The sequence below is a fragment of the Phycisphaerae bacterium genome, assembly GCA_035275405.1.
Lineage (GTDB): Bacteria > Planctomycetota > Phycisphaerae > UBA1845 > UTPLA1 > DATEMU01.
The window spans coordinates 113,021-170,691 of sequence record DATEMU010000015.1 but is presented as its reverse complement, the minus strand read 5'-3'; the positions used below and the strand labels follow the sequence as shown (position 1 = coordinate 170,691).

The following is a 57,671-nucleotide window of genomic DNA, read 5'->3' as shown; positions in this document are numbered from 1 at the left end:
GAATCGGCTGTAACAATTCTTGATTCGCACGATTCGGAATGCAGACTATTGAAGCGCCAGGCGATGCCGCCCATCGGAATCGGGCCCGCTCGCCTTTTTCTCCTTCTTGTCCTGGCGACGAACTCGGCTGCGCTTGCCCAGTCAAGTACAACCCATGTCGCCGATCCCGCGACGACCCAGCCCGCAACTTCGAAGGCTCCTTCTGATGACGAGAAGCCGCTCGAATTGCGATTCACTACCGTCCCGCGAATTCCGGCCGACATCGGCAAGTGCCTTCAGCAGATTGAAGAGGAGGTGGCCGCCCTCGCACCCACGACGCAGCCCGCGACCACCCAGCCGACGACTCAACCGGACGCCGAACCCTCGGCGCAACTCGATGCGTGGCGAATTGAGCAGTGGAACGCCCTTCAGGAGTTCAAGGGGCAGCTGGAAGAACTCCGCACGCAAATACTCGCGGTTGAGCAGCTTTCTCAGGACGGCGAGATCGCGAAGCTCACCGAGTACATCACCGAGCTAAAGCGAAAGACCGCGGCCGTGGAGGGGCTGGCGGTCCCCGACGACATTTTGGAGGAGGAAATCGCGGAAGCCCGCTCGCTTTATGAAACCAACAACCAGGCCCTCGACGCCCTCTTGGCCACACTCTCTCAGCAAGAGGCACTGCTTCGCGAAGGCTTCACCGCGCAGCGGGGCAGACTCGCCGCTGAGCTTAAGTCTGCGCAGGCGCATCGCCAGAAGCTCGAAGCCGGCGCGGAAGTAGAAGCCAAGGCGGCGGAGAACGAAGTGAGCCGTTCGATGGTCGCAGCCCGACTGCGCGCGTCGGCCGCGCGGGAGGCGGCGCTGGAAACGGCCCGCGTAGTCGTCGAACTCCGCGAAAAACGAACGCAGCAGGAGTTGGAGCAATCCAAACTCCGCCTCGACGCCCTTCGGCCCTACGTCGTCGCACTGCGGAAGCGGATGAACGAACTGATCGAGGCCAGGAGCGCTGCCAGCGTCACGAGGCTTCGCGAACGCATCCAGGACCCTGACCTATCCCCCCTGATGAAGGCGTTCTACCAGCTTCAGCTTCTCCGCGACGAAAACATCGCCACGCTGCAGGCGGACTTTGCGAACGCCATCCGCGACCGTTTTCCCGCATCAGCCCTGACGACCTTGGGGAGTATGGTCAAGCGCGACAAGCGTTATTGGGCCGATTTGAGCCACTCGCTCTCGCGCCGGTCCTCCGCCGAAGTGCTGACCGCCTACCGCGAGGCTGGCCAGGAGCTGGTCGACGCCAGGCGGGTTCGGGAGCGGCTGCTGAGACTCCTCGATCAGAGCTTCATCGAGGAGCGCAAGATCGAGTTGCTCTCGCTCAAGGCGCTGGACGAGTTCAAGTCGATCGAATCGAAATTCCGCGAAGTTGCGGGGCAGGCGGATGACGAGCAGACCATCAAGCGCAAACAACAAGTCGGCCAGTTTCGGCTGGAGCTTCGTAACGCCTTTGACGAGATGCTGAAGTTGGAGCAGGAAGTCATCGAACGCGTGCGCAAAGGCGTCGACTTCGCCCAGGCCAACGTGGCGCTTTGGGAAGAGGCCGAGAGCCGACTTTATTGGGCGCGTCTGATTACGCGCGGTCCGACCATCCTGGAGCCGGAGGAGTATCACGCCATAAGCGCGGAAGTCGAGATGCTGTACGCCGGAGGACTTGCGAAAGCGCTCAACGAAGCACGGCAAGCGGCTCGCCGGCGCTGGCAGGTTGTTACGTGGGTCGATGGTGTGATCCTGAGTATTGCGCTGGCCGGGGCGCTGTTCCTGGGATATCGAGTCTTGCGAAAATCCAGGCGCATCTATCGTGAGGGGCTCGAAGATGGCGACGAAAAGAGCTCCGATGAAGAACTCGCGCCGCCGCGCTTCGGCCGCCGGTTGCGCTTTCACGCGGCCCGTGTCGCCTTCACAGTCGTTCCCATCGTACTGGTCGCGGCGTATCTCGAGGTGTTGATCCAGATTGCCGAAATCTCGGGACCTCCCGCGAGGCTCTTTCGCACCGTCGGAATTCTGGTGTCCGGTTCCGTGCTGGCGTTCGCCGTGTTGAACGCGGCCTTCAAGGCTCCCAAGCCGCGCTATCGCCTTATTACGTGCAGTACCACGGTCGCCCGCTATTACCGCCGCTTTGGGTATACGCTGGTTGTGCTGGCCATGCTCTTAATTGGTTCGGCGATCCTGTTGCAGTCGCTCGACGTCGCCCCCGCGACGGCCGAACAGCTCACGGGATGGTTTGTTTTTGCGACCACAGCGGTAATGTTGGTGTTCATGGTCCGGCGGAACACCGTCCTCAATGTCTTTCCCCGCAACGTCCGCGGACAACTGGCCGGACTGGTGACCTTTTTCCGGGCCGTTCATCCCTTCGGCATCGCCTTGTTTGTCCTGCTGCTGATAATGAACCTGATCGGCTACAGGGCGTTGGCGGCCTATATCGTCGTGGGCTTGGGGGCAACGCTGGCCTACGTCCTGTCGGGAATGCTGGCGTATCAACTCTCCAAGGAGCTGATTCGATGGTGTACGGCGCGCATCCGCCACTTGCACAAGATCTACGCGCCCGACGAGTCCGAAGCAAAGAAGCCGACCGGCGAGTCGGCGGCCCCCGACGCAGGCACGGCCGCGCCGACAAAGCCGACCGGTGCACCGGAGGAGCCTCCGCTGGCCCGCGCCGTCGTCACGGCGGTTCGATGGGCGCTGGTCCTTCTTGTGCTCATGGCATCCCTGAGCATTTGGGGCATCCGGCCTTATGAAATCAAGTTGATCCTCGACTACACACTCTGGCATCGGGGCGATCACTCCATCACGCTCTGGAGAATCGCCGGCTCGGTGCTCGCGATCCTCGTGGCGGTCATGATCTCGCGCACCGCAAGGCAGACTCTCAACGCGCGTTTTTATCCCCACCATAAGAGCATCGATCGCGGCGCCCAGGCGGCGATCGACACACTGCTGCACTATTTGATCATCGCCATCGGTGTGTACATCGCGCTGCAGACGCTCCGGCTGGATTTCGGCGCCATGGCCGTGTTGTTCGGAGGACTGGGACTCGGCATCGGTCTGGGATTCCAGCCGCTCGTCGTGAATTTCGTCAGCGGCCTGTTCATGCTCTTCGAACGGCACGTCAAGGTGGGCGACGTCGTCATCGTCCACGACAAGATGGGGGAAGTCACTCGGGTGAGCATGCGCTCCACCACCATCCGAACGCCGGACGGGGTTTATCTCGTCATTCCCAACGGCGAGTTCATCAATCAAAAGGTCGAGAATTGGACGCTGGAGGGCAAGCCCATCCGCGGATTGGTGGATGTCGGCGTCTCGTACGGGGCCGATCCCAAGCGCGTGAAGGAACTCCTGCTGGAGATCGCCTTCGCCGAGCCGAAGGTCCTGATGGACCCGCCCCCGGATGTCTTTTTCACACAATTCGGCGACAGCAGCCTGAACTTCTCGCTGGCCTGCTGGTTCAACAATCCCGCCGAGCGGTGGTTTGGCATGTTGAGCATGCGATATGCGATTATGGAGAAGTTCCGCGAGAACAATATCGACATCCCGATCCCGCAGCGGGCGTTTAACTTTGCCAGCGATCGCCCGATCCAGGTTCAGCTCTTCGACGGCAGTGTGCCCCAGCCGCCGCGAGCGACCGCGAAGGTGAATGTCTGAGGCCGACACGGCGGCATTCGTTATGGCGGTTCAAGAACCGTGCGCATCGTCTCCCCAATCGGCGCTCGAATCACCAGCTCCGCCATCTCATCAAGCGGCGTCGGCTCGCGGTTGATGATGACCAGCCGTGCCCCGCGCCGCTTGGCGATCTCCGGCAACTCGGCGGCCGGATACACGACGAGGCTCGATCCCATCGCGATGAACAGGTCGCAGTCCCGCGCCCATTGTGCCGCCTCCATCATGACCGTCGCGGGCATCGCCTGGCCGAAGGAGACTGTCATCGACTTGAGGTAGCCGTCGCAGGCGTCGCAGCGCAGTTCCTCCTCGCCCGCGTCGAGACGTTGTTGAATCTCCTCACAGCCCCAGCGTTTGTCGCACGACAGGCAATGCACCTTCATCGCCGTGCCGTGCAGCTCCAGGACGCGGCGGCTGCCCGCCCGCTGGTGCAACTCGTCGATGTTCTGCGTGATAACGCCGCGAATCCGGCCCTCTTCCTCCAACCGCGCTAATGCTGCGTGACCCGCGTTCGGCTTCGCGGCCAGCAGCGTCGGCATCATCTCGCGCCGCTGCCGCCAGAAACGTTTGCGCTCCTCGGCGTCGCGGACGAAGTCGTCGAACATGACTGGCGTGTGCCGTGTCCAGAGCCCTCCCGGGCTTCGAAAATCGTCGATCCCGCTCTCGGTGCTGATTCCCGCCCCGGTAAACGCGACGCCGCGCTTGGCCTCGCGCAGCCACTCGGCGAGCGTCGCAATCGCCTGTCCTCCATCAACCCGCACGACTCGCCCTCTCCTTTCGCTCTTCGCCATTCGCTATTCGCCATTTCTAGGCCTTCGCCCCCACCGGACCCGCCACCGCCTCGCCCAATTCGCCGACATCCAAAGCGGGCTCCTCTCGCTTTGGCCTCGGCCGCTGCTGCTCCGCCACCAGCAGCATCATCGCCCCGGCGATCATGACGAACCCGCTGGTCCATTGCCAGCGCGACAACACCTCTTCGAACCAAACATAGGCGCCGATCGCACAAAGGAACGGGGCCAATTGCACTATCGCCGTGCTGATCGCCACCCCCAGCCGCGCGATCGCCGCATAATACGACACGTGACAGATCGCGATCCCGATCAGAGCCGAGAGGATGAGAATGAACCAGTTGTAGGCACTCAGATCGAAGACTTGGCGGCCGCGGCCGTCCGCGAACAACAGCATCATCACGACCAGTCCCGTCGCCGTGTACAGCGAGATGACCGAAAACGAGGTCATCGACGGGATGCCCCGCATGTAATAGCGCACGCACACGCCGTACAGCCCGAAAAAGGCTCCCGACGACGCCCCAAGAATAATCCCCGTCGCGGTCATGTGCCCGATTGGCGCATGGCCGAGGAAAACCGTGCCGATGGAGCCCGCCACAATCGCCGACATTCCCGCCCAGAATAACTTGCTGCGTAGCAGCACACGTTCATCGGCAAAGAGAACGAACGCTCCCAGCATCGAGGAAACCAGCGCGACGCGGATCAGAAACCCGCCCAGCCCCGGCCCGATGTAATAGGGCATCTTCGCGTAGAGCATCTGGCCCATGAGATTGAAAAACGTCGCCGGCAGCGCCCGCCACCAGATCCCCTTCGGCAGCGTCCCCCGCCGCGCCCCCACTAGCAGAAGCGGCAGCCACAGGAGGGCCGAGACGCCATACCGCCAGCCGTTCGCGGTCCACGCGTCGATGTAAGGAACGAGGTGCTTGAGAAACAGCAGGATGCTCGCCCAGCCGAGGAGCGTCCCGGTGACAAAGCAAATCCCCGCGAAGTCGTACTTCTTTTCAGTCACGGTCACGTCGGCAGTGTAGCAGCCGCGCATCGGTTTCGACAGCCGGACGGATCGTTGCTATTCGACGACAGTGAGTTTGATACAATCCCGCCCGACCATGCCAAAGGATAATCCCTTCATTCCCCCGATGCCTCCGGCCCTCCGCTTCCGTCTCTACGCCGGCGTCTTCCTGATGTTCGGGACGATCGGCCTGCTCTTCGACCTCTGCCTTCTGCGCTCGCGACCGCCGCTGGGCGTCGCGGTCATGGCGGTGCTGACCGGCCTTATCTCCGTCGGCTGGTGCCACGCCTTTCAATCCACTTTTCGTTGGATCATCGTCATACTGCCGTTCAGCATCTTGGCGCCGATGCTTTTCGATTTTGCCCTGCCGCGACATGCCGTGTCCTATCAGATTCGCGGCGGCTTCAGCCCGCGCCACGCCGCCGACGCCCTTGCCGTCGGCGTGATGTTGGTCGGCGGCTATTCGCTGATCGTCAGCTTTATCCGCAACGAGTCCAAGCGTCACGAGCGTCTCGAAACTGAAATGGCCCTCGCCAAGCGGATTCACGATTCCCTCGTCCCGCCCATCGCCTTCAAGACGCCGCAAATCGAAGTCTTCGGTCGAAGCGTGGCCAGCAGCGCCGTCGGCGGCGACCTGCTCGACGCCGTGAACGACGGCAAATCCGCGACGCTCTTCATCGCCGACGTCTCGGGCCACGGCGTGGGAGCCGGCGTCCTCATGGCCATGATCAAGAGCGCGATTCGCATGCGCCTGCGCGAAGGCGGTACGCTCGACGCCGTGGTCAACGACCTCAATCGCGTCGTGCACGAACTCACTCGTCCGGATGCCTTTGCGACCTTTTCCTGCCTCCGTTTTTCGGAGCCGGGAAAGGCCGCCTACGCGATTGCCGGTCACCTCTCCATCCTCGTTTATCGCTGCCGATCATCCGCCGTCGAAGAGCTGCCGAACGATCATCTCCCCCTTGGCGTCATGGGCGAGGAGTCCTACACGGCCAAGACCGTTGCGTACGATTCCGGCGACCTCTTCGTGCTCTTAACCGATGGCTTCATGGAGACATTGAACGGCCGCGACGAACAATTCGGCGAGGAGAGGATCAAGGAGCTGATCGTTCGGAATGGTGACAGGCCGCTGCCATTTGTCTACGAAACACTCACAGCCGCCGTGAACGCCCACGGTCCCGCCGGCGACGACCAGACGCTGCTTCTCGCCCGCGCCCTTTGACAGCCGACTGTCGCAATTGAACCCTCTCGCAGGGCGGGCTTTTGCACATCTTTTCCCGCCGGTATGATGCCACACATCATCGGTTCACGGCGTATGTCGTGCACTCGGGAGTGGTAGGACGCACCATATGCAGATTCTGAAGATTGCGACTCGCGATGTTCTCACCGTCGCGCCGGCGGATTCGATTGATCGGGCGATCTCCCTGATGGAAGAACACGGCATTCACCATCTCGTCGTGACAGACGGGTCGAAAGTCGTCGGGATGTTGTCTGACCGCGACATCCTGGTCAGTACGGGATGGATGCTGGAGATCGAACGCCGGGACCCGACAGGCCATGGCCGGCCGATCATGGGCCCTTGCCGGATTGAACAGATCATGTCTCGGCCCGTCGAGACCCTGACCGCCCACGCGAATGCCAAAGAGGCCGCCACACGCTTGGTGGAGAGAAAGTTTGGCGCCCTACCCATCATGACCGGGAACAGTCTTGTCGGGCTCGTGACGGAGACGGACCTGACGGGTAATCTGCGGCGCCAGGCGGAGTCCAACGAAAGCGTGCGTGCCCTTTTGTCTGCGCCGGTACGCGAGTGGATGCGCACCCATGTGATCAGCGTCGGTCCGAGGTGCCCCATCGCGGATATCGTTGGTCTGTTCCGTCGTTATCGATTCAGACACCTCCCCGTCACCTTGGAAGACGATATCCTGGGGATCGTCTCTGACCGCGACGTGCGGCGGACTTTCGGTTGGTCGCAAATACACGACATGCAAGCCCAGGAAGCGGCGCGGACGTTCGAGGGCCCGCTCCTGGCCATGGAGATTATGCAACAACCCGTACGGTCGATCGGCGTCTCCGACACCCTCGCCGCCGCACTGGATCAAATGTTCGAACACCACATCCACTCGCTGCCGGTCCACGAGGGCGGCCGCCTGCGCGGCATCATCACGCAAACCGATTTCGTAAAGGCCATCGCCCGGTTGGAACTCCTTTAGCCGGTGTCATTGCCGCAGGGCCTTGAATTTGCCATCCGCCCGCTATGCGCGCCGGACCGACCCCGCTATTATGCTTGCGTCTGAGAGCATTTGTTTCACGCCATCAGGAGAATCGACACCATGAAACGAGCCAAGATCACCATCATCGGCGCCGGCAACGTCGGCGCGACCTGCGCCCACTGGGCCGCCGCCAAGGAACTCGGCGACATCGTCCTGCTCGACATCGTTGAGGGCATGCCGCAGGGCAAGGGCCTCGACCTCCGCCAAGCTGGGCCCGTCGAGCGCTTCGACGCCAACATCGTCGGCACCAACAGCTACGACGACACGAAGGACTCCGACATCGTCATCATCACCAGCGGCATCGCCCGCAAGCCCGGCATGAGCCGGGACGATCTGATGTCCACGAACATGAAGATCGTCCGCGGCGTCAGCGAAGAGGCCGCCAAGGCCAGCCCCAAGGCCGTGTACATCATCGTCTCCAACCCGCTCGACGCGATGGTCCAGACCTGCTGGAAGGCGACCGGCCTGCCTACGAAACAGATCGTCGGCCAGGCCGGCGTGCTCGACACCGCCCGCTACCGTGCGTTCCTCGCGATGGAGCTGGGTTGCAGCGTCGAGGACATCGTCGCGGTCCTCATGGGCGGTCATGGCGACGACATGGTCCCGCTGCCGCGCTACACCAGCGTCGCGGGCATCCCCGTGACCGAGCTGATCCCCAGGGACAAGCTCGACGCGATCGTCAAGCGCGCCCGCGACGGCGGCGCGGAGATCGTCAGCCTCCTCAAGACCGGCAGCGCCTACTACGCCCCGGCGGCGGCAACGGTGCAGATGGCCGAGGCGATCATCAAGGACAAGAAGCGGATACTCCCCTGCGCGGCATATTGCAAGAGCGAGTACGGAGTCGGCGGCTACTTCGTCGGCGTGCCGTGCGTGCTGGGTAAGGATGGCGTTGAGAAGGTGATCGAACTCAAGCTCGATGGCGAGGAGCGAAAGCTCTTCGACGCCAGCGTCACGCACGTCAAGGAACTTGTCGCGTGGGTGGAGAAAAATTGGGCGTAGCAGCCTTTCGCAAAAATCCAAAACTGGCGCTCTTGATCCCACCAGGAGTGGTGTCACCGTCTCTTGCCACGGGCTGTTGGTACTACAACGCTACGTTTCTTCGGCGGAGTCGGCGAAAACAACTGTTCAGGGTCGTTTCAGGATCGAGGGCTCCAACCTTGCGCTGGGATAATTCGGCAGGCCGTTCCAGTGCCCGATCCCGCTTGGAAAGCCCCCAAACCGCGGTTTTGCCGGAATTTCGTATCGTTGCAATACTGGCCGAGTCCAAAAATTTGACAATTTTTCCGAATTTTCCGCCCAAGAGCGCGTGAATGTTCCGCGTGATCGCACGCAATAGTAATTAGACCAATTGGTCTCGAAGGACGGCCGATTAGACCCGCCGCCCATTTGAGCCCGAGTTCAAAGGCCAGCCCGAGAACTGGGCCGCAGATTCTCTCGCAGGGTCACCGCAGAGGTCCATGAAGAAAGGGTGTATCGATGAAGCGCAGCTTTTTGACGGTTCTGTTCATTTGTCTCTCCATTTCTGCGGGACTCTTATGCTCTGGCGCATGCTTGGGCGCGTGCTTGCCCGTAGCCGGCGTCATGCCCCCGACAACACCCGGGGCCGGGGGATCGGCCGGTGGCGGTGGCCAGGAGGTTCAATGCGACACGGCGTTCGACCGCACAGGCACGCTGCGAAGCGACGGCATTTTCACCTCGATGTTGATCAACAACTTCGTCATCGTTGGCGACGAGGGCAACACCAACCTCGCACAACGGGGCATCGTCAGCGTCGTGCTGAATCAAATCCCCGCCGGTGCCAACGTCGAAAGCGTGATTCTCCAGATCATGGGCTCTGCCCCGGAAGGCAACCCCTTCGACGATTTCGGTTTCATGACGGTCGATCACATTGACGTTGTCGCCAACATTGGCGCCACCGCTTTCCTGGGAAAAACGCTCACGGCGAATATTGCAACCATCGACACGCTTCCCGGCGGCCTTATGCAGCAGACCGTGGCACTGGATGTGACCGCTCAGGTCCAGGCCGACCTCGCCGCCGGACGGCCTATCTCCTCTTTCCGGTTTCAGTTCACGAACGCGCCCTCCCTCGACGGCGTTTTCGACCAGGTGTTTTTCGCCGCCAATCAAAACGATGCGAGCGCCCGGCCGATCGCGATCGCGACCTTTACCCCGTAACGCCGCCGGCGTCTTACGATTAAAGTGATGGAGGCGGGGATACGTGCAGCGCTCGCGGCCAAAGAAGTGGAGGTCTCAGATGTCCCGTCCAATTCTGCTTATCGTTCCGCTTGCCATGTTCGCCGGCTGCGGTCATCGCTACATGATCGTCGGCGAGTCCGACACCAGCAAAGCCATCGCCGTCAGCATTATGAAAACCGGCCACGGCGAGCCGCATCGGCTTTACTACACCGAGCTGACCGGCAATGACACGGAGTTCGTCTGGGACCGCCGCGTCGACGATACGGACGCACAAGTCGAGGCGTGGTTCGAGCCAAAAGACCGCCCCGGCCCCCCGACGGTCTATACGCTCCCGCCCGAAAAGCACGTTCGCCTGAAGCTCGACATCGACGACGGGCGAGTCGTCGTGGAGGAAACGAAGATCGACGGGCAGGAGCATCAAGGCGACGATTAGAGCCGTCCCTGCTACGGACAACCGCCAGAGGTGAGCAGGGCTACAAAGCCCGGAACATCGCGACCATCCTTGTTCTGATCCCCGTTAAAATCCGCCCCTATCGCCGGGCAGCCCACGTATGTGGCCGAATAGAGGTCTTCATCGATCAGCGCGAGCACAAACGCCGGCACATCCGCCATGTCCCGATCCCCGTCGCAGTCCAGATCGCCCGCGCAGGCCGCCGTCTGCCGCTCAAACGCCCCCACATCGCTCGCCGCGCCCGCAACCGTCCGAGCCTCGCTCGATTGATGCTTCACGTATTGCCGGGTGACCGCCCCATCCGGCAAGACCGCCGGGTGCAACGCGGTCGCCGCATCAAGGCACGGCGAGCCCACCGCCAGCCCAAACTCCTGCGTTCCCGCGTTCACAAACCCCGGCGTCGCCGTCTCGATTGACGTCCCGTCATCGTTGACCGTCCCCGAGTTGCCGAAAAACGAATCCACCCAGCCCGGTTTCATCCAATTGTGCGATAGGTCGAGCACACCCATGTCATCGATCATCTCCAGCTCGGTGCCCGCCGTCGTGACATAAACGATGTTGTTTCGCGCGTCGCAGTGCTCGTCATTCGTCGACAGCCGCATCAGCGTCGTCCGGTCGGCCCGCGTTGAGACGACCGTGTTGTGATAAAAATAGAGATTGCCCTTGCGATAATCGCCAAGTGTCCCGCTGTCGCCGCCATAGTGAAGAATCTGCCGGTTCCCCGCCCCCGCCGGCTCGATGAGCACATTGCCGTACACGTCTGTCCGCCGATATGACGGATCGTCGCGGATGAGCGTGCTGTCTTCCGCATCGACCAGATCGAGCTGACGGTTGCCCCCTTCGATCCAGTTGTATCGCACTACCTGCCCCGCCGAGCGATCCTTCAGGTTGTTTCCACTCGCCCCCGACAGCAGCGGCCCGAACCGGTTGTACTGGTAAAGGATGCCGATCGCCGCCGTGTAGGTGTTGTGCTCAAACAGGCTTCCCGAATTGCCGTTGGAGTGGATGTAATTTCCCTCGATGATAATCCTGCGGGAGACATCCGGGCCGAACGAGGTGACGAACAACCCGTTCCCGCAATCGCGCAGGATGCACCCCCGAATCGTAATGTCCTCGCCAAGTCCGACGTGAATCGCGGCGGCATTCATCGCATAGGTCTCCACACCGCCGCTGTCATTGGTGAACGTATTGGGCGGCCGCGCCCCGCGAATATCCAATCCCTCCACGAAAATCCACTTCGCAATTGTATTATTCGGTGTATTCGACCCGCCGATCTTGATCACCGACCGGTTCTCGTTCCAGTAATTCAGCGGCGCGGGCGTCGTTGCGTTTTGTCCGTCGATCACCGGCAACGCGCCGCCCGGCCCCGGCACGCCGCGCACGCTGATCGGCGCGGTCTGCGTACCCTGCCTCCCGATCACCCACTTTTCCCGATAAGGCGTCGCCCGCCAGTGAATCCAAACCGTGTCGCCGGGGGCCAGCGTATGCCACGAGACGGCTCCAATGTTTGCGTATGGTTGCCCGTCGCCGACGTGGTAGTCCGCCGCGCGCAAAGAATTAGCCGCCTGGCTGCAAACAACCAAGGCGGCAATTATTGTTAGACGAAGGGGTGGGGAGGCTCGCATCGACACGCAGGATTCTTGCCCGCGCGAGCGGCGAAGTCTACCGCGTTAATAACCGGTGTGCATTACCACTCATCCGAATGCGCCCCGCTATGGTCGCAGGCAGTCAGCGGGGCATAGTAGAATCGCAATCCGTGCTCGCGCGCCGAGCCTCTCAGATCTTCCCGAGTCAGCGGCAGGAATTCGAATTCCACTCCGCCGGTCACGGCCTCGCGCGTCTGCGCCCGCAACCGGCCAAGCGTTTCATTCACTGCCTCCGGAGACATCGGACCGGCGAATTCCACGCCGACACCCAATTGCGGCGCGGCCCCGCCGACTGTCACGTTAAAGAGATAGCCGGCGGAAACCTCTGGTCGTTCGGCCAGCGCCTTGTGAAACCGGTCCTGCAATGATGGTTCGACCGGGCCCAGAAGCGGGCGCACCGTAACGGACAGAGTGACCGTTGGCGCCTTCCGAGGTTCGGGGACCGCGGACTCCTCCGCCTGCATACTTTCGGAATTGCCGCCCTCGGGCGCAATCCAGTTCGCGGCCGCCAGCCCCTCGGCCAGCGACGCGATTTGCGGCCGATCCAGCGTCCGGCCGGTCGGTCCATTCGGGTTGATGACAATGTGATCGACGCGCGTCTCCAGCGCGACGGCGAAGACGTCCGGCCCGCGCATCGCGACCCACCCGCAGTCCTTCGCCGCCCAGGCCTTGAGCGATTGCTCGTCCGTGAACACGATCATGTCGACCTGCCCGTCGTCCTTCCGGGACGACACCATCGGCACGGTCAGCTCCTTCTCCGAGCGGTGGCCAAGCCATCCGCTGGCCTCGCCGACGGCCCGCGTCGTGGGGATCAGCAGCTTGCTCTCCAGCAGCGCCTGGTGAACCGCGCGGACCGACTGAGGCATCGGATTCGCCTCGGCCCGCTGCATGGCGGTAATCAACGGTCCGTTTTCAATGACGACTTTCTTGTGCCCAAAAAACTGCGTAAAGAGGCCCATCGTTTGCCCCCTGCCTTCCCGTTTGTGTAAGATGAATAACCCGACGCGGCCTCGACGCACTGCCGCTCAATCCAAATCTACGATTCAATCTGTGAAGTGCCAAACCCTTTCGCCACGCAAAACCGCCGCACGAATCGACGCCAGGGTCTGGAAAGCGTTCTACGCGTCCGGAAAGTCCAACCGGACGCCTACTTTATAGCCCCCTACCGTTTGCGTGCTGTGCATGACGCGGCCGCGCAGAAGAATCTCCTGACGTCCCCACTGCCACCGGATTGTGACTTTCGTCGCATCTGGAATCTCGCGAGGTGCGCGAGCGCTGATCCCGGTCATCGAGACCTGTAACAGGTTCCACGTCTCTCGGAACGGCTCATCGTCGAATTCGCCGCTGACTTTTATCTCCCCGTCACAGGAATACCGGCGCGTGCTCCGGCGAACCTTGGGCTCCATTTCCGCAAGGCTGGCAGTGGAGACGACCTTCGACCATTCGTCGCGGGAGGTCGGTATCATTTCAGCGGTCGGATTCATGGACGTTTCCCTTTATCCATGGCCCTCGATGATATCGGCGTGGCGGTTCAGAAACGTTACGATTTATCTTGTCCCCGAGGCCATCTCGTCCCGATAATCAGGTCCCAGCGCCCCAATCGCCGGCGCATTCCCGACCCCCTGTCTCGGATAGCCCCGGCCAAAGCCGGATAACTCATATCGCCCCGCACTCCGGGCGATAGGGTAGATGCGCCAAGAGACTGCCGCAGCGCAAAACGTGCGGCATGAGGGATGAAGGTACCGCCATGAAGGACAACACGGTCTGCCTGCACAATCTCGACGACCTCGCCTCCTATGAGCTGCCCGGCTTCGTCATTGCCGCCCGCACCAAGGATCGCACGGACCTCTTTGAGACCCTGGGAACGCTCCGGCCCCGCGTCCTCATCATGGACCTCGACGAGACAAAGGCCGCCGACGTCATCATCCGCGCCATCGAACTCGTCTCCAACCTTTGCATCATCGGTGTCACCGATCAATCCAATCCCCAGGCCATGGTCGAGGCGGTCCGCGCCGGATGCAAACAACTCGCCACCAAGCCCGTCGACCCCAACGACCTGATCGTGGCCATTCGCCGCGGTCTCAATGAAAGTTCGGAGTCGCGACAGGCCGGTCAGATCATCGGCGTGATCAGCGCCGTCGGCGGCGCCGGCGGCACCACGGTCGCCTGCCACCTGGCGCAGGCCCTCGCCGACATTCTCGAGTCCGGCCCGCTCCTGATGGACATGGACTTCGAGTTCGGCGGCGTGGCCCGGGCATGGGACCTCTCGCCGAGCTTCACCATCGCCGATCTCGCCGGCAGCGGCTCGGTCGATGCGCTGCTGCTCAAGAAGGCGACCTGCGAGATTGCCCGCGGAATTGCGATCCTGGCGCGGCCCAATCGCATGGACGAAGCCCATGCCATCGACGATACGATGGTCCGGATGATCGTGCAGTGCGCCCGCGGCATGTACCCGTATATCGTGCTCGATCTCCCCCGCAAATTGGACGCCGTCGTCGGCGCGGCACTCGAACAGTGCGCCCGGACGCTCCTCATCACCCAGGCGACCGTCCCTGCCATCGACAACGCCAAGCGTCTCGCCGACGCGCTCATCAAGGCGGGCATGGACTCCGGTCGGATCGAATTCGTCCTCAACCGCCACCGCAAGAACATCCACACCCTGACGCCCGACGCGATCGAACAGAACCTGGGCAAGAAACTGCTCTGCACGATCCCCAACGATTTCAAGGCCGTCTCCAGCGCCATGGACCTCGGCACGCCGATGACCAGCGACAACCCCGTCTATCGCGCCATCTCGGAACTGGCCTTCAACCTCGCCGGCCGCGCCCCGAAAAAGGCCACGAGCGGCTGGCTCGCCAAATTCGGCATGGGCAAGAAACCTGCTCCGGTGTCGTAGCAACCCCCTCTCCCTTAACCAGCCCGACGCGCAAGCAAGGGAATTTTTTGGCTGGGCAGGGCGAGGCTCCCGCCGACCCGTAGCGCCCCCCCTCTGTGGGGGACGAAGAAGCGTCCGTGTCCCTGTGCCGAACGTCTTTTCCGATTTGGCAAGGCGACGCACCCGGCAGATCATCGCCAAGACCTGGCCCCTCACCCAAGTCCCCGACACCAATCGCCAGATGGAACAAGGCGACTTCTTCGGAAATATCGTCGTTATCCCATTGCGTCACCCCTTGTGGGTGACGACAGTCGGAACGGTCGGGTTTCTGTACCGACTAGGTTTGCCATTGCGTCCGGCACCGTGTCTCGAAGATTCGCTATCCACGCCAGATTGACCAACCTTGAAAGGTATATGAACGCCTTCCCTACTTCGGCGTTAGCGCCAACGATTCAAGCTTCTTTATCCACGAACCAAAATGAGAACAGTCCGACACAAGTCTATCAAGCCCAATTCGCCGAGCAACGATCGGGCTGTGTAACCCTTTGCGAAAGCCAGCCACGATGCCCTTGATCCGTCGTGACGGACAGGTTTCAAACCCATCATCGATGGCCTCGGGATGGCCTGCGGCGGTGATGATTGCGTCAAACTGCTTCCGATAGTACGTCTCAGTAATGGGCGATATGGCGGTTGCGGCAGCAGCAAGTACTCCCGTATCTGAAAAAAGTAGCGCCTCAAATTCATGAAGCTGGACATACGGAATGAACTGCGATGGATTAAACGAAACGCCGATAGTTTCGCCGATGTCCTCAGCCATCATAGCCTCGACATAGGCCGCTCGCTTGGCCCAAGCTAGTTTGGAGGCTTCGCGTCGCCCAGGCCAATCAGAAGGCATCGCGTAATAGTCGAACATCGTAGTGCAAAAGCGTCCTGCCCTCAGTGGCCGGATGATATCATTCCTAGCAGAATCCCATTTCTTTACGCCGCCCTGTCTTTGCGTCTTACCCGACAGGATCGCCCAGATAGCGAATCCGAAGCTTCCCAAATGTTCGGCAAGTTGATCGCGTACAAATGTCTGTTCAGTTTGGCCCTCTACAATGGCAACAATTTCAACACCTCGACTACGGCCCCGACGTAGTGAATTCGGCTCAACACCCTCCTGTTCTTCGGTGTTGAGTGTTTCTGGGGGACCTTCACTCATGGCTCGGTCCCCCACGAACTACGTTCTTCTGCCAAAGTTCGCCGACGGAATATTCTCGAAGCCACTCAGTAAGTTCTGTCTCATCAAGGCGATCGAAGGTAGAACTACCTCCATCGCGATTCACCACAACTATGTCCTTAGGTTGAAAGTGGTCCAAGAGCGTCGGCGATTGGGTCGAGATGAGTACCTGAGTCTTCGCCGCTGCCGACTGAATGAGTTCGGCGATCAATGTAATTGCAAAGGGATGCAAGCCCAGTTCAGGCTCATCGATAACCACGGCCGAGGGAGGCGTTGGCTGCAGCAATGCGGTCGCCAAACAAATAAAGCGAATTGTCCCGTCAGATAGATTGGACGGCTGAAAAGGATAATCGCTACCCTTTTGCCGCCATTCCAGTTTGAGTTTTTCGTCGCCAGCTTTCTCGCGCGAGCGAAACAGAAAATCATCGAAAAACGGAGCGATTAGCCGAACGGTATCCCGAACTAGCTCGTAGCTTTGCTTGTGCTCGTGTCGTAACTTCCAGAGGAATGCGGCGATGTTTGACGCGTCAGGCCGAAGTTGTTCAAAGTCACCCGCAGATTGCTCTCGTCGCATAGGCGCGAGGAGACCAGTATCGTGAAAATGATAGACCGTCCAGCTTGAAACGGCATCGTAAACGTATCCTGGCACGCCTTGCCCTTGGCCCATGCGCGCGGGATCATTTTTTCTTGTCCGGAGGTTTGATTCGCGTAGGCCCTTCCCTATTGAACGAAGCATCCCAAGACCGTAGCCCCCAGTGTACTGCACTCGTTCGTCAGCGATTTGAATACTACCGTCCGCAGTTGGCTCGAGGTCAAACTCATATACATTAGATCCAAACTCCAACCGCGATGAAATCTGACGAGTTTGCTGTGGACCCAGAAAGAAAAAGCCGTCTCCACCTCCCTGCTGGTTCACGAATTTTTGAAAGCCCTCATCCGCCATCGCCCGTAGCATCCGGAAGAAATCAACGAGATTGCTTTTGCCTGCACCGTTAGCCCCGATCAGGACGTTTAGATCGGAAAGGTCAAATCGATCGAGTTTCTGGATCGATTTGAACCCCCGAATGGTTATCGACTTAAGGCAACTACTCATGTTCCGTTCCTTGCTAACGGCCGTACCACAATGGTACCAGAATCACAGAAAAGGCGCTACTGGTAATAAGCGAGCAAAGGGTACAACGCTACGGATATTGTGAACAAGGCGTAATCCGTTTGCGATCGGTCCCGCGGCACACTCCCTAAGGCCTCCTGAGGCGCACGGCACCGCGACGCGCTCCGCCGAACCAACGCCAACCGCGTTGATGTCCTTTAGCATAGGATTGGTCGCCGCTGCGGCCAACCCCTGGGTGCAAAGACCAGGCAAATCAACCACCTCAACGGAGTTGTGACGCAACCCTGACAGGCAACGACGATTACTCAGGGCAGTCCCGGCGCGCGGGGAAGACCTTGGGCCAGTGACAAGGCCCCGTTGGGGCAACTGCGCCAGGTCGACCCCGACATAGCGGGGCCGCTACGAGGAGTCGGGGGCGGGCTGTCGGGATTCCCGCCACGGCGGGTCTCCGGGAAGACGCCGAAGGCGATGAGGGCGCGGCGGAGGTCGCGGCAGCGGAGTTGGTCAGGTGAGAGCTGTTCGTCGGGGGCGTTGGGGCTGAGGTCGTACTCGGCGATGAGCGCGGGGTCGATCCAGTGGCTTTCGCGCGGGCGCTCAGTGAGACCGTAGGCGGCGCGGATTTTGAGGCGGTTCCGCCCTAGCCTCCCCCACCCCACCGAACCAACGCCAACGGCGTTGTTGTCCTCAAGCCCAAGTCCCGTTTTGGGGCATTCCTCCCTCCCCCGCCCCTGTTCCCCGTTCACCTGCTCAACTGTTCCCCTGCTCTACTGCTCAGATCAGAGGGAGCGCTGAGCAAGGTTGTACTCAGAGGCAAAAAAGAAAGGCAGGCCGCGTGTTCCGTCGCAACGCCGACGAACGCCGCCCCGGAGATTCCGCGCCATGTTCGCAAACACCCCATCGAAACGCCCGTTCGCCGCCGACTCCGGCGGCTGTTCAGGCTCATTCCGGCTCATTCAGCCTCGTTCAGGGGGTGGGGGGGCCCTCCTGAACGCCGCTCCCCCCCTCAATCCCTTAATCCCTCATTCCCTGAATCCCTATCTGATTCCATCTGCGGTTTCATCTCTTCATTCCGCAATCCGCATTCCGACTTCCGCATTGGAACCGTTCCGTCTTGTTCTGCCTTGTTCCACCAACAAAAAAAAGGAGCCGCGGCGAGCGATGATCGGCAGCCGTTGCCGTCCCGCCGATTCCACTATTTTCCACTATTTACCGTCCCAAAGATTCCCCGCCATGAACACGACCACCATCGAATCTTGTCTCGCCGCTCCTCCCCTCAATCCCTTAATCCCTCATTCCCTGAATCCCTATCTGATTCCATCTGCGTCATCTGTGGAAATCGACTTCCCACTAATCGACCACGCCCGCGAGCGCGGCTGCCGGGGCGGGGCCGGTCGACTTGGTCTCGCCTGTCCCCACCAGGGCGAGCATCCGGTCCAGCGCGATCCGCGCCAGCGACCGCGTCTCGGGGTCGACGCGGATCTGGTTCGCCACGCGACCGGCGGCGAGTTCGTCCAGCACCCAGAGCAGGTGCTTGCGGTCGATGCGGTACATCGTCGTGCAGAGGCATTGGATGCCGGAGAGGAGCCGGATGTGCTTGACGCCTTCGAAGCGTTTCGCCAGCCGATGCACCAGGTGCACCTCCGTCCCGACGGCCCACTTGCTGCCCGGCGGCGCGGCCTCGATCGTCTTGATGATGTACTCCGTGCTCCCGGCGAGGTCGGCCTTCTGCACGACCGACCAGTCGCACTCGGGATGCACGATGACGCGGTACGCCGGATCGATCGCGCGGATTTCATCGACCTGTTTCGCAGTGAAGAGTTGATGGACGCTGCAATGGCCCTTCCAGAGGATGACGCTCGCGCGGCGGACCCCTTCGGGCAACAGACCGCCGGTCGGCTGTTTGGGGTCGTACACGACCATTGCATCCAGCGGCCAGCCCATCGCGTAGGCCGTGTTGCGGCCGAGGTGTTGGTCGGGCAGGAAGATCACCTTCCGCCGACCGCTCGGTCGGGCCGGGTCTTCACCCTCGAGGGCCCACTGCAGAACCCGCCGGGCGTTGGAGCTGGTGCAGCAGGCCCCGTCGTGCCCCCCCACGAAGGCCTTCACGGCGGCCGACGAGTTGACGTAGGTGATCGGGACGATCGTCGCTCCATCGGCAGCGTCGGTCAGGAAGTCCCAGGCTTCCTCAACCTGGTCGATCCCCGCCATGTCGGCCATGCTGCACCCGGCGGTCAGGTCGGGCAGGATCACCTTGACGCGATCAGCCGTCAGGATGTCGGCCGACTCGGCCATGAAGTGGACGCCGCAGAAGACCACGAACTCGGCATCCTTCTGCTCCGCCGCCAGTTGCGAGAGCTTTAGGCTGTCGCCGGTGAAGTCGGAAAATTCGATGACATCATCCTGCTGATAGTGGTGTCCGAGGATGACTAAGCGATTGCCGAATAAGGCTTTATGGGCGCGGATACGGTCCCCGAACTCCTCTTCGCTCATGGCTGCGTATTTCGGAGGCAAGGGGGGCTGGTAAAGCACGTCAATCTCCGGAGGGGTGGCTCCGAATTCTAGCCGAGCTTCCACCGTACGCAATTCTGCGTCAAAGCGGGGAAAACGGGCCACAGATCAGGGGAAGGCGACATCTCTAATCTTCATGTAGGCAATAGATTGCGCTGTTTCCGGCGTGGCTGGGAGTAAGTTGGGGATATTTTCACAATTTCGTTGCGATGGCCCTTTTCAGCCAGATATAATGGTCCGAACGCTTGCGTCGTACGTACAAATGGGTAGGAGCCTAAAGCCGTGCCGAAGGATTCTCAGTTGGAACTTGGACTTACCAAACAGCGCAGCACCGATCTGAATTTCTACCTCTATCGCCGCGCGCTGCACCCGGAACTTTTCCACATCTATCTCGATAAGCATATTAAATACGGAAACTTCCAAGCGGACATCTGGATCATCGGCCTCTCCCACCTTGTGACCGTCCAAAGCAACGGAACGATGGTGACCGAGCTGACGGCGATGCCCAGCGAACTCCTGACCGACCGCAACCTGGTGACGCAATTCCGCTTCCGCGGCGAGCGCGATTTCCAGTATCGCTTCAGCGACAACATGCGCTACATCTTCAGCAGCCAGGTCGAGGAGATGACCGAGCACATTTTCCGGACGACCTACCGCGACCTCGTTCGCTACGCGAAGCAGAAGGGTCTGTACGTCCCCTACAGCCAGTGGGCGACGAACGGTCTGGAGCCGTTCTCCTTCATCGACTTCGAGACGCGGCACACGGAGCTGCACGTCCACGCGTATCACGCCTTCCCCGGCGAGTGGCGCATCCTGCGGACGCAGTCCATCTTCGAGACAGCGCCGGCGGGTCGCAAGTAATCCCCGACTTTCTTCAATAATGCAATTTCTTGTGCTGCGCGCAGCGCTGCGAAGCGCCGCATAACGCGGACGTGATTTGCTTTTCGCGTTCGAATGTGGTAAGAGTTATTAACAAAGCGATGTTTGTCTCTGCCATGTTCGATCACGGAGGCACGCATTTTTTGAACCGATGCGTTTGAACCCAGGGCGCCGGCCGGTGCATGATTTCCGGGCGTACTCCGAAAACTCGGAGAGGTCCAGACTTCCCGCGAAGCGACCCACCTTGTCAGCAAGGGTTCAAGAAGGCCGCCTTCGACCGGCATTACGGTGGAGACTTGTTTCGCTTTGGGATCACCCGCTGCGTATCAACGGAGCGGGTTTTCTTTTCGCCGCAGCGCCGGCAATTAGTGCGTTATCCGAACCATCCGGGAAGGAACCGAACGGCCCCGTGCAGGATGGCCAGCGCATAAAGGCCCGCCACTACGTCATCGAAAACAACCCCCCAACCGCCCGGAAGCTTCCGCTCAATCCAATTGGCCGGCCAGACCTTGGCGATGTCAATCGCCCGCTCCAGAAAAAACGCCGCCGTGATGATCTGCCACGTCGCCGGCAGGCCGATGAGCGCGATCCAATAGCCGGGGATCTCGTCGATGACGTTTTTCTTGCTGTCCTTCTCTCCCAAAAAGAGATCCGTTCGTCCCGCTATCCAAACAGCGATGGCCGTCAGCGCCGCGGTCACGACTATAAACGCCGGCGTGCCTATTTCGAAAAAACCCACGAGAACCCAGTAAACGGGAATGCCCACGAGCGCCACGGAGACGGTCCCGGACGCGAACGGCACATAGCCGAGGTAAGCCAGGGTGCCCACAAAGTGAAACAACCGGTTAGCCGGTGAGCGCACCGTTGCATTCCGAGGGGTATCGTTCATGTAGCAAAATACCGCGCCACGATCGGCCCCAGTCGCGAGATGGCGGCGGGCGAGGCCTGTTTTTTGGCCGTCCAGATCGCCAGTTCCAACGCCGATTGGCAGGCGCAGGCCGGCGGGGGAATGCTGACGAGGGAGCGCACGGCGGAGCGGATGAGCCGGATGGAGTTCTCCGTGGCCGCCTCCATGTTGTGGAGGATCTCGGCAAGCAGCGCCCGCTTGTCAACGCCGGGCTCGTGCGGCCGCCAGCAATCGTAGTCCGTCGGCAGGGCCAGCATCGCGTAACAGATCTCCGCTTCGCGGGCCAACTTGGCCTCCGGCATGCAGGTCATCCCGATCAGATCGCCGCCCCACGATCGGTGCATCCGGCTTTCGGCGACCGTCGAGAACGCCGGTCCCTCCATGCAGACATAGGTGCCGCCGTCGTGGATGGTAAGTTCCAGCGCCTCGCCCGCCGCCAACAGCGCCTTCCGCAAGGTCGGGCAAAACGGCTCGGAAAACTCTGCGTGCGCCGCGATGCCCTGTTCGTCGAAAAAGGACGACGCCCTTTGCGTGGTCTTGTCGATCACCTGATCGACGACGACCAGGTCGCGCGGGCGAATCTCCTCGCGGAGACTCCCCGTTGCCCCGCTGGCGATGATGTGCGTCACGCCGACGGACTTGAGGGCATAGATATTGGCGCGATACGGCACCGCCGTCGGCGGGATGGTGTGGCCGGGACCGTGCCGCGGGAGGAATGCGATCTTCGCTCCCTCCCAATCCGCCATGATGATCGCCGAACTGGGCTCGCCGAAGGGAGTGCTGAACCTCCGCTCCTGCCCCTTCACTTCCTGCAAGAGGGCGTGTCCGAGGCCGGAGCCGCCGATTAAGCCGATCATCATTTCTGCCACGCTCACCTGCTCCTTTGTCCGGTCGGACGCTTTCCGGGCGCCACCACCCTGACTATCGCCCACCGGCTGCGTGGCGTCAATCCGCCGCGGGCGCTTACACTATGTCGATGAAGGCGCCGCGGGAACAATTCGTCGCCGCCGAGTTGGCGATCGTCCTCAGCCACTATGATCTCGGTATCGTCACCGATATCGTCGAATTCCCCAAAGGCTCACACGCCGCGGCCAAAGTCGTCGTCACGACAACCAAAGGACGATTCCTTCTCAAGCGCCGCCCACGTGGGAAGGAGGACCCTTACCGGGTCGCTTTCGCCCACGCCCTGCAGAACTTCCTCGCCCACAAGCATTTCCCCCTCCCGCACTTGATCGGGACCAGGGAAAACAACAACTCGATGCTCAAGATCGAGGATTCCATCTACGAGGTTTTCGAGTTTATCGAAGGCGTCCACTACGACGGAGGGCTTGTTCCCACCTACGAAGCGGGCAAGACCCTCGGTCTTTACCACAAGCTGATTCAGGACTACCACCCGGAGTACGACCCGCCACCCGGCCATTATCACGACGCCAAGGGTGTCCACGAGGCTTTCGATCGAATGGCGCCGATCCTCGAAAAACTACCTTCCGCCACGGGACGCGAGCGTGAAGTGGCTCATGTCGTTGCGACCGTTCGAAAGGCCTACGCGTCAGCCGCACGGGCGGTCAATGAACTCGGCCTCGCTGGCTGGCAAACGCAGATTGTCCACTCCGATTGGCACCCGGGAAACATGATCTTCGATCGCGGACACGTCGCGGCGGTCATCGACTACGATGCCGCGCGGGTCGCGGCGCGGGTGGTCGATATCGCCAACGGCTGTCTCCAGTTTTCGATGGTCACCGGCGGGCGCGACGTCACTGCGTGGGAAGACCGAACCGACACCGCCCGCTCCCGGCGATTTCTTCGCGGGTACGATGAGATGAATGTCGTCTCGCAGGCGGAACTCGCCGCCGTGCCGTTCCTCATGCAGGAGGCGCTGATCGCCCAGACGGTGCCGCGGATCATGAAATCGGGAACTTTCGCCGGACTGGACGGATTCTTGTTTCTCCAGACGGTCATACGAAAAATAGAATGGCTGCAAGCCAACCGAGCCGAGCTTGAATTGGAGAACCGGGAGTCTTGACGGCGCGTGACTTGAAGGAGTCGCGTGCGCGGCATAGAGTCGCCGCACAGTCCCATGGCAAAGATCACCATCAGATTCTTCGGCCCCGCGATCGAAATGGCCGGGAAGGACTCGATGACGCTGGACGTCGAGGCCGGCGCTACCGTCGGATTGTTGGCGGGGCGGCTGGCGGAAATGTTTCCCGGACTGGGCAAGGCGCTAGGGATTCGATTGGCAGTGAACCGGGCGTATGTCGCACTGGATCATGTTCTGAACGACGGAGACGAAATTGCCGTGATTCCGCCCGTTTCCGGCGGGGCGCCGGAGCCCAGCGCGTTTCTTACTCGCGAGGTCATTGAACCGGCGCCGCATCTCGCTCGGCTCAGTCGCAACGAATCGGGGGCGATGGCGACGTTCATGGGGACGGTTCGCGCCGAGGCCGAAGAGTATCGACGTCTCGTCGGCCTAGAATATGCGGCGTACGAGACCATGGCCGCCGAGCAATTGGAAGGCGTCCGGCAACGGGCGCTCAAGAGCTTTGCGATTCTCGATGCGATCATCGTGCATCGACTGGGGCGGCTGGAACTGGGCGAGACGTCGATCCTGGTGGTCGTTTCCGCGGCACACCGCGCGGACGCCTTCGACGCCTGCCGCTGGATCGTCGATACCGTCAAGACCGACGTGCCTATCTGGAAAAAGAACCTCTGGACGGACGGGAAGGCTGAATGGGTGGATCCCACAGGATCATGAATGTAATTCGGGCCCTGGCGCATACGGCAGCGGGCATCTGGCTCGGCGGGATCATTGTGATCGCCATTGTCGCGCAGACCACGTTCAGCGAAATGCGCAACAGCGGCGTGGAGAGGCCGAACGCCGTCGCAGGCCAGGTCATGGCCCGCAACTTCGGCCGATTTAACGTCGTCCAGATTAGTTGTGCCGCGGCACTGCTTCTTTGGCAGGGCGCCGCGCTGGCGCATCGCCGCCAAGGGCCCCGCGACTGGTTTCGCATTTCGCTGATCGTCTTGGCGACGGGACTTCTGGCGTACCACGTCGCCCTATTGACGCCGAAGATTGTTGATTTCCAGCCGCTCCTGGCGCGGCCTGACGCGGAGGAAGCCATTCGAGCCGCGTTTCAGGAATTCCATCGGACCGCCGTGCGGGTTTCACAAGCGCTGCTCGTCGTCGTCGCGGCCATTACCATCGAAATGGCGTTACCTCTGGCGCGCCGGGCCTGAGTATTTTGCATGTCTAAGAAAAAAGTCCGATTCAAGCCAACGCGGGCGGCCAAAAAGAAGCGTCCGGCATTCCGGGAGTCCCCCGACAATCGGATACGGCGTGCAAAGTCGATCCTGAAGTTGTTGCATGAGCTCTATCCCGATGCCGAGTGCGCCCTGGATCGCAAATCGGCGCTCGAGCTGCTCGTGGCGACGGTCCTCTCCGCCCAATGTACGGACGTACGCGTCAACATGGTGACGCCGGAAGTCTTCAAGCTCTACAAGACGGCCCGCGACTTCGCAAACGCGAAGCCCGCCGAGCTGGAGCAGCTCATCAAATCGACGGGCTTTTTTCGCAACAAGACCAAGAGCCTGATCGGCGCGGGCAAGACCATCGTGGAGCGATTCGGCGGCGAGGTTCCCGGTACAATGGCTGAACTCCTTGAGATCCCGGGCGTCGCCCGCAAGACCGCCAACGTCATCCTCGGCACGTGGTTCAAGAAGAACGAAGGTGTCGTTGTGGATACGCACATCGGGAGGCTGGCGCACCGGCTCAGGCTTACATGGCGATCCCGCGACGACAAGGACGCCGTCAAGATCGAGCAGGACCTGATGGAGATCATCCCGCGCGAGGATTGGACCTTCATCGGTCACGCGCTCATTTTCCACGGCCGCCAGGTGTGTTCCGCCCGAAGCCCCGCCTGCGACAGGTGCAAGCTCGCTCCGCACTGCCCGTCGGCGTTCACATTTGGTCCGAAGTCATTATAATCAGCACAGCCCGGCACTAATGTTGACCTGATGAACACGATCGGTCCGCAGAAGCGATGTCAGCAGTATCCGCATCGTGTGGTACGCCCTCATGTCAACAACATGCCCCGTCGCGTCGTGTGGGCCGAACGCGAACCATCGTTCAACGGAGTGGTCCGCATTACGTAGAAATAGGCAGACTTCACCGTCCTCGAATCTGTAGCCCCCCCACCCGGCCTCGTGCTCCAACAAGTATGTCCGTCCCTTAATCCGCCCCTGCATTCGCGGGGTCGCACCCGTCACGTCGATGTAGAACCCGTCCCGCCCGGCAAACGCGGACCATGCCGCGAAGCTGCCGAAGAAGTTCGGCTTCTTGATAAACGGCCCGTCGTACTCCGGGCAGAAGGTGTCGCAGTTGCCGCAGTCGTTGCAGAAGTCGGCGAAGTTCGCGATTTGGGCGTCTTTTTCCACGACGATTTGATGCGCTTCTCCCGCCTTCAGCTGACCGTTCGCTACGACGAGGTCGGTGAACGTCACCCGCTGCGGCTCGCACGAATACAGAAAGTTTGCCGCGTTCGGGCAGACCGGCAGGCACTTGTCGCATGTGATGCAGTCGAACGTGTCGAGGTGCGAATCGATCCGCTTGGGCTCCTTGCGGTTTGCCGCCGCGTGGTACCGCGCATCCTTCTGCGTCTCCTCCGCGATCACCGAAAGATTTCGCGCTGCCGCGATTTCTTTCGCCATTGGTAATTTGTCATTCGTATTTCCCGCTTGCCGTGCAAGCACGACATACTCATCGATCATTCTCGCTCCGACGCGCCGCATCTCCCCCGCCAGCGCCGTCAAATACGGCGGCAAGCGGCCATAACCACCGGGCCTCAACAAATCCGTACAAGTCGTAACCGGACAGAACCCACAGGCAATCATGTTCGCGAAGTTTTGGCGGTCGACTCCCGCACTAAACGTAAACGGCGAGTCCGGCCCCACCGCCTTGCGAAACTCATCGGCAAGCATCAGCGTAATGACGTGCAGCGGCTGGCCGGAAAGATACTGAATCTTGCTGTCCGGCGTGAAAAAAGTGCGGTGGTTCTCTACCTCCAGCGTATTGGAGAATTTTGCGCCGAATCCGCGCTTTCGAGACGCCGCCAGCGTCGCCAGCCGACCGCACAATTCGACCCCTTCCTGAAATTGCAATCCATTCGTGTATGCCGCCTGGTTCACGCGCAGCTCGGTGTATCCCATCACGTCGTAGAGCAGATGCTCCAGCCGCTCCTTGCCCAGCATCGGCGGGTTCATCTTCACTACAACATCGCAGTCTAAATCGCGCAGGAGGAATTCGCAGATCTTCTCGATTTCTGCTGCCGGACAGCCGTGAAACGTGGAAAGCGTGATACTCTGTGACAGGTGCGTCGGGTAGTCCAAGTCACGCAATCGGCTCAAGTCCCGCGGGATCTCGGCCCGCAGTCGCTCGACCTCCTTACGTGCATCCTTCATCTGATCGATAAATGACCGCACCGGCGCGGACGAGATGCCCGCCAGGTCGTACCCGACGCTCAAATCCCAGATCGTCTCGGTCGCGTGCGACGTGATCGGCGAATCGGGGATGATCCCGCCGTGAATGAGCATGTGGACTAGCATCGCCCCGGCGACGTACTCGCGCAGGGCCTCGGCGATCCGCAGCTCCTGCGACCATTCGATGTTGTAGCCGATGGTCGTCGCGTCGATGCAGGGTCGGCCGATCTTCAGCCGGTCGTTGATCTGGACCGTCTTGAGTTCGAGAATCCGCGAGCCCGCCAGCCAGGAGAGCACGAGGTTCTGGGCCATCTGCGTCTGGGGCCCCGCCGCCGGCCCGACCGGCGTGCCCGCAGCCTGCCCGTGAAATGTCACCGAAAGGTTTGGCCCGTTCGGGTCTGGCGTCCACCATTTTCGCTGAGGCAGATGAAAAATCTCCCCCTGCCGCGCGTACTCCAGGCGCATGCGGTTGATGAGATCAGGAAGGGGTGCGGGGACCAGTTCGGCCATTAACGCCAATTCTATCCAACGTGGCGGCTATTTCACGCTGTCCTTGAGCGCGGGGTTTTTGGCGGCATGCGACCGTAGCGCCTCTACGGCGGGACCGATAGTCTGATATAGGCGCCGCAGCGGGCGCGGCTGGCTGCGAATCAGGACGTACTGTGCCAGGATCGGCAGCGTCAAGCTCGCGCAGCTATAGACGACCACATTATTGACGTTCGCGTCGGCGATCTTTCCCCAGCTTCGCGCTTCGCTGGGCGTCGCGCCGGACAGCCCGCCCCAGTGCGGGGCGTCCGTCGTGAGCTGGATGAAATAATCGTGGCCCCCGCCGTGTTCGTCCGCGAGGATCTGGTGCAGCGTCGGCTGCGTTTGCAGGTAAAAATTCTTCGGGCTGCCGCCGCCGACGTGGATCACCCCATTTTCCTTCGCGGCCCGCACGAGCGCCGCCGTTTCGATGACGTCCTTGACCGGGTCCAGCCGCACCGCCTCGCCGAAGAGCTGCGGCACGACGAGGTTCATCCCGATGGAGCTGTCGCCGGGGCTGGAGGTATAGACCGGCACGTCTAGGCGCTGGGCCGCGATCAACATGGACTTTTCGGGGTGCGGGGCCATCTTGCCGAGAATTCGTCCCAGCTCCCAATGAAACTCCGCCGTGGATACAAACCCTTTTCCCGTCATCTGCCGGACGGCGTCGAGTATGACCTTGTCCGTGGCGATCAGCGTACTGTCCTCGCCGATGTAAGTGTCGTAAATCCGCGCGACGCCGACATCCGCCAATTCGTTGTCGTCTGTCGCCCAATGTCCCTGGGCGACCGGGCAGTCGAACGCGCGGTGCAGGTCGTGGTAGAGGTTCGCTCCGGTGGAGACAATCCAATCGACATAACCTGCCTGCATTAGATCAATGATGATGCCCTGCATGCCGATCGGCGTCATCGCCCCGCTGAGGGTCATTCCGACGGTCGCGCCGGCCTTGAGCATCCGTGAATAGAGTTGACACGCCTCGGCCAGGCGGCGGCCGTTGAAGCCGCTTCCGGCGTAACAATGGTCCACAAGGTCGGCGAGGTTTTCGTTGCCTTTCAGGCGGATCGGTTCGACCTGACGCCCGCCAAGCAACTCTTGTTGCCTGGGCTCCCCAGGCGCCGCCGCGCCTGATCGCGGAGTTCCGCAAGGATATCTCTCTCCATCCATAAATTGAATCTCCTCAACCTGTGATCACGTCGAACCACGCACGTTTTCGGTCCATAACCTGCAGTTAAACCGTGATCGTAGCGGACTTGTGTACCCAAGCACAGGTGCAGACTCTTGAATCGACTTTCCTGCCGCACCCCGCTTTTGAAGCTGAAAGCGACCCGTCTGATTGACTTTGCCACATTCTGTAGCGTAAAATGGTCCGCCAAGAGCATGGACCGTTCGCGAGGCGGATAGGGATCTGCCAAATCCCCACGCGAGCGGTCTTGTTGTGCAAATGGACGGAGCAGTGGTGAGAAGTCAGTTTTCCAGCGCGATTGGGATGGCGGTGATTCTGTCGTTGACCCTTGTGTCATCGCCGGCCGAACTCCGCGCCGGTGGCGGCTGCAAAGCCGTTGCCTCCTACACCGTCATGCAGACGGCGGTTCCCACGCAGCTCGTCCAAATTCCGCAGTTCAATCCCGCGACGGGGCAACTGTGCTTCGCCCTCGTCCGCGTCACCGCCAGCTATGACGCGCTGATCAAAGTGGAGAACATGGCCGCCACGGGTTCCTTCATTACGGTGTCCGCCACCGAAACCGTCAACGTCGACGTACCGGGGTTTTTCACACCGGTCCTGGGCGACATCCTGAACGCAGACGAGACGATCCCGCCAACGACAAAGAACGTGACGGCGTGGGACAACGGCCCGGCCTTTTCGTTTGTCGGAACAGATACCGAGATGTTCAGTTTCCTGCCCGAGAATCCGCGGATTGTTCCGCTGGCATCGGTCGGATTCAATGCCATGGACCCGGGCTTCCCCAGTTTCACGGGAGTGGGCAACCTCCCCGACGGCTTCAACGTCACGGGCGAGTCCGACTTCACGGTCAACAGCAACGCCGGCGACTACAACGCCCAGGCCACGCTGCGGATGTCGGTACTCATCGAAGTGGAATACCATTACGTCCCGGAGCCTGCGACGATTTCGCTAATCGCCGGCTCGTTGCTCATGGTCCGCCGTTCCCGGCGTCGCCGCTGATCTTCTCATTTCTGTCGCCTGGTCCATTCTGCGATATACTCGGGACCGGTTCGCATCCATGTCGGCCATTGGACCGGCCGAGGGACCGCCACGACACAGAAAGACGCATTCGGCATGACCGACGGCCCTCATGATCGAGTTATTACTTCCCAGGCCGGCCTCGCCGAACTTTGCGCGAGCGTGTCCGCCGTGGGTCGCTTTGCGTTTGACACCGAATTCGTCGGGGAGGACAGCTATCAGCCGGAAGTCTGCCTGATCCAGGTCGCGACCGATGAGTTCCAGGCGATCATCGATCCCCTCGCGGGGCTGGATGCGCGGCCTTTCTGGGAATTGGTCGCCGATCCAACGGTGGAAACGATCGTCCATGCCGGCAGCGAGGACCTGACACTTTGCTGGAAGTTTTTGGGCCGTCCGCCGTCGGCCGTCATCGACCTTCAAGTGGCCGCCGGGTTCATCGGCCTGGGCTATCCCACGGCGCTATCGCGGCTGGCCCGCGAGACGATCGGTGCGAAGCTGCACAAATCGCAGACGCTGACCGACTGGCGGCGGCGCCCGTTGAACGACGAACAGCTTGCCTACGCCGTTGAGGATGTCATCCATCTGCCGCCCATGTATCACCACATGCGCGGGCGGCTGGAAACGAGGGGGCGGTGGGCGTGGGTGATCGAAGAATGTTCGGCGATGTGCGCACCGGCCGTCTTCGAGGCGGCCGGACCTCGCCAGCTTCGAAGACTGCGCGGCCTTGCGGGGCTGAACCGTCAGGAACTGGCCGTCGCGGACGCCCTGTTGGACGAACGTGAACGGCTGGCCAAACGCTACAACCGCCCTCCGCGCACCGTGCTCCGCGACCACCTGCTCGTGGAGCTGGCGCGCCGCGGCTGGACCGATCCGAGTCGGATGCGAACGCTGCGCGGCATGAACCTCTCCAACGCGGATTTGGAAAAACTGGCGGCCGCCATTTCGACGGCCAAGTCTTCACCGCCGGAATTGTGGCCTACCGCCAAGGACGAGGATCAGGACCGCGACGAAGACGCCATTATCACGCTGCTTAGTGCGGTCCTGCGCGATCACTGCAAGCACCACGGCGTGGCGTACGGGCTTCTCAGCAACAAGGAAGAGTTACGCGCGACGGTCCGCTCTTATGTGGCTCCTACCGAAACCGATGCGGTCACTCCCCTGCGAATCGGCTGGCGCGGCGAATTCATCGGCCGCCTTCTGGAACGTCTTCTGACCGGCCAGGCGGCGGTTCGCATCGCCCTTGCCGGACCCAAGGCCCGGCTGACGATAGAATAGCTGGCCTGTCGCCGATCACCCCCGAGAACTCCTCATGTCCCGTTCGCTCATGAGCGTGCAACAGGTGGCTGAAACGTTGCACGTCTCCACGCGCGAAGTGGTACGGATGGCTGAACAACGCGTCCTACCCGGAAAACTGGTCAAGGGGAATTGGCAATTCCGCACGGGGGAAGTTTGGAACTGGATCGAAGAGAATCTGGCGTCGTTGCCGCAGCGCCGCCGGAAAGACAAGCACCCGCACCCGACGGGAGACGTGCTCATTTGCGCAGCCTTGCAGCCTGCGGCCGTGGGCATCGACATTCCTGCGAAGACCAAGACGTCGGTTCTTCGAGAACTCGTCGCGCTGACACAGGCTGTGGAGCCGAACCTCGATGCGCCGGCGCTGATCGAGGCAGTGACGGAGCGGGAAGCACAGGGCCCGACGGCGCTGCAGGACGGCGTGGCCATTCCCCACCCGGCGCGTCAGTTCTATACGGAGGGCCCGCTCCTCGCCGCGGCGCGCACCGTGCAGCCCATTCCCTTTGGCGAGCGCGGGGGCGGTCTGAGCGATCTTTTTTTTCTCGTATGTTGCCCGCAGCCCGTCGATCACCTGCTTTATCTGGGACGATTGTGCCGTCTGCTCATCGAGAAGAAGCTCCAGGCGGAGCTGCGTGAGGCGGGCGATGCCGACGAATTCCTGGCCGCGATCCGCACCGCCGAAGAATCGCTTTGCGGCCAATGACGGCCGATCTTGACGCCTGTCGGTCCACACTTCTATCATGCCTGATGATCGAAGGTCAGAGCCTCCGTACCGAGATTTGAGCCCGCCCGACGAAATTGTCGACCGCCTAGACGGCGGCCGCCACCCCGGAGAAGCCGTGCCCGCAGCGACGATTCAATACGATGCCCAGCATGCCATCGAGACGTTTCGCCAGGCTGCGCGCTTCAATCTGGAGGAAACCGCCCGCGAGGGGGCGATCATCCGGCTGCCGGGGTACGGCCAAGCCGTCATGACCGGCGACATCCATGGGCACAAGAAGAATCTGGAAAAGCTGCAGAAGTACGCGATGCTCGATCGGGTGTCGGCGCGGCACGTCATCCTGCACGAGATGGTCCACGCCGAAAAGCACGGCGACGAGATCGATCACTCGCACGAAGTCCTTCTGATGGCGGCCGAGTACAAGGTACAGTATCCGGAGCAGGTTCATTTCCTCCAATCGAACCACGAGCTGGCCCAGTTGACGGGCTACCAGATCGCCAAGAACGGGCGGCTCGTCATCCAGGACTACAACGACGCAGTGCTTCGCGCGTATGGAAACTCGAGCGGCGGCGAGGTGCTGACGGCGATGAACGAGTTCATCGCGTCGTTTCCCCTGGCGATCGTCACGCAAAACCGAATCTGGATGTCGCACTCCCTGCCGAATGCCGCGGAGATGGGCGAATTTGACCTGGAGGTGTTCAAGCGACCGCCGAGCCTGGAGGACCTGAAGGACAACAAGACCATCTTCAACCTCGTCTGGGGCCGGCGGCAATCGAAGGAGCAGCTCGACAAGCTGGCGGAACTGCTCGGCGTCGACGTCTTCATCGTCGGTCACCAGCCGCAGGAGATGGGCTATGACTACATGTACGATCGGCTCATCATCCTGGCCAGTGACCACAATCACGGGACATTCCTTCCCTTTGACCTCTCGAAGCCGCAGACGGCGGATGACTTGATCCGAAATATCCGCAAGTTCGTGGCGGTGGCGTAACAAACGGAATACGTTACCTCTCTTTCCACAAGCGGATCGAAATCCTCCGACAGTCAATTTTTGTGCTTGAAATTGCCTGAAACTCTTGAAATTCAACATCAAGGCTGGCAGCGCGCGGATTCTCCGAACTTACAAGCCATGAGCCGTAACCTAACGGAGGCGGCCGCTTCGCTGCCTCTTCTTGCCGTCTGCTGTTTATCCTTGCTCAGCGCTCCCTCTAATATGCCCGAGATATGCTCAGACAATGAATTATGAGCGGCCCCATTGGGGAATGCCGGGCTCCGGCTCGACGCCGAGTGCGTCCGCGACGCGGTTGATGTAGTTGAAATAGGACGCGATCTGGACGGCGTCGTGGATCGCGGCGTCTGACCAGCCGGCGGCGCGGAGGCCGGCGATATTGTCGGCCGTGCATGAAGCCGGGGACTCGGTTACCTGTTGGGCAAACCTCAGTAGCTGAACAACCGCCGCAGAGAGCGCGGCCGCATGTCCATTGTCGACGATTTGGTGGACAAAGGCGTCCAGTTTGCGATCCTCGGGCGCCGGGACGGCGCTCGCGTCCACAAGAGAAGGCCAATCCTTGGCGACCTCGGCACGGAGGTCGTTCGCGTGGGCCTGTACTCAGTATCGGCACCGATTGGCGCGGCTGACGACGGTGGCGAGGAGTTCACGCTGGGCGCGGGAGAGCGGAGATGGGCCATACATCAAGGCGAGATAGAGGTCCATCGAGGCCTTGAGTACGGCGGGGTTGGGGCTCATGAGGCGGACGATGTTGTAGACGCGTCCGGCCCGACGAATCGCGTCGTCGTAATGCTGCTTAAGCGGACCGCGGGCGTCGTCGGCGGCGATGGTGTCGATCCAAGCCATGAATATTGCTCCCAGGAGAGATAATTGTATCGGTTCGGGGCGATACCGGGAGCGGCCGTCAGCGACGGGGGCCGCTGGATAACGGCTTGGCCAGCCGGATCCGCTCGTAGCCGCCGACGAGCGGTTCGCGGAGTAGGCACAGCGTCTGGTCTTTGGCCATCGCCTCGCACAGGCGCGGCCAGAGAGGATGGGTCGTTTCGGGAGGCGGCGGGCCGGGATACTGCCAGGGCGTGGAGTCGGCGGGGATCGGCGAGGTGCGGACGATGTAGTCCACCGTTTGAGAGGCGCCGGTTCCGGCGGCCGGGGAAGCAGCCGGGGGCGGCTGCTCTCCATAATGCGACAACCGCGACCAGAAGGGGTCGAATTCGGCGACGCGACAGCGCTGGCCGGTTAGGTACGAAAGCAGATGGGCGTCGAAGATTTCGGCGACGGCATGATCGATCTTTTTTTCGACCAACGCATCGGAGAGCGTTCGGAGCGGGTGCGGTCTGCCAAGCTGTGCTGCCATCGCGGCCTGACCGACGGCCCAGGCGGCGAGGAGACAGAGTGGGGCCATGCGGGCAGCGAACACGAATCGAATCCGCCGTCCCCCGCTGAGCGGGGACGCTACGAAGATCGCGGCGAGAAGGCCGGGCAGGATGGCCCAGAGCGGGATCAGGTAGCGGATGGTGTTGAAGTCGTGGGTGCAGCCGCCGAGGAGGAATAGGGCAAGGGTGGTGCCGAAACACAAGGCCAGAAGAGGAACGGGGCCGGGCGCGACATCCACGCGGAGCAGCTTGGCGAGCGGACGTCGATACGCAATTACGAGGACCATCGCGCAGGTCAGGCCGCCGCCGAGTACGACGAGGTTTGCGGCGGAGACGACGGCGGATTCGACAAGTCCGAGACTCGTCAGCGGCGTGGGGCGGCCGATGGTGACGAGTTCCAGGAACGGCCGGGCGTCGGCCCCGAAGAGAAGTGGCAGACCGTGCCAAAGGATGGAGAGTGTCGGGCCGGTCTCCCAAAGGGGTCGCAGGCCGAGGGGCAGCGACGGTTCCATCGGTTGCAGGCCGAGCGCGGTGCGGGCTGCGTACAGGGCGGCAGGGGCCGCGCCGAGAAGGGCGCCGAGGATCAAGGGGCCTGCGGCGGCGAGAATCTTCGCGGTGCGCGGAATTTCCTCCGCCCCTTCGGGGCGGGGCGTGTTTCTATTGGAACGCTTCCCACGGGTCGCGCCGCTATCGGCGGCTTCACCCGCGGCAACGATCCTTCGCCCCGTTGGGGCGAGCGCAATCGGGACCGCGACTGAAAGCAAGCGGCGAAGGTAGTACGCAAGACCGGCAAACAGAAACGCAATGACAGCGACCGCGGCGGGTTTGGGGAGGAGATTGAGCAGGAGCATTTGGTGAACGCGGCCGTTTTCGACCCAGACGGCGTAGAGGCAGTTCATCGCGAGGATGGCGGCGAGGGCCAGCGTCGGCAGCGTCGCGACTCCCAAGCGATCCGCCAAACGGCAAGCCACGGGTGAGGCGTTCTTGAGATGGGGCACGGCTCGTATCAGGAAAGAGTGCAGGGCGATGGGGGCGGCGAAGAGGACGATGGACGGATTCAGCCAGAAGCCGGAGCCGAGTAGGAGGCCGAACATCAGCTTGCAAGCCGTCGGATGGCCAACCCCACCCCCCCCTTCCCCTTCGCCAGCGGAGGGAGTAAAAGCCCCGCGCGAGAACCATTCAGAATAGGACCACAACAGCAGAGAACCCCAGAGGAGGACTTCGATGTAGCCGCCGCGGGCGGAGATGGACCATTGGGCGAACATCGGCGAGCCCACCAGCAATGTGGCGGCGCCGATAAGGCCGCCGTGGCGACCGAACAAGCGGGTGAGCATCAGGTATTGAACGGCTACGAGGGCAGCGAAGAAGAGCGCGGGGCCCATGCGCAACGCGGTAATGGGATTGTCGATTAACGGCGAAATCGCGGCGATCACGTAGGCTTCGAGGGCGCCCATATAGCGCTGGCCGTAGAAGTAGATGGGGAAGCGCTCGCCGGCGGCGATGTCCTGGGCCATGAGGCCGACGATGGCCTCGTCGGAGTGCAGGAGCGTCTCGCCGCGGGAGATGAGCGGCCAGCGGACGGCGATGGCGGCGAGGAACAGGGCGATGGCGAGGACGTAATCGATCGCACGCAGGGGCGACTTCCGCTCAGCGCCGGGCATCAGCGGGGCCTGGGTGCGAGAAGTGATTCTCGCACCAGCGGTAGATCGCACAGTCGGCGCGCGCACCCGCGCGGAATCACGGCTAAGTGGCGGCGATTTCGCGTCTACGATTTGGATCATCTCTTGATATTTTGCTCTTCGGCATCCGGCTTCGCGGCGGGCAGGGACGCCCGCCCCACCTCTTACGACATCTTGCCGCTGCGCAGGATGGCGATCAGCAGCCACGCCGCCATGAAGAACGTGATGGCGTAGCCGACGAAGCCCAGATAACGAATCGGCACACCGAAGACCGTGAATTGGGCTTCCATGGAAAGAAGCATGGTGCTGCCGATAATCGTGGAGGCCACGAGGACCGAAAACGCGAGACGATTACTGGAACGGTCGAGTTCGCTGGCCAGGTAGTCGAGGTTTTCGTGCTTGATGTTGATCTGGAATTGCCCACGTCCGATACCACGCATGACGTCGCGGAGCATCCGGGGGGCATCGCGCAGGACCGACGCGAGGTGCCAGGTGGAGAGACCGGCAATCCGCAGGAGCCGCTTGGGGCTGAAGCGCTCGCGAAGCAACTTGGAGAGCTTGGGTTGGAGGAGGTCGAGCAGCACCAGTTCGGGGTCAAGCTGAAGCACAACGCCCCACGCCGTCGCCAGAGATTTGAAGATCGCCACGAAGTCGCGCGGGAGCACGACATCGTTACGGCGGACCGTCTCGATCAACTCCCGGAGAATCGTGCCGAGTTCGAGGCGCTTAAGCGGCAGGCCGTAATACTTCTCCAGCCACAGCCGCAGGTCGCGAGCGAGCACCGGCCGATCCACGGCCCGACCCAGCGCCCCCAGATCGGCAAGCACGTCGATCAGGACGTCGATTTCTTTGTTGACCGTGGCGATGATGCCGACCACGAGTCGGCCGACGAGTTCGTCGTCGATCTGGCCGACCATGCCGAAATCGAAGAGCACGATGCCGTCCGGCGGTCGGATTAAGAGGTTGCCGGGGTGTGGGTCGGCATGAAACAGGCCCATTTCGAAATACTGGTGCAGGAAGCACTCGGACAGGTGCCGGGCGAGGGCCTTTTTGTCTATGGGTTCATCGCCGTCCAGGGCATCGCGCAGTTTTACTCCGTCCATGAACTCCATCGTGAGGACGCTGTTGCCCGTGAGGTCCCAGCGAACTTGAGGAGTTTGGATGTGTGGATCGTCCTTGAAGGCCTCGTAGAAACGCGTCGTCGTCGAAGCCTCGTTCACGAAATCCAGTTCACGGCGAACGGTGTCCGCGAATTCGTCGATGATCGTCCTGGGATGATACGGCCGCATCTCCGGAAACAGCGCCTCGGCCCGCTCCGCCATCCATTGGAGGACGTAGATGTCAAGTTGCACGACGTGGTCGATGCCGGGGCGCTTGATCTTGACGACGACCTCCTGACCGTCGGTGGTGGTCGCGCGGTGGACCTGGGCGATGGAGCCGCTGGCGAAGGGTTGCTCCGTGAAGTGGCGGAAGGCTTTTTCGACGGGCACGCCGGTGTCTTCGAGGAAGATGCGGCGGGCCTGGTCGGCGGGGAATGGGCCGACATCGTCCTGAAGCTTTTCGAGCGCGGTGAGGATCTGCGGCGGCAGAATATCGGGGCGCGTGGAAGCGATTTGCCCCAGCTTGACGAAGGTCGGCCCGAGTTCTTCACAAACGCGAACGAGCCGTGTGCCAATGGCGGCGAGCGGATCGACCTCGTGCTCCTCCTCCTTTTCGCGTCTCAGCCACGCCGGGGACGGCATGTACCGGCCGAGTTGCAGGCGATCGACAAAATGACCGAAGCCGTGCTTGGAAAGGACTTGGGCGATGACGCGAAGCCGGGCAAAGGTCTTGACGGTCCGGGGCAGAGTGACAAGAGACATGGGCAGACGCCGAGGTTATGCGCCGGGCGGACGGCCCGACGAAGGGTTATTACGATCTACGCGGTCAATATTCGACGGGAAGGCATGAGACGTCAATGAGGGCCGACTATCTGCCATAGCCTCCACGATAACCGTAGCCCCGCCAGATTGAAAAATAATATAACTCCGCCAGAAACTTTCGGCGGGTGTTCACTCGTTCGACGCGTTGGAAATGCTTCTCCAAGTCGATACGGTAGGTCACTTCGTCAGGAATTTGACCCGCACGGAAAAGGATAGCGTCGCATCCAATGGGAATATCTTTGAGTGGTCCCCATTGTTCAAATTGTTGACCGTAAGGGCTCTTGCCTTCGTCGAGACTAAAGGCGTAATCAAGGTTGCGGGAGTAGTGCATGGCAAGCGAGGCCTGAGCGTATGAAAGCGCAATGACCACGGTCTGGCTCTGGGCGTCCATGCGCTGTCCAAAGGAGTCGAGATAGTTTCCGAGCGCGGGCCAGCCATAGAGTTCAGCGGTGGGTTTGTCCGGGTTCTTCGGATCGAGCTTGGTGAGGACTATGTGCATCGGCGAATAAGGAACAATCGCCGTCAGCACGAGCACCCACCAGAAGCCGATGGTCATGACAAGTCCGACGATGGCCGCCGGACGAAGCCATCGACGCAGGACACCACAATGAACTTGCCAAACGAACAGGACAATGAGCGGAATGAAGGCGGGGGCGGCGTAGTGAGCGCGAGCCTTGAGGGCGGCGCTGGTGACAAGGAAGGCGAAGATTGGGGCGAGGCCCATGATGGCGAGGTAGCGCAGACCCGGCGACCGATCGAATTCGGAATGCGGAATTCGGAATGCGGAATAAAGAGAAGAGCACCCTGCAACGATAATGCCCACAGCCAGTACCGGCGAGACAAAGAGGAGCAATTGGCCCAAATACAAGGCGAGTTGATCGGCGTGGAAGGCCAAGTCGCGATGACGGCGGAAGAAGTTGAAGCCGAAAGTTCGCCACTCGTGGTCGGCGTTCCAGACGATGACCGGGAGAAAGCAGGCTGCGGCTACTGCAAGTGCGAGGTAGGGGCCGGGCTTGATCAGATGCCTTCGATGGAACGGGGTGAGCAATAGATAGGTAAGAATGCACAGGGGAAATAGAAGGGTCGTGAAGTTGCAGTTCAGGGCCGCACCAAAGGCCAGACCCAGGAGTAGCCAGTCTCGATGTCGGCCGGATTCAGCGGCACGCCAGAATTGAATCGCGGCCAGTGTCCAGAAGAAGATGACCGGCAGCGCAGGCATCAGAAACGTGCTACCGGAGAGGAGCGGGGTGAGCATGAAGAATAAGCCACTGCGCACGGCAATGCCGACATCCCGCAGCGTCATCCAGGCCAGATAGGCCGTTGCCGCGGGCAAAAGCGCCCCGAGGACAATGGGGCTGAACCGGACCAGCGCCGTGGCCTCGCCGCCGAACGGGGCGAAGAGACGAGCCAGCCAGGCGACCATGGCGGGGTGGTCGTAGTAGCACAGGTCCAGATGCTCCGCCCAGAGCCAGTGATAGGCCTCGTCACTGCCAAGGGGGAAAAGCGAAGTCGTGACCAGCCGCGCCGTGCTCCAGCAGACTATCGCGATCAGCAGCGTCCGCCGCGAGGGGGGTTGCGGCGCAATCGTGGTCCATGCAATTGTCAGGAGGATTACGAGGCACAGCAGCCCGAGTACGGCCGCGACGAGTCGTCCCCCATCATGCTCAGCGGGATATCCTCTCCATCCATACGCGCCGGTCACAATCCAAATGACGAATGCCGAGGTGGCGGCGGCGACCATAACGCGCAGACACGCCGGGCCCCTTCGGTTTTCGAAGTGGGTCGCTACGACGGCGTTCATCAGGTCTTAATCGCGTCGAGTAGGTAGACGGCCAGGGGTCCGAACAAGAGAACCGGCAGCCACGCCGGCAGCGCGGGACTCAAGCCCAGCCCGGACATGTTTACGCTGTGACAAAGGAAGGCGACCACATAACACAGGCCGCAGGTGAAGAGGCATTGTCCGCCGGCAACGATAACGGAAGGCCGCTCGCGGTTGAGGAAAAAAGGGATCCCCAGGCAAAGGAGGATCATGTTGATAATGACCGTCGTGAGTCGGCGGTGTTTGATGCGGATGAACTCACCGGACCCGGATTCCGCGAAACGGGTCTGGAGCTGCTCCACTTCGGCGAGGCTAAGGAAGTTGATCCAGAGCGAGGCCTGCTGGAGGGCGAGTTCTTTGGGAGTAAGGGCCGACGCATAGTCCCGGACAGGGATCGCACCCAGCTCCTCGTCGCCGGCCACAAGGGGCATTGCGGTCGTCCCGGCGCGAGTCGCGGTCGCAGGTGCTTCGAAGATCATCCGCAATCCGTTTTCCAGCCGCCACTTGCCCTCACCCTCCCGCTCCTCGTCCCAACGGGCCTGATCGGCGCGAATGACCTCGGTCATGCGGCCGTCCTCGTCGCGTTTCAGGACAATCACTCCGCGCATCTCTTTGGCGCGGGGGTGGAACATCGAGGCGGAGACCAGGGCGTTGTCGCGGTCCGGCTGAAACCAGACGGCGAACGAGTTTCGCCCCTCGACGTCTTTGTGAGTGCGCGCCAGCTTGTCGGCAAAACGGGGGATCAGGAACTCCTGGTCGATGAACCAAAGTCCGTTCATGGCCAGGGCCGCGAGCAGGACGGGGGTGGCCACGCGGTAGAGCGATGTGCCGGAGGCGAGGATGGCGGTGAGTTCATTGGTCCGATGGAAGCGCCCCAGGGTGCAACAGGCGGCGACCAGGAGGATCACGCCGGCGAGCTGGGCGAAGTAGAGCAAGAGGTTGTAGCCGTAGAAATCGATGATCTTGGCCACGACCTGCACTTTGGTCGCGCCCTGCACCGAGGTGAACTCATCCAAGTTCACAAAGAGGTCGAGCGTGACATAGAGACCGACCATGACGGCCAGGGCGATCAGGTAGTTCGTGAAGAACGCCCGCAGGATGTAACGGTCAAGGGTTTTGATCATGGCTGCACGCCTATCAACGCTTCAGTACCTTAAAGGCGACGAAGGCCGTCGCGAGATACATGACCGCGGTGCCACCCCACATGACGAAGAGGCTCGCCGTGGAATAATCGGGCCGGTCGGCCAGGTTGCGGCCCACGATGCTGATGAGAACGACAAAAAGCGATGGCACGCAACTGATGCCGAAAGCCGTAAGGACCTGGCCGCCGCGGATGATGATCCCCAAGATGGCTCCCATCAGGACGACGGCCACCGGCGTCAGGGCGTATGAACCGCGGAAGTGGATCTCGCCGGTGACTTCGGCGCGGAAGGTGTCCAGCCGCTGCCAAAATCGTTCGCACTGCTTGTACTGCTTTCGAGGGAGGCCGACGATCGGGGTCGCCTGGAGGAACGACTTGGTGTCAAACCGCGCCAGGCGGTCAACGAGGCCCGGCTGATCCATGTACTCAAGAGGCTTGAGTGACTCCTTCGTCTTTCGGACGGCCCGGTCGTTGTCCCGGCGAGCCGGAGCGACTGAGCGGGTTTCGACGTTGCCGATCAGCTCAACCATGATCAGTGGGCGGTTCTTGTCCATGGCACTGCGCAGGTCGAGCGTGGCCGACTCCGCCGTCATGACCTGCTTGAATCCTTCCCCCTCCCGCCCAGGCGGATCTTCAACTTCCACGACACGAACGTCGCGCAGCGTGGTCCGACCGTCGTCGGGATCGACGGCATATTGCTTGGCGGTGATTTCGTATTGCACGCCGGGCCCTTTCCACCGGATGACGGCGTCCTGGGCGAGACGGTCAATCGCTTCCTGTTGGACGTAAAAGCTCATCAGCTCGCGGCGAATACCGAAAAGGCGATCTTCGATCTCCGGGCTCTCGGCAGGATGGCGTTGGTAATGAATGAGGCGGGCCAGGTTCTCGAACTTGGTTTTTCGACGCATGGGCATGGGCACGTCAAAGGGGCCCAGGACCTGGTGCGCGAGGTCATAATATTGCCGTCGGGAGGCGTCGAAGGTCCGAACGCCCTGCAGGTCCACGGTCACGCGCGGGGTATCGCTGCTGCCGTCGAAGTCGATGATGGTCGCGTCCGCCGTCCCATAACGAAGGTACTCCTCGTCACCCATCTCCAGGAAGCTTACTTTGGAGAGCAGAAGGTATGTGTGGTCATCCGGAAGGACGATTCCGGGCGGCGGGTTCTCCATGATTTCGCAGCGGCCGGCAGTGATGCGGTATTTGCCGAAAGAGAGCGGTCGGGCCTTCTGAAACTGGCCCATGACAATGCCGGGCAGCTCGCGGCGGGTGGTCTCCTCGATCATCCGGGACAGACCCGGAATCATGAAGTTCCAGGAAACGTAAGTGAAAACAGTAACAAGAAAACCAAGCAATCCGGCTGACAGCAGGAGCCTGTGGATATTGATTCCGGCGGCTCTACAAGCGGTGATTTCGTTGTCCGCCGAGGCCCGTCCGTAGGTAATGGCGGCACTAAAAAGGGCCGCTACCGGGAGGATAAGGGTGATGGCCACGGGGGTAAGGAAGAGGAAGACTTTGAAAACATCCTCGGCGCCCAGTCCCTCGCCGCGAAAGATATTGGCGACGCCACCTCCCATAACGACCAGGAGAGTGAGCGCGACGGAGGTTAGGCCGAAGGTCTTGAGCAGTTCGCGGGCGAGGTAGGTGTGAAGGGTCAACATTTCCGCTAAAGCGCGATCTCCGACATGAAAGGGGCTCCGGTGGGATTCCGCAAAGTGGGACCCGGTGACCGGCGCTCTGAACGGACAGTCTAGCGCCGGCGGCGGAGGCGTCAAGACAGCGGGCGGGGACGAGCGAGGCGAGGCGTTTTTTCTTGACTCGCCGCCGAAAAGCTGCTCTTATTACTTATTCCAGCCCGTCGCGCCGGGAAAGAAAGGGCCGGCATTGCGCGAGGATTCGTCCCGTAGCCACGAACAATATTATCACCCCAGGGGATTACACGACATGGCCAACCTGACCAAGATGGCGCCTTCGCGCACGGACCTTTTGCACAAATGGTCCGTCGAGGACTCGCTCGACCTTTACAACGTTCGCCAATGGGGTTCGGGTTTTTTCTCGGTGAACGAGCGCGGGCATGTCACGGTCTCGTCGCGGGGATCGGAAGGTCCGACGGTCGACCTGAAAGAGCTGGTGGACGAGTTGCAACAGCGCGGGATCGAGATGCCGATGCTGCTGCGCTTCTCGGATATTCTCCGCGCGCGGATCCAACAGTTGTGCGAGGCGTTTCAGAAGGCGTTTGCAGAGAACAACTACACCGGCTCGTACATGGGCGTGTACCCGATCAAAGTCAACCAGCAGCGCCATATCGTCGAGGAAGTCGTTCAATATGGCGCGCCGTACAACTACGGCCTCGAGGCAGGCTCCAAGCCGGAGCTGCTCGCGGTCTTGGCGCTTCTGGAGGCGCCCGAGCCGCTGGTCATCTGCAACGGTTACAAGGACAACGAATACATCGATATGGCCCTGTGGGCGACCAAGCTGGGACGGACGATCGTACTCGTGGTCGAGGAGTTCGGCGAGCTGCAGCGGATCCTGGATCGCGCCAGCATTCTGAAGGTCCAGCCCAAGATCGGGTTTCGGATGAAATTGGCGGCGCGAGGCTCGGGCCGCTGGCAGGAATCCGGGGGATCACGGTCCAAGTTCGGCCTGACGGTCACGGAAATGCTCCGCGGCGTCGAGCTGCTTCGCTCCGAAGGGATGCTCGACAGTCTGGTGCTGACGCACTTCCACATCGGCAGCCAGATCACCAACATCCGGTCCATCAAGGAGGCCCTGGCGGAGGGTACGCGGATTTACCTGGAGTTGACCAAGCTAGGGGCCGGCCTGCGGTATTTTGACGTGGGCGGCGGCATGGCCGTGGACTACGATGGCAGCTCCAGCAACTTCGCCTCCAGCGCAAATTACACGATGGCGGAGTATGTCTCCGATGTGGTCTCGGCGATCAGCGAGGCGTGTAACAACGCCGAGGTGCCCCACCCGACGATTGTGACCGAATGCGGCCGGGCCATTACGGCGCACCACTCGGTGCTGATTTTTAATGTCCTTGGCGTGACGGAACTGGCGGAGAATGCCGTGCCGCCGTCGCTCCCGGAGGACGCCCACCAGGTCCTGCACAACCTCCTGGAGATGCACAATTCGATCTCCGTGAAGAACTTCCAGGAGGCCTACCACGACGCCCTGCACTTGCGGGATGAGACGCTCAGCCTCTTCAAGCTGGGATACGTGAGCCTCGCCGATTGTGCCACGATGGAGACGGTCTTCTGGTCGGCCTGCCGGAAGATTCAGCGGATCATGCGCGAAAAGGAATACGTCCCGGACGAACTCCAGGGGCTGGAGGCGCAACTGGCCGACACCTATGTCTGCAACTTCTCCGCGTTTCAATCCGTGCCGGACTGCTGGGCCGTGGGCCAGCTTTTCCCCATCATGCCGATCCATCGCCTGAATGAGGAGCCGACCCGGAGGGCGATCCTCGCCGACATTACCTGCGACAGCGACGGCAAGATCGACAAGTTTATCGATCTGCGGGACATCAAATCGACGATCGAGTTACACTCGTTTACCGGCGAGAGCTACTACGTCGGCATTTTCATGACCGGGGCGTACCAGGAGATCCTGGGCGACATGCACAACCTCTTCGGCGACACGAACGCCGTGCACGTGACCATCGGAGCGGACGGCCAGTATTTCGTCGAACACGTCGTGGACGGCGATTCCGTCGAAGAAGTCCTCTCCTATGTCCAATACTCCGCCGAGCACCTAGTTGCGCGGCTTCGGCGGACCGTCGAAGACGCCGTGCGGCGCAAGCAGATCACTTTTCATGAGTCGGCGGAGTTTCTGCGGCGTTACGAGCGGGGATTGAAGGGCTACACCTACTTGGAGGGGTAATAAGAAGATGTCGGATGTGGGATGCCGGAGCGGGCTTCCCACATCCCACGTTATCCGTAGATTAAGGGCCACATCGCCCGGCATACGGCAAGGAACGCCAACTGGGCGATCTGACCGGCGGCGAAGAGCGTCTGCCGGGACTGTCCGCCGCCGCGCTGGGCCATCACCACCGCGACGATGTACGTCGCCGCGAAAACGATCAGGGCCATGATCAAACCGATAAAGATGTTTCCTTCGCGCGAAAAATAAATTGCCGTAAGGGCGACGGGGACAATGGCGTGGCGAAGCATCCGGGCCGGGCGCATGGATTCGCATAGCGCGACAATCGCCTCGTCCGCGCCGCGCGCGGTCCGGCCCACGGAAGCCGCCAGGAGCAATCCCCAACGTCCCCAGATCGGCGCCAGGAGCAACGGACGATAAATCGGGGCCGGGTACATGAAATTGAAATGGCTGCGCCAGTCCTTCGGCGACGGCCACCACGCCGCGTCATCGCGAATACTGGCGATCAGCACCCACTCCGACAGGACGGTCAGGCAAAGCACCAGCGTCCCAACCGGCGACAGCGGCGCCCGGGCGTCGGATGTGGCGGCGAGGGGTTTGATGCCGGTGAGCAGGTGCGCGGTTCTCGCCAAGCCCAACGCCAGGAACGGCCCGGTCAACAGGCACTCGATGAGCACGATGGCGAGGGCCGGGATTACACGGACATTTCCGGCCTCCCCATAAACGCGCCACGTGATCCGGAAGAGACCGGCCCAGATAAGGCCGATGAAGAGCCCCAGGGGGACGATCCAGGATGCGGATCGACTCCAAGCGGTGGACCGCCCCGGAGGCAACCCTTGAGCAACGGGAAATAGGAGCCGCAGGGCTTCGGATAATCCAAGAAATAGCGTTTTCATTTGGAAACGAGGGGCTCGAAACTACGTATAAGACTTGAGGGGCGATTGTATACCCAAGAGACGCACCCTACGATAGCGTACAAGGAAGTGGTCAGTGGACAGTAATCAGTGGCCAGTAAAGAAGGTTTGGCCGGCTTGGTGCGGAGTTCTTGCCGCATTCGGCATGCTTGCGCTCACACCGCCGCGGGCCGTTGGATTTCAGCAGGTGTTTCGCGGTCAGCCGCGCGTTATGGCGGCGGCGCTGCTGCCCCTCAGCGACCGCGATGCGGAGAATTGGCTGAAGCGCGCGGAGGAGGCGTCGGCGCGCGGAGATTGGAAGCTGGCCGCCGACACCCTGGCCCGTGTCATCGACCAATACGGTGACAAGACGGTGTCCATGGATGAAGGCAAGCACTTTTATTCCGCCTCCCGATGCGCGCTCGATCAAATCGGGCAGTGGCCGGAGGAGGGTCTGGCGACCTATCGGCTGCTTTTCGACGGCGAAGTTCGGCACCGACTGGAGCGCGCGATCAAAGGGCACCAGCTCGATGAGCTTCGCCACATTGCACGCAAGTTTCCCTATACGACTCCGGCGCCGGAAGCCATGAATCTGCTGGCCGCGTGGCTCCTCGATCGTCGGCAGGCCGGCGAGGCGTTGGACATTCTGCACAAGCTCTCCGCCCTGCCACGCCATACGATCCCGCAAGAGCAGATCCTGACCAAGTACTGCGTGGCGTACGCGCTGACCGGTCAAAAGGAAGCGGCGGAACGGGCCCTCACGCAACTCAGGGAGCTGGAATCCAGTGCTGCGGGAGCCGTGTCCACGGACGGCCCCTCGCGCGTCCGGACCCTGGAGGCGTTTCTCAAGTCCGCGGATGAACCCCTGGCCCGCGGCCCCGAGGCCTCCGGGGCATGGCCCATCATCGGAGGTCCGCCCAGCCGTGGCGGTCAAATGCCGGCGATTGATCCCGCATTTGCGCCGGAGGACTCCTGGCACGACCGGCTGCCGGGAAGCGAACGCATCCAATCGCGTCGTATCGGCCGGCTGATCAAGACGACGTCACGCCCGCCGGTCTGGCAGGCGGTGAGCGATGGTCGCTTCCTGTTTGTCACTTGTCCCGAGGGATTGATCGCCCGCGATCTGGCGACTTTTGATTTCATGTGGCGGATCGTTCCTCGTTCGCGGGCGCGCGACACGGCGGTCAGCCAGTTTCGCCAGCGCGTGGGCACCGAAACGGACAATCGCGACAAGCTGGATGAGCTTTCGACTCGCACGCTTTGGCACGACTATCGCGGCGCGGTGTCGACGGCGTACGGATTGGTTTTCACGATCGAACAATCCGGAACCTCTGGAGAGGTCTTTCCGTCTCGTCAGGGCATCATCTCGCCCGACGAATTCGGAATGGGCGTCGTGCCGGAGCCCAACTCGATCCGCGCGTTCGAGGCCGATACCGGCCGTGCCGTCTGGACGAAGGGGCGATCGGGACCGGTGGCGGACGAACTTCGCGCGGCACATTTTTATTCGGTGCCGGTGCCGCTGGATGCGGAAGGATCTCACGAGAACGCGGACCGCCCGCGTCTGATCGCTCCTTATCAACTGGGAGACGATTATTTTCTCGCGGTGTTCCGTACCGATGGATCGCTCATCAAGTCCGTGCTCCTGGGGTCCGGATATTCCGGGCTCTTTCCCATCAACGCGGTGCTGCAGCCGACAGTGTGCGACGGCGCCGTCTATGTGCCCACCGGCGCCGGCCTCCTGGTGGCGCTCAACGCGGACGATCTCTCGCTGCGGTGGTTGACGAGCTATGAACGGGCCGGCGCCAGCCGTCAACTCTGGACAGACGCCCGGCGCGGGCTCTCCGTGACCGCTGCGCCGGCGGATGAATGGCTCAGTTCGCCGGCGATCATCGCAGGAGGACTGGTGCTCGTCGCGGCGCCCGACAGCGAATATCTTGTGGCCTACAACCAGGAAGACGGACAGGCGAAATGGTCGTATCCGCGCGGCACGCTTCGTTATCTGGTCGCTGCGGACAGCCGGCGTGCCATCGTCGCCGGGAAATACGTGATCGCCATCGAGGTGGCGACCGGCAACGTCGAGTGGATGTTCGATCGCAAGCCGTCCACCGGCCGTCCCGCGTGGGCGGGCGATGCGGTGTTTGTGCCCACCGAGGACGGGCTCGTGCGACTCGACGTGCGGACGGGCAAGGAGATCGGCGATCCACTGTCCACGCGATTTGCCCTGGGGAATCTCCTTTCCATCGATGGCGGTTTGTACAGCGTCACGGCAACGGATGTGACCAAGTTCCCGGATGTCGATCAATCCCGGCTGATGGCCCACCAGTCGCTGCAGCGCGATCCAAACGACGTGGGGGCGATGCTGCGGCTGGCGTGGCTGGCGGTGATCGAGAAACAATGGGACAAGGCCATCGACCTTCTCGATCGCGCGGAGGCCAGAGTCCAGGTGCGATCGTCCGCGACCACTCAACCGGCGGAGGGCGCCGGATCGGCCACCTCCGAGCTTCTGGCGAGAATCGCCCGGCAGCGCGTGACCGTGCTGCTCAGGGTTGCAGCCGAGTCCGGCGACGAGGCGAACCGAACTCCGGATCCCGGCGCGCCGGGACGGCCACTGCGGGGTCGGCTGGCGGATCGGAGTCGCGCGAGCCTGCTGGACGAGGCCGTGCGGAGCGCGCAACAACCGAGCGACCTGATCCGCGCGGGAATGGCCCTTTGTGAACTGCTCGCCGAGCAGAAAAAGCCCGCCGAGGCGTTTCGGCGCGTTTTGGAACTCGTGCGGACCGTCGGCGACGAGCCGGTCGCCCTGGAGCCGCAACTTTCGGCCACGGCCGCGGTGCTGTTTCGCGAGCGATTGTGCGGCTGGTGGCGCGCGATGAGTCCATCGGACCGAACGCAGGCGGCGGAGGACACGCGGCGGCTGATCGAGTCGAATCTCGCAGGGGGCGAGTGGTCAGCGCTTGCCGCCCTGGCCGATGTGCTGGACTTGCGGCCGTCCGGAGAGGACGTCGGCGCGATGATGCCCCATGCCGCATGGCTGGATTTGCAACTCGGCCACCGGTCGCTCGCGGGTGGTGATTATGAATCAGGGTACTTCTATCTCGAAAGGGCCGCCGAACGAAATCCGCGCAGCGATGTGGCCGCCGAAGCGATGATTCGACTCGCGGTGGTTTACTCCAATCCGGGAGAGGACCTCCCCGCTGCGCCTCGGGAGGCATTGCGCGTTGTTACGGCGTTGGAGGAACTCGGCTTGGCGCGCCCGCTGCCAGAAGCGAGCCGCGACGTCGTGGGCGCAGCCGGCCGGACGATCAGCGACGCGATCGTCGAAATACGGAAATTGCTCCCTCGGTCGATGATTTCGCAGGAAAACAATTTGCCCGACGTCCTGCGCGATACACCAAAACTTACGCTTGCCGCGGATACGACCGTACCGGCCGGGCTGCGGCCCGACGTCATGGCGTTTCACGATCCGGCGAGGCCGATCGACCTCTTTGAGCAAACGTTTCCCATTTACATGGCCCGACAGATCAGGGGGCTGCGTTATTCCGCGGACGTTCCGGACCGTTACTTCTGGGCTGTGGACGACGACACGCCCGATGGACAAGGCGGTTGGATTACCAATGACCGGGCTTTTGAGGAGACCGCGCAGCCCGCGACGATTTCGAACCGCGTCGCGGTCCTGGCGGCGCACGATTCAATTTTCGCGGTCGGCTTGACGACGGGCCAAATCCTCTGGCCGCCGATCGCGGTGACCGCCGAGGATGAGTCGCCCCCGAATCCGCGCGTGCTCAGCGTGGGAGGGATGTTCGTGATCGCTCCGGATTCATCCACGCTGATCGGCGTTGCGGCGCGGGCCTGCGCGGGGCCGTCGTGGCGGCGACGCTTTGTCGGGCCTCGAATCGCGCAGCTTGCCGTCGTCGGCCAACTCATTGTCGCGGTCGATTCCGCCGGGGACATTGTGACCGTCCTCGATCCCGTGGGCGGGCGCGTCCAGCGGCAATTTTCAATGTTGCCGGGTGCCGGCGGTGAGACTCGTGAACCGGTGAAAGAAAGCGATACGGCGAAAGAGGCTCGGACGGATTCCGTCAAAACGGCGCGAAGGAGCCGGCAAGGCCAGAATAACGTCTTTCAATGGTTAAACCGTCGGCGCGGCGAGGAGGAGCCTGAGGTCGATGCCGCAGAACCCACGGTCCAGCATGTCTCGATCGTCGGAAGCTCAGTCTGCCGCGCGCTGTCGGACCATGTGATTGCCAAGGACATTACCAGCGGCCGGATGCTTTGGAATACGCCCATGGGGGGCCTGGTCGGTGGGGTTGTTCCGTTCACGTCGACTCGGGTCGGCGTTTACTACGCGGGTACGCACATTGCAATTCTGGATGCCGCGAGCGGCGTCGTGGTGAAGGACATCCATACGGAGGGGCTGCGGATGCCGCCCCTGGACGCTACGCTGGACGCGGCGTCGGGGTCGGGAGATGCTCAGTCCGCGTCCGCCGTCGATGCCGGGCGATTGCTTCTCTTTACGCAAACGACCGACGACCCGCCGCACTACGTACTGGCGTCGTTCCCATTGGGCGAGGGCCAGCAGCCGTGGCGGCGCGATCTGGGGCGGCTGTCGACGGTCAATCGGCGGATGCTGCGGGCCTCTCCGGACTACGTGGCGTTCATCGAGTATTTCATGGTCCAGGAGACGGCCAACCTTCAGCAGGTTCGCGCCTTTGTGCGGACGGGGAACGTGATGAATTCGCCGTACGTGCAGGTGATCGACAAGAGGAACAACCGGTCGCTCCTGGAAGAGTCCTTCTCGCTGAACGAGCATCGGCCCACCGATCTGCCGTCCGGGAGTAATCTCATTACGGACGTCATCGTCCTGAATGAAAGGATCGTTGCGGTCGGACCCGATGGGTACTATGTTTTGGCGGCGGAAACGAAGCCCGGCGGGGCTGAAGCGACGGGCGAGGAGAATTGATGCGTATAGACGTGTCCAAGCGAGCACTACTGGGGCGAGGGTGGTTCTGCTTTTGCGCTGCGCTATTCGCCGTCTCGCCTCTCGCGGCGGCGCCGCCTTCCGGTCGGCCGCCGATGGTGACGGAGGAGACGGAGGTCGCGATTCAGAAGGCGCTGAAATACCTGGTCTCGCGGCAGAGCGCGGACGGGTCGTTCCGCGATCAGGGGCAGATGGGGACGTATCCCGTCACCATGACGGCGCTCTCCGGGCTGGCGCTGGCGAGTTCGGGTAGCACGCCGACCGAGGGCAAGTATGCGCCGCAGCTTCGCAAGTGCCTGAACTACGTGCTCCGGTCATCGCAACGAAATGGACTCATCTGCCGGGCGGGCGAGGAGGAGTCCCGATCGATGTACGGCCACGGTTTCGGCATGCTCTTTCTCGCGGAGGTCATGGGGACCGAACAGGACCCGCAGAGCCTGGAGCAGATTCGCTCGGTCCTGCAGCGGGGCGTGGACCTGACCGCCAAGTCGCAGAGTCGGCTGGGCGGATGGCTCTATACGCCGGACATGAACGGCGACGAAGGCTCGGTCACTGTTACGCAGGTGCAGGCTTTGCGGTCTACCCGCAACGCGGGCGTCGCGGTGCCGAAGCGGGTGATCGATCGGGCGATGAAATACCTGGAGGATTCGGTTCAGCCGGACGGGGGGATCGCGTATCGCGTCGGGATGACCGGTTCGCGCCCGCCGATCACGGCGGCGGCGGTGGCGTGCTGGTTCAACGCGGGGCTGTACGAAAGCCCGCTGGCGCGAAACGCGCTGAAGTTCTGTAAGCGGAACATCGCCGTCGGCCAGGCGACGGCGGGCGTATGGGGGCACTGGTACTACGCGCACCTGTATCTCGCGCAAGTCATGTACCTGGCTGGTGAAGACGAATGGAAGAACTACTATCCAAGGATTCGCGATCACCTGCTCGCTACGCAGGGGGAGGACGGCTCGTGGGAGGGCGATTCCGTTGGGCGGGTATACGGAACGGCGATTGCGCTGTTGATCCTGCAATTACCGTACAACAACCTGCCGATCATGCAGCGGTAAGGTTTGATGGTTTGAAGAATGGGAAAAGACGCAATTCCCGACGCTGATCGGCTAATTCTGAGGATCCAGGAGTTGAGCTTTGACAACCTTCAAAGGCTGAGACAAAAACTCGATGATTTACCAGAATCGAGTGCGCCGAATCAGAACCCCAAGTTTGATGGTCCGCCGCATTCTGACACACTGGATAACATTATCCTCCGAATACAAGAGACCTGTACCGAAGATTATGAAGCTTGGCTAGAAGATCGGAAACAGGACGATTCACTTTTTCTCGATTTTCTTGTTTATAAGTCAGAACTCGACCCAAGCGTCCTTGAAGTCACAGCCCGCTTTTACTTTACGGATGGCCGAGGAAGCATACTTTACGGCGGCCTAGAGATACAACGTGAATCAAATGTCAATTATTGTCTCTGGGGGACTTGAGCGCTGGGAAATTCGGGACAGCGTACTTATTTCCGAGCCTTGGGGCCTGAGGGGCGGGCGGAAATCCCGTAAATACATCGCTATGTTGCACCTGAAAAAGGAACACACATGACGCAATCCGATATGTCGCCCGATGCTGATCTTGCCGCCGTGCAAACGCTGCGCGATGCCTATAGCCGGCTCCGTGCCGAGATGGGAAAGATTATTGTCGGGCAGGATGCCGTGCTGGAGGAATTGCTCGTCGCGCTATTCGCAGGCGGGCATTGCATCCTTGAGGGCGTACCCGGACTGGCCAAGACGCTTATGATTTCCAGCCTCGCGAGGTGTCTTTCACTCTCGTTCAACCGCATTCAGTTCACCCCCGATCTCATGCCCAGCGACATCACCGGCACCGAGGTCATCGCCGAGGACAAGGCGAGCGGGCTGCGGGCGTTCAAGTTCCTGCCCGGGCCGATCTTCGCCAACGTCATCCTCGCCGATGAGATCAACCGCACGCCGCCCAAGACCCAGGCGGCGATGCTGGAATCCATGCAGGAGCGGCAGGTGACGGTCGGCGGCGTCCGGCACGGGCTCGCCCCGCCGTTTTTCGTCCTGGCGACGCAGAATCCGATCGAACAGGAAGGCACCTACCCCCTGCCCGAGGCGCAGCAGGACCGGTTCATGTTCAAGATTTACATCGGGTACCCGTCGTACGACGAGGAATATGAGATCGCGACGCGGACGACGGTCGAGCAAGACCATCGCGTTGAGCAGGTCCTGGATGCGCAGCAGATCCTGCACCTGCAGAGCCTAGTACGGCGCGTGCCCGCCGCCCCACCGATCATTCGTCATGCCCTCGATCTGGTCCGGCGGACACGACCGGCGGAGCCGGAGGCCCCCGCATTTGTGCGCAAGCACGTCGCGTGGGGCGCCGGACCGCGGGCGGTTCAGTTTCTCGTGCTCGGGGCCAAGGCGCGGGCCGTGCTTCGCGGGCGGCATCACGTGTCCACGGAGGATGTGCGGGCGATTGCGCCGGCGATCCTGCGGCATCGCGTCATCACGAACTTTGCGGCCCAGGCAGAGAGTTATTCCACCGATCGGATCATCACCGACCTGTTGGAACAGACGCCGCCTCATGCCGGAGGTCTCGCGGACGACGAGCGCATCAAGGACGTCATCAACGCCTAGCTATTCCCACCCATGCCCAATGCAGCACAGCGATTCCTTCGACCGGAGGTGCTCGCCAAGATCGGCGGCTTGGAATTCCGCGCGCGGCAGGTCGTCGAGGGTTTCATCGGCGGGATGCACCGCAGCCCTTATCACGGTTATTCCGTGGAGTTTGCGGAGCATCGCGAATATGTTCCGGGCGACGACCTGCGCCATCTCGACTGGCGCGTCTATGGAAAGTCCGATCGCTACTACGTGAAACAGTACGAGGAGGAGACCAACCTTCGTGCCCACGTGCTGCTCGACTGCTCCAGCTCGATGCGCTATCCGGAGCACGCGACTTCGACCGGGCGTATGACCAAGTTTGAGTATGCCGCGACGGTGGCGGCTTCGCTCGCCTACCTTTTGATTCACCAACAGGACGCCGTCGGGCTGATGCTCTTCGACGACGACCTACGATCGCACTTGCCGCCTTCGTCCAATCACGCGCACTTGCAAGCAATCCTCGCCCAACTCGAACGAGCGAGGCTCGAACGGCCTACGCAGACGCGGGCTTTGTTCACTAAACTGGCAGGCCAATTGCCGCGGCGGAGCATCGCCATCCTCATTTCGGACCTGCTTTCCGACGTGGAGGAAGTCGTCGAGGGGATCGAGATGCTGCGGCACGGCAATCACGAGGTGATCGTCCTGCACGTGCTCGACCACGACGAACGCGAGTTTCCGTTTCAGGACAATACGCTGTTTGAGGGGTTGGAGGCGCCGGATCTGGCCGTGACGGCCGATCCGCAGTCGCTGCGCAGCGAGTATCTCTCCGTGCTGGGAGCCTTCATCGAGCGTATCCGCACCGCCTGCACCAACAGCCGGATTGATTACGTGGGGCTGTCGACGGCCGATCCGCTCGACGTCGCTTTGCGCCGCTATCTGGCGCAGCGAGCGCATCTCATAAAGGCGCGGGCATGAGGCAACGGTGTCGCCATGTTTAGCTGGCTCTCAGCATTCCTGTTGAATCCCGCCCTGGCAGTCGGCGCCGGCGCAGTGGCCAGCCCAATCCTCATCCACCTGCTTTCCAAGCGCCGGCTGCGGCGGGTTCGCTGGGCGGCGATGGATTTTCTCCTGGCGGCGTACCGAAAAAACCGCCGGCGTATCCGCCTTGAACAACTCATCCTTCTGATGTTGCGTTGCCTCGCCGTACTGCTCATCGCGTTCATGGTCATGCGGCCGTTTCTGCGTTCCGGCGCGTTGGGGGCGTTAAGCGGCCTCGGCGGAAGGACCGAACGGATTGTCGTCATCGATGACTCCTATTCCACCCGCTATGTCAGCCCTCGCGGCGGCGCGGGAGGCCAGCCGGTCTTTTCGCGTCTCAAACAGGCCGCGGGCCAACTGACCGATCGCATCGCCGAGGATTCGCCCGCTGACAGTCTGACGCTCGTCCTCACGAGTCGTCCACGGCAACCGGTCGTCTCGGTGCCGAGCCTTTCGCAGGACAACGTTCGCAAAGTGATGGAGCAGGTCGATGCCCTTTCGCCGACGGAGGGCGTGTCGCGAATGCCGGACGCCCTTTCAGCCATCGCCGACCAAATCGGCCGCACACCGACGCAGGCGAATCACGCTATCTATGTGCTCAGTGACTTTCAACGATCCGATTGGCCCGCGACGGGGGACACGCCGACGAGCCAGACCTCAATCTCCGGCGACGCTGAGGGTCCCCCGGCTGATCGCGGCCGAACGGTTCCTTATGTGCTCATTGATGGCGCGATGGACGCCCCGCCGATCAACATTGCCATCACGGACGTCAGCAGCGCACAAGCGAAAGTCGTTGCCGGCGTACCGGCGCGATTCGAGGTCGCCGTTGCCAACTTCTCCGATCGCTCCCTGGATCGTGTCGAGTTCAGCCTGCGAACTTCGCGGCACACGCTCCCGCCGGTGCTAATCCCCACCCTGCCGGCCGGCCAGACGGTCCGCGAGCCGGTCGAAGTGGTGTTTGGGCAGGAGGGCTCGGACTATCTGGAGGCACGGTTGGTCGGGGGCTTGAAGGCGGCCGACGGCGTCGCATTGGACAACATTCGCATCCGCGCGGTCGAGGTCGTGCCCGCGGTGTCGGTCCTCATTGTGAACGGCGAGCCGAACACCGATCACCTTCGAGATGAGACCTATCTCCTGCAAACGGCACTGCGTCCGGCGGGCCGCGCGGCCAGCGGCAACGAGCCGACGGTCATTGAAGAGCACGACCTGGAAGTGGTCGATCTGTCGGCGCACGACGTCGTCATCCTCGCCAACGTCGCACGCATCACCGCCGGGGCGCAGCGAAAATTGGAACTGTTCGTGCAGGCCGGCGGCGGGCTCGTGATATTTGCGGGCGATCAGATCGATCCCGACTTCTATAACGAACGGCTGTACAACGGCGGCCGCGGGCTGCTCCCGGCCGCCGTCAACGATATCGTGACCGCGCCGGCCGGAGGCGAGCCGTTTGCGTTCGGTAGTTGGCAGAGTGGTCATCCAATCCTGCGCGATTTCGTCGATCCGCTGGCGGGTGTGCTGCGACAGGTGCGTGTGTATGCGTTTCTCGGTACCCGTCCGGAGATTGCTGCGACGACGAGGCCCAATGGAAATTCCCGGGGCGAGCCGCTGGATCGCGGTGTTACCGTTCTCGCGCAATTCAGCGACGCCGACCGTTCGCCGGCCATCGTCGAACGGCCGTTTGGACAGGGGCGATGCCTTCTCGTAACGACGAGCGTGGACCAGGAGTGGAACGACTGGCCGGCGAGCTTCAGCTACCTGCCGCTGATGCTCAAGATCGTTCAATACGCCGCGCGCCAGACATTGTCGGAGAGTAATGCTCTTGTGGGCGCACCGCTGACCTGCCCGATCGATCCTACCCAATTTATGCCGCGCGCCGCGCTGCGGACACCCGCCTACCCTGTCGAGCCGGAGATCGCATTGGAGGTGACGTCGACGACCACGATGGCGTCGACCCAACCCGCGCCGACGCAGGGTGCGGCCCCGCACCTTGCGGTCGTGCAAACCACCGCGACGTCCAGGAGCGGCGTTTATCAATTCGACCTGCGCCGCAGCTCCGGCGATGTCGTTTCGCGCTTCGCCGCGGTCAACCCGGACCCCCGTGAATCCAACCTTGCCCAGGCGAGCCGGGAGGAGCTGGAGGCGGTGTTCGGTCCGTCTGGATTCGAATATGTACGCGATATCGGCGCGTTTACCGCGCAGGCGTTCGACCCGCGGACGGAGTTGTGGTGGCCGATCCTGATGGCGGCGCTGGTGATCCTGATGCTGGAACATTCGCTGGCGTGGTGGTTCGGGACGAGGGGATAAGTCAATCGAATGATAACACTCCTATCCCAAATCCCACACATCGAGCGGATTGAATCCCGCGTGGAATTGGCGCGCTGGTCCAGTGGCAACGCGCTACTCGTCGGCGTCGCCCTGGCCGTTGTGGCGCTGTACGCTGTCGCCTGGATGTATCGTCGCGAGGCCCGCGGGCTGGTGACGCCGCGCCTGCGCTGGGCGCTCGTGGCGTGCCGCGTGTCCGTCCTTTGCCTGCTGGGGTTCATTGGGCTCGAACCGGTGCTGGTGAATTACGTCCATCGCCGGCTCGATGCGTACACGCTCGTCCTCGCAGACGCCTCCGCGAGCATGTCGATTCGCGACTCCTATCGACAGCCGGAGGATGCAGCGCGCATCAAAAGAATAGCCGCCGCGCCGACTGAAAGTGGCATCGTTCGGGCGACGTTGGAGGAGACCCTGCTCGCGCGCGGGGATCAAGGACTTTTGAATGCGTTGTCTACCCGAAACAAGGTCAAAATGCTCCCGTTCAGCGACCAGATCGGCGACGATCAACGCGATTCGGGGACGACCTCCGCTCCCTCCACGGACGCCGTACGCATTCGTCCCGAGGGACCGGCGACGGATGTCTCCGCGGCGATTCGCGCGGGTATCGATCAATTGGGCGGATTGCCCGTCGCGGCAGTCGTGCTTCTTTCCGACGGCGGTTTCAACCGCGGTGAGCCGCCCGAGGTCGTCTCCCGAATGCTCCGACAGCGGGGGGTCCCCTTGTACGCCGTGGGCGTGGGCGATCCCGCGGAACCGATCAACGTCGCGGTGACCGAGGTCAGCGCGCCCCGCACGGCATTTAAGAACGATCCCTTCAGCGTCACCGTCAAGCTCACCGCGCAGAATACGGGCGATCAGCCGATTCAGGTGGAATTGCTGGAGCGGCGGGTCGATTCTCCCGATCCCGCGAAAGTGGTGGCGACGCGTTCGGTGCCGCCGGGGGCCGACGGAATCGTCCCCCCCCTGTCGTTCGAGCGCAAGGTCGCTGCGCCCGGCGAGGTGACCTATGTCGCCCGCGCCGTCGCGCTATCGAACGAGGCGATCGCCGCCGACAATGAACGCGAAATCCTCTCCGCTGTGCAAATCCTCGACGATCAAATGCGCGTGCTGGTCATCGCCGGGTCCCCCACGTACGACTATCGGTTTCTGACGCGGATGCTGGAGCGTGACGCGACGGTCGATGTTTCCACCTGGCTCCAATCGGCTGATGTCGGCGCGGTTCGCGACGGCGACACGATCATCACCGAGCTACCCACCAAGC

General features: G+C 61.8%; 45 protein-coding genes (1 of these 45 cut by a window edge). 24 read left to right on the top strand and 21 right to left on the bottom strand.

All coding sequences use genetic code 11. The features are described from left to right. Positions 1 to 63: 63 nt before the first annotated feature. Positions 64 to 3,666, top strand: coding sequence for a mechanosensitive ion channel domain-containing protein (locus VJZ71_18470; protein ID HKQ50067.1), 3,603 nt, complete (start codon positions 64 to 66; stop codon positions 3,664 to 3,666). A gap of 20 nt (positions 3,667 to 3,686) precedes the next feature. Here the strand turns inward: VJZ71_18470 and VJZ71_18465 are convergent, their stop codons facing one another. Together VJZ71_18465 and VJZ71_18460 are read right to left on the bottom strand one after the other, a co-directional pair. Further along, complete coding sequence (locus VJZ71_18465) at positions 3,687 to 4,442, bottom strand: NAD-dependent deacylase (protein HKQ50066.1); 756 nt, start codon at positions 4,440 to 4,442, stop codon at positions 3,687 to 3,689. Positions 4,443 to 4,488: 46 nt separating this feature from the next. Further along, on the bottom strand, positions 4,489 to 5,478 hold the full coding sequence (locus VJZ71_18460; GenBank protein ID HKQ50065.1) for a DMT family transporter: 990 nt from the start codon (positions 5,476 to 5,478) through the stop codon (positions 4,489 to 4,491). A gap of 97 nt (positions 5,479 to 5,575) precedes the next feature. Between VJZ71_18460 and VJZ71_18455 the strand changes: the two genes are divergently transcribed. From VJZ71_18455 to VJZ71_18435, 5 genes are all read left to right on the top strand, one after another. Continuing rightward, the gene (locus tag VJZ71_18455; protein ID HKQ50064.1) at positions 5,576 to 6,700 is read left to right on the top strand and encodes a PP2C family protein-serine/threonine phosphatase; all 1,125 of its coding nucleotides are present in this window, start codon (positions 5,576 to 5,578) and stop codon (positions 6,698 to 6,700) included. Positions 6,701 to 6,827: 127 nt separating this feature from the next. Continuing rightward, the gene (locus VJZ71_18450) at positions 6,828 to 7,688 is read left to right on the top strand and encodes a CBS domain-containing protein (protein ID HKQ50063.1); all 861 of its coding nucleotides are present in this window, start codon (positions 6,828 to 6,830) and stop codon (positions 7,686 to 7,688) included. Between the two features lie 120 nt (positions 7,689 to 7,808). Next, a complete protein-coding gene (mdh, locus tag VJZ71_18445; protein HKQ50062.1) occupies positions 7,809 to 8,747 on the top strand; it encodes a malate dehydrogenase in 939 nt (312 codons plus the stop codon). A gap of 582 nt (positions 8,748 to 9,329) precedes the next feature. Continuing rightward, the gene (locus VJZ71_18440; GenBank protein ID HKQ50061.1) at positions 9,330 to 9,923 is read left to right on the top strand and encodes a hypothetical protein; all 594 of its coding nucleotides are present in this window, start codon (positions 9,330 to 9,332) and stop codon (positions 9,921 to 9,923) included. 79 nt (positions 9,924 to 10,002) lie between these two features. Further along, a complete protein-coding gene (locus VJZ71_18435) occupies positions 10,003 to 10,377 on the top strand; it encodes a hypothetical protein (protein HKQ50060.1) in 375 nt (124 codons plus the stop codon). Positions 10,378 to 10,388: 11 nt separating this feature from the next. Here the strand turns inward: VJZ71_18435 and VJZ71_18430 are convergent, their stop codons facing one another. The 3 genes from VJZ71_18430 to VJZ71_18420 all read right to left on the bottom strand — a co-directional run bounded on the left by VJZ71_18430 (position 10,389) and on the right by VJZ71_18420 (position 13,525). Next, a complete protein-coding gene (locus tag VJZ71_18430; GenBank protein ID HKQ50059.1) occupies positions 10,389 to 11,978 on the bottom strand; it encodes a polysaccharide-degrading enzyme in 1,590 nt (529 codons plus the stop codon). Positions 11,979 to 12,082: 104 nt separating this feature from the next. Then, positions 12,083 to 13,000 carry an SseB family protein gene (locus VJZ71_18425; protein HKQ50058.1) on the bottom strand — a complete coding sequence of 306 codons (918 nt, stop codon included), beginning with the start codon at positions 12,998 to 13,000 and terminating at the stop codon, positions 12,083 to 12,085. A 159-nt stretch (positions 13,001 to 13,159) separates the two neighbouring features. Continuing rightward, the gene (locus VJZ71_18420; protein ID HKQ50057.1) at positions 13,160 to 13,525 is read right to left on the bottom strand and encodes a PilZ domain-containing protein; all 366 of its coding nucleotides are present in this window, start codon (positions 13,523 to 13,525) and stop codon (positions 13,160 to 13,162) included. 263 nt (positions 13,526 to 13,788) lie between these two features. Here VJZ71_18420 and VJZ71_18415 point away from each other — a divergent pair, with 263 nt between their 5' ends. Then, positions 13,789 to 14,937, top strand: coding sequence for a hypothetical protein (locus VJZ71_18415; protein HKQ50056.1), 1,149 nt, complete (start codon positions 13,789 to 13,791; stop codon positions 14,935 to 14,937). A gap of 406 nt (positions 14,938 to 15,343) precedes the next feature. Here VJZ71_18415 and VJZ71_18410 read toward each other — a convergent pair whose 3' ends face one another. From VJZ71_18410 to nadA, 4 genes are all read right to left on the bottom strand, one after another. Further along, the gene (locus VJZ71_18410; GenBank protein ID HKQ50055.1) at positions 15,344 to 16,117 is read right to left on the bottom strand and encodes a DUF4276 family protein; all 774 of its coding nucleotides are present in this window, start codon (positions 16,115 to 16,117) and stop codon (positions 15,344 to 15,346) included. Further along, complete coding sequence (locus VJZ71_18405; GenBank protein ID HKQ50054.1) at positions 16,110 to 17,228, bottom strand: AAA family ATPase; 1,119 nt, start codon at positions 17,226 to 17,228, stop codon at positions 16,110 to 16,112. The genes VJZ71_18410 and VJZ71_18405 overlap by 8 nt, the downstream gene beginning before the upstream one ends. A 323-nt stretch (positions 17,229 to 17,551) precedes the next feature. Continuing rightward, positions 17,552 to 17,989, bottom strand: a complete 438-nt coding sequence (locus VJZ71_18400) for a hypothetical protein (protein HKQ50053.1) — start codon at positions 17,987 to 17,989, stop codon at positions 17,552 to 17,554. A gap of 604 nt (positions 17,990 to 18,593) precedes the next feature. Beyond that, positions 18,594 to 19,820, bottom strand: coding sequence for a quinolinate synthase NadA (gene nadA / locus VJZ71_18395; GenBank protein HKQ50052.1), 1,227 nt, complete (start codon positions 19,818 to 19,820; stop codon positions 18,594 to 18,596). Positions 19,821 to 20,036: 216 nt separating this feature from the next. Here nadA and VJZ71_18390 point away from each other — a divergent pair, with 216 nt between their 5' ends. Further along, entirely contained in the window at positions 20,037 to 20,615 is a 579-nt protein-coding gene (locus VJZ71_18390) for a DUF2617 family protein (GenBank protein HKQ50051.1), read from the top strand. 391 nt (positions 20,616 to 21,006) lie between these two features. On the opposite strand, the gene VJZ71_18385 is transcribed toward VJZ71_18390, so the two are convergent. Continuing rightward, positions 21,007 to 21,522, bottom strand: coding sequence for a phosphatidylglycerophosphatase A (locus VJZ71_18385; protein HKQ50050.1), 516 nt, complete (start codon positions 21,520 to 21,522; stop codon positions 21,007 to 21,009). After that, positions 21,519 to 22,400, bottom strand: a complete 882-nt coding sequence (gene mtnP, locus VJZ71_18380; protein ID HKQ50049.1) for an S-methyl-5'-thioadenosine phosphorylase — start codon at positions 22,398 to 22,400, stop codon at positions 21,519 to 21,521. The genes VJZ71_18385 and mtnP overlap by 4 nt, the downstream gene beginning before the upstream one ends. Before the next feature lie 110 nt (positions 22,401 to 22,510). Here mtnP and VJZ71_18375 point away from each other — a divergent pair, with 110 nt between their 5' ends. Genes VJZ71_18375 through nth form a run of 4 tightly spaced genes read left to right on the top strand, consistent with a single transcriptional unit; the run spans position 22,511 to position 25,524 of the window. Next, positions 22,511 to 23,563, top strand: a complete 1,053-nt coding sequence (locus VJZ71_18375; protein HKQ50048.1) for a phosphotransferase — start codon at positions 22,511 to 22,513, stop codon at positions 23,561 to 23,563. 54 nt (positions 23,564 to 23,617) lie between these two features. Further along, positions 23,618 to 24,292 (top strand): molybdenum cofactor biosynthesis protein MoaE, encoded by a 675-nt coding sequence (locus tag VJZ71_18370; GenBank protein HKQ50047.1) that lies wholly within the window; start codon positions 23,618 to 23,620, stop codon positions 24,290 to 24,292. Further along, positions 24,289 to 24,777 carry a DUF4149 domain-containing protein gene (locus tag VJZ71_18365; protein ID HKQ50046.1) on the top strand — a complete coding sequence of 163 codons (489 nt, stop codon included), beginning with the start codon at positions 24,289 to 24,291 and terminating at the stop codon, positions 24,775 to 24,777. The genes VJZ71_18370 and VJZ71_18365 overlap by 4 nt, the downstream gene beginning before the upstream one ends. A gap of 9 nt (positions 24,778 to 24,786) precedes the next feature. After that, entirely contained in the window at positions 24,787 to 25,524 is a 738-nt protein-coding gene (nth, locus tag VJZ71_18360) for an endonuclease III (protein HKQ50045.1), read from the top strand. On the opposite strand, the gene VJZ71_18355 is transcribed toward nth, so the two are convergent. After that, a complete protein-coding gene (locus VJZ71_18355; GenBank protein ID HKQ50044.1) occupies positions 25,525 to 27,525 on the bottom strand; it encodes a glutamate synthase in 2,001 nt (666 codons plus the stop codon). 27 nt (positions 27,526 to 27,552) lie between these two features. Continuing rightward, positions 27,553 to 28,629: a deoxyhypusine synthase gene (gene speY, locus VJZ71_18350; GenBank protein ID HKQ50043.1), complete on the bottom strand. Its 1,077-nt coding sequence runs from the start codon at positions 28,627 to 28,629 to the stop codon at positions 27,553 to 27,555. Positions 28,630 to 28,996: 367 nt separating this feature from the next. On the opposite strand from speY, the gene VJZ71_18345 reads away from it, so the two are divergent. From VJZ71_18345 to VJZ71_18330, 4 genes are all read left to right on the top strand, one after another. Beyond that, complete coding sequence (locus VJZ71_18345; GenBank protein HKQ50042.1) at positions 28,997 to 29,722, top strand: choice-of-anchor E domain-containing protein; 726 nt, start codon at positions 28,997 to 28,999, stop codon at positions 29,720 to 29,722. A gap of 114 nt (positions 29,723 to 29,836) precedes the next feature. After that, complete coding sequence (locus tag VJZ71_18340; GenBank protein HKQ50041.1) at positions 29,837 to 31,015, top strand: HRDC domain-containing protein; 1,179 nt, start codon at positions 29,837 to 29,839, stop codon at positions 31,013 to 31,015. A gap of 34 nt (positions 31,016 to 31,049) precedes the next feature. Further along, entirely contained in the window at positions 31,050 to 31,736 is a 687-nt protein-coding gene (locus VJZ71_18335; protein ID HKQ50040.1) for a PTS sugar transporter subunit IIA, read from the top strand. A gap of 136 nt (positions 31,737 to 31,872) precedes the next feature. Then, positions 31,873 to 32,745, top strand: coding sequence for a metallophosphoesterase (locus VJZ71_18330; protein ID HKQ50039.1), 873 nt, complete (start codon positions 31,873 to 31,875; stop codon positions 32,743 to 32,745). A gap of 249 nt (positions 32,746 to 32,994) precedes the next feature. Here VJZ71_18330 and VJZ71_18325 read toward each other — a convergent pair whose 3' ends face one another. From VJZ71_18325 to VJZ71_18295, 7 genes are all read right to left on the bottom strand, one after another. Further along, a complete protein-coding gene (locus VJZ71_18325; GenBank protein ID HKQ50038.1) occupies positions 32,995 to 33,306 on the bottom strand; it encodes a hypothetical protein in 312 nt (103 codons plus the stop codon). A gap of 57 nt (positions 33,307 to 33,363) precedes the next feature. Beyond that, the gene (locus VJZ71_18320) at positions 33,364 to 33,609 is read right to left on the bottom strand and encodes a carboxymuconolactone decarboxylase family protein (protein ID HKQ50037.1); all 246 of its coding nucleotides are present in this window, start codon (positions 33,607 to 33,609) and stop codon (positions 33,364 to 33,366) included. A gap of 58 nt (positions 33,610 to 33,667) precedes the next feature. Next, positions 33,668 to 35,797, bottom strand: coding sequence for a hypothetical protein (locus VJZ71_18315; protein HKQ50036.1), 2,130 nt, complete (start codon positions 35,795 to 35,797; stop codon positions 33,668 to 33,670). Positions 35,798 to 35,979: 182 nt separating this feature from the next. Beyond that, a complete protein-coding gene (locus VJZ71_18310) occupies positions 35,980 to 37,677 on the bottom strand; it encodes an AarF/ABC1/UbiB kinase family protein (protein ID HKQ50035.1) in 1,698 nt (565 codons plus the stop codon). A 106-nt stretch (positions 37,678 to 37,783) separates the two neighbouring features. Then, positions 37,784 to 39,538: a glycosyltransferase family 39 protein gene (locus VJZ71_18305; GenBank protein ID HKQ50034.1), complete on the bottom strand. Its 1,755-nt coding sequence runs from the start codon at positions 39,536 to 39,538 to the stop codon at positions 37,784 to 37,786. Further along, positions 39,538 to 40,680: an LptF/LptG family permease gene (locus VJZ71_18300; GenBank protein ID HKQ50033.1), complete on the bottom strand. Its 1,143-nt coding sequence runs from the start codon at positions 40,678 to 40,680 to the stop codon at positions 39,538 to 39,540. Before VJZ71_18300 ends, VJZ71_18305 begins: the two co-directional genes overlap by 1 nt. Before the next feature lie 13 nt (positions 40,681 to 40,693). Beyond that, on the bottom strand, positions 40,694 to 42,355 hold the full coding sequence (locus VJZ71_18295; GenBank protein HKQ50032.1) for an LptF/LptG family permease: 1,662 nt from the start codon (positions 42,353 to 42,355) through the stop codon (positions 40,694 to 40,696). Between the two features lie 283 nt (positions 42,356 to 42,638). Here VJZ71_18295 and speA point away from each other — a divergent pair, with 283 nt between their 5' ends. Then, positions 42,639 to 44,576 (top strand): biosynthetic arginine decarboxylase, encoded by a 1,938-nt coding sequence (speA, locus tag VJZ71_18290; protein HKQ50031.1) that lies wholly within the window; start codon positions 42,639 to 42,641, stop codon positions 44,574 to 44,576. A 50-nt stretch (positions 44,577 to 44,626) separates the two neighbouring features. Here the strand turns inward: speA and VJZ71_18285 are convergent, their stop codons facing one another. Further along, positions 44,627 to 45,472 (bottom strand): hypothetical protein, encoded by an 846-nt coding sequence (locus VJZ71_18285; protein HKQ50030.1) that lies wholly within the window; start codon positions 45,470 to 45,472, stop codon positions 44,627 to 44,629. Between the two features lie 163 nt (positions 45,473 to 45,635). Here VJZ71_18285 and VJZ71_18280 point away from each other — a divergent pair, with 163 nt between their 5' ends. The 7 genes from VJZ71_18280 to VJZ71_18250 form a co-directional block, all read left to right on the top strand. After that, positions 45,636 to 50,429: a PQQ-binding-like beta-propeller repeat protein gene (locus VJZ71_18280; protein HKQ50029.1), complete on the top strand. Its 4,794-nt coding sequence runs from the start codon at positions 45,636 to 45,638 to the stop codon at positions 50,427 to 50,429. Then, positions 50,429 to 51,499 (top strand): prenyltransferase/squalene oxidase repeat-containing protein, encoded by a 1,071-nt coding sequence (locus tag VJZ71_18275; GenBank protein ID HKQ50028.1) that lies wholly within the window; start codon positions 50,429 to 50,431, stop codon positions 51,497 to 51,499. Before VJZ71_18280 ends, VJZ71_18275 begins: the two co-directional genes overlap by 1 nt. A 72-nt stretch (positions 51,500 to 51,571) precedes the next feature. Continuing rightward, entirely contained in the window at positions 51,572 to 51,922 is a 351-nt protein-coding gene (locus VJZ71_18270; protein HKQ50027.1) for a hypothetical protein, read from the top strand. A gap of 108 nt (positions 51,923 to 52,030) precedes the next feature. After that, positions 52,031 to 53,089: a MoxR family ATPase gene (locus VJZ71_18265; protein HKQ50026.1), complete on the top strand. Its 1,059-nt coding sequence runs from the start codon at positions 52,031 to 52,033 to the stop codon at positions 53,087 to 53,089. Between the two features lie 12 nt (positions 53,090 to 53,101). Continuing rightward, positions 53,102 to 54,028 (top strand): DUF58 domain-containing protein, encoded by a 927-nt coding sequence (locus VJZ71_18260; protein HKQ50025.1) that lies wholly within the window; start codon positions 53,102 to 53,104, stop codon positions 54,026 to 54,028. 15 nt (positions 54,029 to 54,043) lie between these two features. Next, a complete protein-coding gene (locus VJZ71_18255; protein HKQ50024.1) occupies positions 54,044 to 56,392 on the top strand; it encodes a BatA domain-containing protein in 2,349 nt (782 codons plus the stop codon). A 9-nt stretch (positions 56,393 to 56,401) separates the two neighbouring features. Next, positions 56,402 to 57,671 carry the 5' portion of a vWA domain-containing protein gene (locus VJZ71_18250; protein HKQ50023.1) on the top strand. The gene runs 1,202 nt beyond the window's last position, so only the first 1,270 of its 2,472 coding nucleotides appear in the window; it begins with the start codon at positions 56,402 to 56,404; the stop codon falls past the right edge of the window.

Bases quoted from the DNA above. Each gene is read 5' to 3' on its own strand.
- VJZ71_18470 (HKQ50067.1), top strand. From the start codon at position 64: ATGCCGCCCATCGGAATCGGGCCCGCTCGCCTTTTTCTCCTTCTTGTC.
- VJZ71_18455 (HKQ50064.1), top strand. From the start codon at position 5,576: ATGCCAAAGGATAATCCCTTCATTCCCCCGATGCCTCCGGCCCTCCGC.
- VJZ71_18450 (HKQ50063.1), top strand. From the start codon at position 6,828: ATGCAGATTCTGAAGATTGCGACTCGCGATGTTCTCACCGTCGCGCCG.
- mdh (HKQ50062.1), top strand. From the start codon at position 7,809: ATGAAACGAGCCAAGATCACCATCATCGGCGCCGGCAACGTCGGCGCG.
- VJZ71_18440 (HKQ50061.1), top strand. From the start codon at position 9,330: ATGCCCCCGACAACACCCGGGGCCGGGGGATCGGCCGGTGGCGGTGGC.
- VJZ71_18435 (HKQ50060.1), top strand. From the start codon at position 10,003: ATGTCCCGTCCAATTCTGCTTATCGTTCCGCTTGCCATGTTCGCCGGC.
- VJZ71_18425 (HKQ50058.1), bottom strand. From the start codon at position 13,000: ATGGGCCTCTTTACGCAGTTTTTTGGGCACAAGAAAGTCGTCATTGAA.
- VJZ71_18420 (HKQ50057.1), bottom strand. From the start codon at position 13,525: ATGAATCCGACCGCTGAAATGATACCGACCTCCCGCGACGAATGGTCG.
- VJZ71_18415 (HKQ50056.1), top strand. From the start codon at position 13,789: ATGAAGGACAACACGGTCTGCCTGCACAATCTCGACGACCTCGCCTCC.
- VJZ71_18410 (HKQ50055.1), bottom strand. From the start codon at position 16,117: ATGAGTGAAGGTCCCCCAGAAACACTCAACACCGAAGAACAGGAGGGT.
- VJZ71_18405 (HKQ50054.1), bottom strand. From the start codon at position 17,228: ATGAGTAGTTGCCTTAAGTCGATAACCATTCGGGGGTTCAAATCGATC.
- VJZ71_18385 (HKQ50050.1), bottom strand. From the start codon at position 21,522: ATGAACGATACCCCTCGGAATGCAACGGTGCGCTCACCGGCTAACCGG.
- mtnP (HKQ50049.1), bottom strand. From the start codon at position 22,400: ATGATGATCGGCTTAATCGGCGGCTCCGGCCTCGGACACGCCCTCTTG.
- VJZ71_18375 (HKQ50048.1), top strand. From the start codon at position 22,511: ATGTCGATGAAGGCGCCGCGGGAACAATTCGTCGCCGCCGAGTTGGCG.
- VJZ71_18370 (HKQ50047.1), top strand. From the start codon at position 23,618: ATGGCAAAGATCACCATCAGATTCTTCGGCCCCGCGATCGAAATGGCC.
- VJZ71_18365 (HKQ50046.1), top strand. From the start codon at position 24,289: ATGAATGTAATTCGGGCCCTGGCGCATACGGCAGCGGGCATCTGGCTC.
- nth (HKQ50045.1), top strand. From the start codon at position 24,787: ATGTCTAAGAAAAAAGTCCGATTCAAGCCAACGCGGGCGGCCAAAAAG.
- VJZ71_18355 (HKQ50044.1), bottom strand. From the start codon at position 27,525: ATGGCCGAACTGGTCCCCGCACCCCTTCCTGATCTCATCAACCGCATG.
- VJZ71_18340 (HKQ50041.1), top strand. From the start codon at position 29,837: ATGACCGACGGCCCTCATGATCGAGTTATTACTTCCCAGGCCGGCCTC.
- VJZ71_18335 (HKQ50040.1), top strand. From the start codon at position 31,050: ATGTCCCGTTCGCTCATGAGCGTGCAACAGGTGGCTGAAACGTTGCAC.
- VJZ71_18320 (HKQ50037.1), bottom strand. From the start codon at position 33,609: ATGGCTTGGATCGACACCATCGCCGCCGACGACGCCCGCGGTCCGCTT.
- VJZ71_18315 (HKQ50036.1), bottom strand. From the start codon at position 35,797: ATGCCCGGCGCTGAGCGGAAGTCGCCCCTGCGTGCGATCGATTACGTC.
- VJZ71_18310 (HKQ50035.1), bottom strand. From the start codon at position 37,677: ATGTCTCTTGTCACTCTGCCCCGGACCGTCAAGACCTTTGCCCGGCTT.
- VJZ71_18305 (HKQ50034.1), bottom strand. From the start codon at position 39,538: ATGAACGCCGTCGTAGCGACCCACTTCGAAAACCGAAGGGGCCCGGCG.
- VJZ71_18300 (HKQ50033.1), bottom strand. From the start codon at position 40,680: ATGATCAAAACCCTTGACCGTTACATCCTGCGGGCGTTCTTCACGAAC.
- VJZ71_18295 (HKQ50032.1), bottom strand. From the start codon at position 42,355: ATGTTGACCCTTCACACCTACCTCGCCCGCGAACTGCTCAAGACCTTC.
- speA (HKQ50031.1), top strand. From the start codon at position 42,639: ATGGCCAACCTGACCAAGATGGCGCCTTCGCGCACGGACCTTTTGCAC.
- VJZ71_18285 (HKQ50030.1), bottom strand. From the start codon at position 45,472: ATGAAAACGCTATTTCTTGGATTATCCGAAGCCCTGCGGCTCCTATTT.
- VJZ71_18280 (HKQ50029.1), top strand. From the start codon at position 45,636: ATGCTTGCGCTCACACCGCCGCGGGCCGTTGGATTTCAGCAGGTGTTT.
- VJZ71_18275 (HKQ50028.1), top strand. From the start codon at position 50,429: ATGCGTATAGACGTGTCCAAGCGAGCACTACTGGGGCGAGGGTGGTTC.
- VJZ71_18265 (HKQ50026.1), top strand. From the start codon at position 52,031: ATGACGCAATCCGATATGTCGCCCGATGCTGATCTTGCCGCCGTGCAA.
- VJZ71_18260 (HKQ50025.1), top strand. From the start codon at position 53,102: ATGCCCAATGCAGCACAGCGATTCCTTCGACCGGAGGTGCTCGCCAAG.
- VJZ71_18255 (HKQ50024.1), top strand. From the start codon at position 54,044: ATGTTTAGCTGGCTCTCAGCATTCCTGTTGAATCCCGCCCTGGCAGTC.